This window comes from Streptomyces sp. NPDC029041 (assembly GCF_040637515.1).
In the GTDB taxonomy this organism is placed as follows: Bacteria; Actinomycetota; Actinomycetes; order Streptomycetales; family Streptomycetaceae; genus Streptomyces.
In genome coordinates, this window is the sequence record NZ_JBEZWO010000002.1 from 352327 (window position 1) to 408938 (window position 56612).

49 protein-coding genes and 1 pseudogene (2 of these 50 only partly in view) are annotated in these 56612 nt (G+C 71.6%); 31 read left to right on the forward strand and 19 right to left on the reverse strand.

The annotated features are described in order from the left end of the window. Positions 1-980, forward strand: partial view of an amino acid permease gene (locus AB0F04_RS05150; protein ID WP_362037897.1) — the 3' portion only. It extends 511 nt beyond the left edge of the window; only the last 980 of its 1491 coding nucleotides appear in the window; its start codon lies off the left edge, out of view; the stop codon is at positions 978-980. 102 nt (positions 981-1082) lie between these two features. On the opposite strand, the gene AB0F04_RS05155 is transcribed toward AB0F04_RS05150, so the two are convergent. Beyond that, the gene (locus AB0F04_RS05155; RefSeq protein ID WP_362037899.1) at positions 1083-3101 is read right to left on the reverse strand and encodes a serine/threonine-protein kinase; all 2019 of its coding nucleotides are present in this window, start codon (positions 3099-3101) and stop codon (positions 1083-1085) included. A 196-nt stretch (positions 3102-3297) separates the two neighbouring features. On the opposite strand from AB0F04_RS05155, the gene AB0F04_RS05160 reads away from it, so the two are divergent. After that, positions 3298-4023, forward strand: coding sequence for an LPXTG cell wall anchor domain-containing protein (locus tag AB0F04_RS05160; protein ID WP_362037901.1), 726 nt, complete (start codon positions 3298-3300; stop codon positions 4021-4023). A gap of 88 nt (positions 4024-4111) precedes the next feature. Here AB0F04_RS05160 and AB0F04_RS05165 read toward each other — a convergent pair whose 3' ends face one another. Further along, a complete protein-coding gene (locus AB0F04_RS05165; protein WP_362037904.1) occupies positions 4112-4693 on the reverse strand; it encodes a biotin transporter BioY in 582 nt (193 codons plus the stop codon). Between the two features lie 449 nt (positions 4694-5142). Between AB0F04_RS05165 and AB0F04_RS05170 the strand changes: the two genes are divergently transcribed. The 8 genes from AB0F04_RS05170 to AB0F04_RS05205 all read left to right on the forward strand — a co-directional run bounded on the left by AB0F04_RS05170 (position 5143) and on the right by AB0F04_RS05205 (position 13741). Then, positions 5143-6342 (forward strand): ROK family protein, encoded by a 1200-nt coding sequence (locus AB0F04_RS05170; RefSeq protein ID WP_362037906.1) that lies wholly within the window; start codon positions 5143-5145, stop codon positions 6340-6342. 230 nt (positions 6343-6572) lie between these two features. After that, positions 6573-7628 carry an ABC transporter substrate-binding protein gene (locus tag AB0F04_RS05175; protein WP_362037909.1) on the forward strand — a complete coding sequence of 352 codons (1056 nt, stop codon included), beginning with the start codon at positions 6573-6575 and terminating at the stop codon, positions 7626-7628. A 5-nt stretch (positions 7629-7633) separates the two neighbouring features. Continuing rightward, positions 7634-8488 carry an ABC transporter permease gene (locus AB0F04_RS05180; RefSeq protein WP_362037911.1) on the forward strand — a complete coding sequence of 285 codons (855 nt, stop codon included), beginning with the start codon at positions 7634-7636 and terminating at the stop codon, positions 8486-8488. Beyond that, the gene (locus AB0F04_RS05185; protein WP_362037913.1) at positions 8464-9198 is read left to right on the forward strand and encodes an ABC transporter ATP-binding protein; all 735 of its coding nucleotides are present in this window, start codon (positions 8464-8466) and stop codon (positions 9196-9198) included. Before AB0F04_RS05180 ends, AB0F04_RS05185 begins: the two co-directional genes overlap by 25 nt. Further along, complete coding sequence (locus tag AB0F04_RS05190) at positions 9195-10538, forward strand: LLM class flavin-dependent oxidoreductase (RefSeq protein ID WP_362037915.1); 1344 nt, start codon at positions 9195-9197, stop codon at positions 10536-10538. The genes AB0F04_RS05185 and AB0F04_RS05190 overlap by 4 nt, the downstream gene beginning before the upstream one ends. Before the next feature lie 27 nt (positions 10539-10565). Further along, positions 10566-11459 (forward strand): TauD/TfdA family dioxygenase, encoded by an 894-nt coding sequence (locus AB0F04_RS05195; protein WP_362037917.1) that lies wholly within the window; start codon positions 10566-10568, stop codon positions 11457-11459. A 120-nt stretch (positions 11460-11579) separates the two neighbouring features. Further along, positions 11580-12962, forward strand: a complete 1383-nt coding sequence (locus tag AB0F04_RS05200; RefSeq protein ID WP_362037919.1) for an amino acid permease — start codon at positions 11580-11582, stop codon at positions 12960-12962. Positions 12963-13093: 131 nt separating this feature from the next. Beyond that, on the forward strand, positions 13094-13741 hold the full coding sequence (locus AB0F04_RS05205) for a superoxide dismutase (protein WP_362037921.1): 648 nt from the start codon (positions 13094-13096) through the stop codon (positions 13739-13741). A 105-nt stretch (positions 13742-13846) separates the two neighbouring features. Here the strand turns inward: AB0F04_RS05205 and AB0F04_RS05210 are convergent, their stop codons facing one another. The 4 genes from AB0F04_RS05210 to AB0F04_RS05225 form a co-directional block, all read right to left on the reverse strand. Then, complete coding sequence (locus tag AB0F04_RS05210) at positions 13847-14371, reverse strand: hypothetical protein (RefSeq protein ID WP_362037924.1); 525 nt, start codon at positions 14369-14371, stop codon at positions 13847-13849. Between the two features lie 79 nt (positions 14372-14450). Further along, entirely contained in the window at positions 14451-15227 is a 777-nt protein-coding gene (locus AB0F04_RS05215) for an SAM-dependent methyltransferase (RefSeq protein WP_362037927.1), read from the reverse strand. 12 nt (positions 15228-15239) lie between these two features. Continuing rightward, the gene (locus tag AB0F04_RS05220) at positions 15240-15863 is read right to left on the reverse strand and encodes a histidine phosphatase family protein (protein WP_362037929.1); all 624 of its coding nucleotides are present in this window, start codon (positions 15861-15863) and stop codon (positions 15240-15242) included. Further along, positions 15860-17356, reverse strand: coding sequence for an FGGY family carbohydrate kinase (locus tag AB0F04_RS05225; protein ID WP_362037931.1), 1497 nt, complete (start codon positions 17354-17356; stop codon positions 15860-15862). The genes AB0F04_RS05220 and AB0F04_RS05225 overlap by 4 nt, the downstream gene beginning before the upstream one ends. A 156-nt stretch (positions 17357-17512) precedes the next feature. Here AB0F04_RS05225 and AB0F04_RS05230 point away from each other — a divergent pair, with 156 nt between their 5' ends. Genes AB0F04_RS05230 through AB0F04_RS05275 form a run of 10 tightly spaced genes read left to right on the forward strand, consistent with a single transcriptional unit; the run spans position 17513 to position 27385 of the window. Then, a complete protein-coding gene (locus AB0F04_RS05230) occupies positions 17513-18934 on the forward strand; it encodes a sugar ABC transporter substrate-binding protein (RefSeq protein WP_362037933.1) in 1422 nt (473 codons plus the stop codon). Positions 18935-18938: 4 nt separating this feature from the next. After that, positions 18939-19823 (forward strand): sugar ABC transporter permease, encoded by an 885-nt coding sequence (locus tag AB0F04_RS05235; RefSeq protein WP_362037935.1) that lies wholly within the window; start codon positions 18939-18941, stop codon positions 19821-19823. Next, positions 19820-20644, forward strand: coding sequence for a carbohydrate ABC transporter permease (locus AB0F04_RS05240; RefSeq protein ID WP_362037937.1), 825 nt, complete (start codon positions 19820-19822; stop codon positions 20642-20644). Before AB0F04_RS05235 ends, AB0F04_RS05240 begins: the two co-directional genes overlap by 4 nt. Next, positions 20641-21729 (forward strand): ABC transporter ATP-binding protein, encoded by a 1089-nt coding sequence (locus AB0F04_RS05245; RefSeq protein WP_362037939.1) that lies wholly within the window; start codon positions 20641-20643, stop codon positions 21727-21729. Before AB0F04_RS05240 ends, AB0F04_RS05245 begins: the two co-directional genes overlap by 4 nt. Continuing rightward, a complete protein-coding gene (locus AB0F04_RS05250; protein WP_362037940.1) occupies positions 21726-22562 on the forward strand; it encodes a DeoR/GlpR family DNA-binding transcription regulator in 837 nt (278 codons plus the stop codon). Before AB0F04_RS05245 ends, AB0F04_RS05250 begins: the two co-directional genes overlap by 4 nt. Next, entirely contained in the window at positions 22531-23628 is a 1098-nt protein-coding gene (locus AB0F04_RS05255) for an ABC transporter ATP-binding protein (protein ID WP_362037943.1), read from the forward strand. Before AB0F04_RS05250 ends, AB0F04_RS05255 begins: the two co-directional genes overlap by 32 nt. Continuing rightward, entirely contained in the window at positions 23625-24656 is a 1032-nt protein-coding gene (locus tag AB0F04_RS05260) for a 2-hydroxyacid dehydrogenase (protein ID WP_362037945.1), read from the forward strand. Before AB0F04_RS05255 ends, AB0F04_RS05260 begins: the two co-directional genes overlap by 4 nt. Before the next feature lie 19 nt (positions 24657-24675). Then, positions 24676-26100 carry an FGGY-family carbohydrate kinase gene (locus AB0F04_RS05265; RefSeq protein ID WP_362037947.1) on the forward strand — a complete coding sequence of 475 codons (1425 nt, stop codon included), beginning with the start codon at positions 24676-24678 and terminating at the stop codon, positions 26098-26100. Between the two features lie 26 nt (positions 26101-26126). Continuing rightward, on the forward strand, positions 26127-27164 hold the full coding sequence (locus AB0F04_RS05270) for a glycerophosphodiester phosphodiesterase family protein (protein ID WP_362037950.1): 1038 nt from the start codon (positions 26127-26129) through the stop codon (positions 27162-27164). Then, positions 27164-27385, forward strand: a complete 222-nt coding sequence (locus tag AB0F04_RS05275; protein WP_362037952.1) for a hypothetical protein — start codon at positions 27164-27166, stop codon at positions 27383-27385. The genes AB0F04_RS05270 and AB0F04_RS05275 overlap by 1 nt, the downstream gene beginning before the upstream one ends. Before the next feature lie 3 nt (positions 27386-27388). On the opposite strand, the gene AB0F04_RS05280 is transcribed toward AB0F04_RS05275, so the two are convergent. Next, the gene (locus AB0F04_RS05280) at positions 27389-28027 is read right to left on the reverse strand and encodes a DsbA family protein (RefSeq protein ID WP_362037954.1); all 639 of its coding nucleotides are present in this window, start codon (positions 28025-28027) and stop codon (positions 27389-27391) included. Positions 28028-28164: 137 nt separating this feature from the next. Here AB0F04_RS05280 and pepN (AB0F04_RS05285) point away from each other — a divergent pair, with 137 nt between their 5' ends. Continuing rightward, the gene (pepN, locus tag AB0F04_RS05285) at positions 28165-30744 is read left to right on the forward strand and encodes an aminopeptidase N (protein ID WP_362037956.1); all 2580 of its coding nucleotides are present in this window, start codon (positions 28165-28167) and stop codon (positions 30742-30744) included. A gap of 196 nt (positions 30745-30940) precedes the next feature. Next, the gene (locus tag AB0F04_RS05290; protein WP_362037958.1) at positions 30941-31981 is read left to right on the forward strand and encodes a hypothetical protein; all 1041 of its coding nucleotides are present in this window, start codon (positions 30941-30943) and stop codon (positions 31979-31981) included. Positions 31982-32096: 115 nt separating this feature from the next. Here AB0F04_RS05290 and AB0F04_RS05295 read toward each other — a convergent pair whose 3' ends face one another. Continuing rightward, positions 32097-33857 carry a TIGR03767 family metallophosphoesterase gene (locus AB0F04_RS05295; RefSeq protein ID WP_362037960.1) on the reverse strand — a complete coding sequence of 587 codons (1761 nt, stop codon included), beginning with the start codon at positions 33855-33857 and terminating at the stop codon, positions 32097-32099. A gap of 281 nt (positions 33858-34138) precedes the next feature. Next, positions 34139-34606 carry an NUDIX hydrolase gene (locus AB0F04_RS05300; RefSeq protein WP_362037962.1) on the reverse strand — a complete coding sequence of 156 codons (468 nt, stop codon included), beginning with the start codon at positions 34604-34606 and terminating at the stop codon, positions 34139-34141. Positions 34607-34831: 225 nt separating this feature from the next. On the opposite strand from AB0F04_RS05300, the gene AB0F04_RS05305 reads away from it, so the two are divergent. Then, a complete protein-coding gene (locus tag AB0F04_RS05305) occupies positions 34832-38137 on the forward strand; it encodes a S8 family serine peptidase (protein ID WP_362037964.1) in 3306 nt (1101 codons plus the stop codon). Positions 38138-38246: 109 nt separating this feature from the next. Here the strand turns inward: AB0F04_RS05305 and AB0F04_RS05310 are convergent, their stop codons facing one another. Further along, positions 38247-38753, reverse strand: coding sequence for a hypothetical protein (locus AB0F04_RS05310; protein ID WP_362037966.1), 507 nt, complete (start codon positions 38751-38753; stop codon positions 38247-38249). After that, complete coding sequence (locus AB0F04_RS05315) at positions 38741-39445, reverse strand: hypothetical protein (protein ID WP_362037969.1); 705 nt, start codon at positions 39443-39445, stop codon at positions 38741-38743. Before AB0F04_RS05315 ends, AB0F04_RS05310 begins: the two co-directional genes overlap by 13 nt. 236 nt (positions 39446-39681) lie before the next feature. Between AB0F04_RS05315 and AB0F04_RS05320 the strand changes: the two genes are divergently transcribed. The 3 genes from AB0F04_RS05320 (at position 39682) to AB0F04_RS05330 (ending at position 41507) form a co-directional block, all read left to right on the forward strand. Beyond that, on the forward strand, positions 39682-40662 hold the full coding sequence (locus tag AB0F04_RS05320; protein WP_362037972.1) for a helix-turn-helix domain-containing protein: 981 nt from the start codon (positions 39682-39684) through the stop codon (positions 40660-40662). Between the two features lie 113 nt (positions 40663-40775). After that, the gene (locus AB0F04_RS05325) at positions 40776-41168 is read left to right on the forward strand and encodes a hypothetical protein (RefSeq protein WP_362037974.1); all 393 of its coding nucleotides are present in this window, start codon (positions 40776-40778) and stop codon (positions 41166-41168) included. 78 nt (positions 41169-41246) lie between these two features. Continuing rightward, complete coding sequence (locus tag AB0F04_RS05330) at positions 41247-41507, forward strand: hypothetical protein (RefSeq protein WP_362037976.1); 261 nt, start codon at positions 41247-41249, stop codon at positions 41505-41507. Positions 41508-41619: 112 nt separating this feature from the next. On the opposite strand, the gene AB0F04_RS05335 is transcribed toward AB0F04_RS05330, so the two are convergent. Next, the gene (locus AB0F04_RS05335; RefSeq protein ID WP_362037979.1) at positions 41620-42381 is read right to left on the reverse strand and encodes a hypothetical protein; all 762 of its coding nucleotides are present in this window, start codon (positions 42379-42381) and stop codon (positions 41620-41622) included. Between the two features lies 1 nt (position 42382). Next, complete coding sequence (locus tag AB0F04_RS05340; protein WP_362038674.1) at positions 42383-42859, reverse strand: sigma-70 family RNA polymerase sigma factor; 477 nt, start codon at positions 42857-42859, stop codon at positions 42383-42385. A 487-nt stretch (positions 42860-43346) separates the two neighbouring features. On the opposite strand from AB0F04_RS05340, the gene AB0F04_RS05345 reads away from it, so the two are divergent. After that, on the forward strand, positions 43347-44363 hold the full coding sequence (locus AB0F04_RS05345) for an aspartate-semialdehyde dehydrogenase (RefSeq protein ID WP_362037981.1): 1017 nt from the start codon (positions 43347-43349) through the stop codon (positions 44361-44363). Here the strand turns inward: AB0F04_RS05345 and AB0F04_RS05350 are convergent. Next, positions 44360-44860 (reverse strand): DUF1203 domain-containing protein, encoded by a 501-nt coding sequence (locus AB0F04_RS05350; RefSeq protein WP_362037984.1) that lies wholly within the window; start codon positions 44858-44860, stop codon positions 44360-44362. The genes AB0F04_RS05345 and AB0F04_RS05350 overlap by 4 nt on opposite strands. A 411-nt stretch (positions 44861-45271) precedes the next feature. On the opposite strand from AB0F04_RS05350, the gene pepN (AB0F04_RS05355) reads away from it, so the two are divergent. After that, the gene (gene pepN, locus AB0F04_RS05355) at positions 45272-47851 is read left to right on the forward strand and encodes an aminopeptidase N (protein WP_362037986.1); all 2580 of its coding nucleotides are present in this window, start codon (positions 45272-45274) and stop codon (positions 47849-47851) included. Positions 47852-48101: 250 nt separating this feature from the next. Then, positions 48102-49001: pseudogene (locus AB0F04_RS05360) on the forward strand (MFS transporter); the annotation flags it as partial. A 128-nt stretch (positions 49002-49129) separates the two neighbouring features. Here AB0F04_RS05360 and AB0F04_RS05365 read toward each other — a convergent pair. Continuing rightward, positions 49130-50200: a WYL domain-containing protein gene (locus AB0F04_RS05365; RefSeq protein WP_362037988.1), complete on the reverse strand. Its 1071-nt coding sequence runs from the start codon at positions 50198-50200 to the stop codon at positions 49130-49132. Positions 50201-50207: 7 nt separating this feature from the next. Beyond that, on the reverse strand, positions 50208-51140 hold the full coding sequence (locus AB0F04_RS05370) for an EamA family transporter (protein WP_362037990.1): 933 nt from the start codon (positions 51138-51140) through the stop codon (positions 50208-50210). Between the two features lie 106 nt (positions 51141-51246). On the opposite strand from AB0F04_RS05370, the gene AB0F04_RS05375 reads away from it, so the two are divergent. Next, positions 51247-51759 (forward strand): MarR family transcriptional regulator, encoded by a 513-nt coding sequence (locus AB0F04_RS05375; protein ID WP_362037992.1) that lies wholly within the window; start codon positions 51247-51249, stop codon positions 51757-51759. 58 nt (positions 51760-51817) lie between these two features. Here AB0F04_RS05375 and AB0F04_RS05380 read toward each other — a convergent pair whose 3' ends face one another. From AB0F04_RS05380 to AB0F04_RS05390, 3 genes are all read right to left on the reverse strand, one after another. Continuing rightward, positions 51818-52105 carry a hypothetical protein gene (locus AB0F04_RS05380; protein ID WP_053671778.1) on the reverse strand — a complete coding sequence of 96 codons (288 nt, stop codon included), beginning with the start codon at positions 52103-52105 and terminating at the stop codon, positions 51818-51820. Positions 52106-52177: 72 nt separating this feature from the next. After that, entirely contained in the window at positions 52178-54262 is a 2085-nt protein-coding gene (gene malQ, locus AB0F04_RS05385; RefSeq protein ID WP_362037994.1) for a 4-alpha-glucanotransferase, read from the reverse strand. Beyond that, entirely contained in the window at positions 54263-54520 is a 258-nt protein-coding gene (locus AB0F04_RS05390; protein WP_053671776.1) for a hypothetical protein, read from the reverse strand. A gap of 222 nt (positions 54521-54742) precedes the next feature. Between AB0F04_RS05390 and AB0F04_RS05395 the strand changes: the two genes are divergently transcribed. Beyond that, on the forward strand, positions 54743-56612 hold the 5' portion of the coding sequence (locus tag AB0F04_RS05395; protein ID WP_362037997.1) for a beta-N-acetylglucosaminidase domain-containing protein. It continues 983 nt past the right edge of the window; the window shows 1870 of its 2853 coding nt (coding positions 1-1870); its start codon is at positions 54743-54745; its stop codon lies beyond the right edge, outside the window.

A 56612-nucleotide genomic window follows, 5' to 3' on the forward strand; every position in this document is an offset into this window, starting at 1 on the left:
GGTTCGCGGGCATCAAGGTCGTCGCGATCGCGGCGTTCATCGTCATCGGCGGACTGGCCGTGTTCGGGCTGCTGCCCGGCGTGGACAGCGAGCAGGCCGGAGTGAGCAACCTGACCGCGCACGGCGGCTTCCTGCCCAACGGGGCCGGCGCCATCCTCACCGGTGTGCTGCTCGTCGTCTTCTCCTTCATGGGCAGCGAGATCGCCACCCTGGCCGCCGGTGAGTCCGAGAACCCGCGCCAGGCCGTCACCAAGGCCACCAACAGCATCATCTGGCGTGTCGCCGTCTTCTACCTCGGCTCGATCGCCGTCGTCGTGTGCCTGCTGCCCTGGGACAGCAAGTCCATCACCAAGGACGGCTCCTACGTCGCCGCGCTGGACTCCCTCGGCATCGCGCACGCCGGCCAGATCATGAACTTCATCGTGCTGACCTCGGTGCTGTCCTGCCTGAACTCCGGCCTCTACACCGCCTCCCGCATGGCCTTCTCCCTCGGTCAGCGCGGTGACGCGCCGAAGGCCTTCGCCCGCACGACCTCCAACGGCGTGCCGCGCACGGCGATCCTCGCGTCGGTCGCCTTCGGCTTCGTGGCGGTGTTCTTCAACTACAAGTTCCCGGACTCCGTCTTCCTCTTCCTCGTGAACTCCAGTGGCGCGGTCGCCCTGTTCGTGTGGCTGGTGATCTGCTTCTCCCAGCTGCGCATGCGGAAGATCATCAAGGCCGAGGCGCCCGAGAAGCTCGTCGTGAAGATGTGGCTGTACCCGTACCTGACCTGGGCGACTGCCGCGCTGATCGTGTTCATCCTCGGTTACATGCTCACCGACACCGAGCACGACGGCCGTCAGACCATCCTGCTGTCGCTGCTCGTCGCCGCGGTGGTGCTGGTCATCGCCTTCGTGAAGAAGGGGGTGCGCGGGGAGCGTACGGCCGCCGACGCCCCGCAGGTCCAGGGCGAGGAGCGGAACGAGGTGTCGGCCGGCTGATCCTCCGGCCGCTCGCCGTTCGTCTCGGACGGGGGCCTGTGGTGCGTGTTGTCGCGCACCACAGGCCCCTTTTCGCTGGCCCGCACGGGCCTCGAGGCGTGCCTACAGCACCGTGAAGCTGTCCCTGACCTTCTCGTAGGCGGCGAGGGCCTCCTGTTCGATCCCGGCCTCGTACCACGTGTTGACCTGGTACGACTTGCCGGTCACGTTGAAGCCGAGCAGGCGGGCGTGCCAGTGGACGCCCTTCAGCGTGAAGGTGTACTCCCAGACCACCGCCGGGTGACCGCGGAACGTCGTCTCCTCCAGGCGGATCTTGCGGTAGTCCTGGCCCTGTTGGGCGTTGCGCTCCGAGGTCTGCCAGGTCTCCAGCAGGTCGCCGCGGGCCAGGGAGGACTTGCCCACCAGTTCCTGGGAGCCGTCCGGGGAGGTGTAGTGCACCTCCGCGCCCGTCTTGACGTCCCGCCGCCAGCCGTCGGGTGTCGCCCAGGCGAAACCACCGGCCTCCCGGTGCGTGCCGGGCGGCAGGGTCTGCGGCCTGGTGGTGCCCTCGACGGTGGGCGAGGGGGTGGTGCCCGCGGTGGTGGCTCCGGTGGTGTTCCCTGTCGTGGCTCCGGTGGCGTCCCCGGCGGTGGCCGGTGCGGACGCCGAGGAACCCGCGCGGGGAGTCTCGTCGCCGTCGTCCGGTCGGCCCGCTGACGTCGCCAGCAGGATCGCCGCGACGGTTCCGGCGGTGGTGAGAGCGGCCGCCGCGACGGTGAGCGCCGTACGGCGACGGGGGCGGGGGCGGGGGGCGTGCGGGGTGGGCGGGCCGGGAAGTTCACCCGGCGGCACCGGCAGAGGCGTGGGCTGAGGACGGCACTCGGTCTCCGCCTGGGCGCGCGTCAGGGAGACGGGGGTCCGGGAAGGCGTGGACGTCGTCGTGGGTGCGGGGTGCGGGGGGCGGTGCGGCTCCAGGACGGGGGCAGGGCTGCGCGGGTCCCGGGGCGCGGGGAGGGGGGCGGGGTCGGGTGCCGGTGCGGAAGCCGACGCGGGTGCCGGGGCGGAAGCCGACGCGGGTGCCGGGGCGGAAGCCGACGCGGGTGCCGGGGCGGAAGCCGACGCGGGTGCCGGGGCGGAAGCCGACGCGGGTGCGGGTGCGGGTGCGGGTGCGGGGGAGGTTGTCTGTGGCTGCGGTTCCGGGGCTGCTTGTCGTCCGCCGAGGGTGGTCGGCAGGTCGGGGGCGGGCTGCGGACGGGGCGAGCGCTCATCGCCGGCCACCGCCACCGTGGGTGCAGGGGCCGGGAACGCCACCGGCTCCAGTGCCGTCTGCAGAGCTTCCAGGTCCGGGCGGGCCGACGGTTCCTTGGCCAGCAAGGAGGTCAGGATGTCCCGCAACGGGCCTGATGCGGCGGGGAGTTGCGGCTCCTCGTACAGGACCGCGTGCAGGGTCGCCAGTGTGGTGTCGCGGGAGAACGGGGAGCGGCCGCCCAGGGCCGCGCAGAGGGTCGCGCCGAGGGACCAGATGTCGGACGGTGGGCCCTGCGGGCGACCGGAGATGCGCTCGGGGGCCATGTAGTCGGGCGAGCCGACCAGCATGCCGACCATGGTGAGCGCCTTGGCGTCCTGGATCGCCGCGATGCCGAAGTCCGTGAGGACGACGCGCCGTCCGGGGCCGGAACCGCTGCCGTTGCCGCGTCCGGATCCGGCCATGCCGTCCGCGTGCTCCACGAGGACGTTGCCGGGCTTGATGTCGCGGTGCAGTACGCCCCGTTCGTGCACCTGCCGCAGCGCCGCGACCAGACCGAGTCCGATGCGGGCCGTCTCTCCGGGGCTCAGCGGACCCGTCTCCGCGAGGATCCGTTCCAGGGAGCGGCCCGCCACCAACTCCATGACGATCCACAGGCGTTCACCCTCGTCGACCACGTCGTAGACCCGTACGACGTTGAGGTGGTCGATCCGGGCCGTGGCCCTGGCCTCGCGCAGGGTGCGTTCACGGCGGGTCCTGCTGTCCTCCGCGTCGAGTCCGTCGATCCGCATTTCCTTGACGGCGACCAGCCGGTCGAGTATTTCGTCGACGGCTCGCCACACTCGTCCCATTCCCCCCTGGCCGATACTCTCGACCAACCGATAGCGCCCCGCCACCAATACCCCTGGGACACCACCGCTGTTCGCATTCCCCGGCAATTCGCTGCACCCCCTCCACGACGCCGCGACCGTCTCCAGTGAAACACAACGGTCACACTTCGTGCCGTACCAGGATAGTGCGGGGAAATCTTGTGGTACCTCTTTCAGTGCTGCGAATTCAGGCGCAGTCCAGGGGGACGCAAGGGGGACGAACATGAGTTCTCGTCACACGACGGCGATCACAGGATCACTGGTCATGGCATCTTTCTCGGCGGTGATGATCCTTTCCGGAACGGCCGGCGCGGAAGACGACAAACCCGCGAGCAGCAAGGGGGGAAAGGTGGTTGACGCCGCCCCGGCAGGGGTGAAGACGACCACGACACTGCCCGGGAAGATCTCGGTCGACAACCGTTCCGAAAAGACGGCGATCACCGCCTCGGTGAAGAACGAGGGGAGCAAGGACAGCGGGAAGATCAGGCTCTTGGTGGTCGGTTTCGACGGGCTTGTCGTCAAGGGCGTCGAGGGATGTTCTGCGATACCCGAGAAGGGACTTCCGGAGGGTTCGAACAGCGGATTCGCATGCCCGATCGACAATCTCGCGGCCGGTGAGTCGAAGTCGTACGCCGTCGACGCGACGTTCGACCTCGGCAAGACCGGGAAGATCTGCCTGCCCGTGCAGACGAGCGACGGGAAGAAGACGTTCTGGCAGCAGGGCCCCGTGCCGTTCGGCACGAGCAACTCGTCGCCGGACGCCCCCGCCACACCCCTGCTGCTCGGCACCGACAACGAGCCGGCGGGGCCGGGCGGGAAGGAACTGCCAAAGACCGGTTTGGCCCGCGATCTGCTGCCGCTGGGGGCGACCGGCGCGTCGCTGCTCGCGGCGGGCGTGGCCGGAATGTGGTGGTCGCGACGGCGGCGGCCGGGGGCTCAGGAGGCCTGAATCCGACGGCTGTCGGGCGGGCACGGACGCCGAGAGGCCCGCCGGGGGCATCGCGCCCCCGGCGGGCCTCTCGGCTACGCCTGCGGTGTCAGCGCTTGTTCGCGAACTTCCAGGCCGTCGGCAGGGCGCCCATGGCCAGGGCCGCCTTCAGCGCGTCGCCGATGAGGAACGGGGTGAGGCCGGCCGCGATCGCGGCGGTGGCGGACATGCCGGTGGCGAGGGCCAGGTAGGGCACGCCGATGGCGTAGATGATCGCCTCGCCCACCAGCATCGTGCCGGCCGTGCGCAGCACCGAGCGGTCGGCGCCGCGGCGGGCCAGGGCGCCGACGACGGTGGAGGCGAGGATCATGCCGAGGATGTAGCCGAAGGAGGGGGCGACGCCCGAGGTGCCCTGCGCGAACCACGGCACACCCGCGATGCCCGCCACGGCGTACAGCGCGAGCGCGAGGAAGCCGCGGCCGGCGCCGAGGGACGTGCCGACGAGCAGCGCGGCGAAGGTCTGGCCGGTCACCGGCACCGGGGAGCCCGGCACGGGCACCGAGATCTGGGCGGCGAGGCCGGTGAGCGCGGCGCCGCCGAGCACGAGGGCCGCGTCCCGGACACGGGAGGCAGGGAGCAGGTCGGCGAGGACCTGTCCGGTGCGGGACGGTGTGGCGGCAGCGGTGCTCATGGGGACTCCGCGAGGGTGAGGGCCGGTGGGACACCGTGACGCTATCCCAGCGCCCTCACCCTGATCACCGTCAGCGCTCGACAAAGGCACGAACACGCTCTTGGTTGACTTCGGACAAAGGGTGCCGCCTACACCGGGTCCGAGGTGACTCCGGTCACGGTGGTGAGGTGGTGCGCGGCACCGGAACGGGCCGAAGGGTGTCTGTAAGTTTCCCCCAAAGACGCCGTGCCCACCGTCTCGCCCGTCGGTCGCCGTCTGGGCAGCCCGGGGCCGCTTTGCTAGCGTCGCGGACATGGTTGCCCAGGCCCGGTACTTCTCGTCGCGTCGCTACGTCGACCTGCGACGCCAGGGCACGGCCACCTGTCGCCGCCCTCAGTGAGGCGGGACGGAGGGATCCGGCCCGCCGATCGAAACGGCGCAGTGTCGGACCGGCCTCCAGGAAGATCCCCATGCCTCGTACCGCGGCTCCCCTTCTCACGTCCCCCGTGCCCCGTGTCGCCGACAGCGACCGGCGTCGCACCAGCGCGAGCGTCGTCCTGCGATCCGTGCTGGAGCACGGGCCGGTCGCGCGCAGCACCATCGCCCGGCTGACCGGGCTGTCGCCCGCGTCGGTGACCGACTACTGCGCCCGCTTCGCCGAGTGGGGGCTCATCCGGGAGTCGGCCGAGCTGCGGCGCTCCAAGGGCGTGGGCCGGCCGCATCTGCCGGTCGACCTGGACGACTCCCGGTTCGTGGTGGGCGGCGTGCACGTGGCGGTGCCGTACACCACGGTCGCGCTGCTGGATCTGCGCGGGCGGGTGGTGGCCCGCAGCGAGGTGAAGCACGTGGGCACCGAGCCCGCGCGGGTGCTGGGGCGGGCCGCCGACGCGCTGGCGGCGCTGCTCGCCGGGTCTCCCCGCAGCAGGGTGCTGGGGGTCGGCTTCGCGGCGGGCGGCTGGGTGGAGCGGGACTCGGGCACCGTCGTGGAGCACCCACTGCTCGGCTGGCGCGAGGTGCCGGTGCGCCAGGTGCTCGGGGCGCGTACCGGGCTGCCGGTGCATGTCGACGGGCACGCGCGGGCGTTGGTGAACGCCGAGCGGCTGTTCGGGCGGGCGCGGGGCAGCCGCAGTGTGCTGCACCTGTTCGCGGGCAACGTGGTCGATTCGGCGTTCACCACCCATGACGAGGTGCACCACGGGCCGCGCTCGCGGGCGGGGTCGATCGCCCATCTGCCGGTGCCGGGTGGCACGGAGCCCTGCGCGTGCGGCCGGGTGGGCTGCCTCCAGGCCGAGTTGAGCGAGCGGACGCTGTGCCGGCTGGCCCGGGAGGCGGGGGTCGTCGACGGGGTGAACCCCATGCAGGTGGTCTCCGCCGCGGCGGCCGGTGACCCGGTGGCGGGGCGGCTGCTGCGGGAGCGGTCGCGGCGGGTGGGCCGTGCGGTCGGGCTGCTGCAGGACGTGCTGAACCCCGAGCGGGTGGTCGTGACGGAGATCGGGGCCATGCACCGGGCGGACTGTCTCGCCGCGCTGCGGGAAGAGGTCGGAGCGGATCGCGCCGCGACCGTCTCGCCGATCAGTTTCACGGATTCCGTACTGGCCGTGGCCGGTGGTTCGGTGGCGCTCGACGTTCTCTACCGGGATCCGCTGGCCGCGTCACCTGAGGCTATTTAATTCAGAAACTCGGAATGTTGACAGGGCGGGTCGATGACCAGGAACATCCTGTTCATGACCCCGCTCACGAGCTGTCGCACTCTCTGTTGCTGACCCGTTGACGCGCCCAGGCGCCCGTTCACGGAGCGCCTTCTTCTTCCCCGTGTGAAATTCACGTGAATTCCCCTGCCCGGCATTCCCTTCCGGAATTCCGCGTGCCGTGCCGCCTTCCATGACCCGGGAGTCCTCCCATGCCCTCTCCTCCCCCGTCCGGTCTCGACCGGCGTCTGTTCCTGACCTCACTGCTCGGCGTGACGGCCGCGGCGGCCGGACTGAGCGGCTGCGCGGACAGCAGTGCCGCCGCCGAAGAGGCCTCGGACGCTCCCCTGGCCTCCACGGTGCCCGCCGGTACGAGCCTGAAGATCGCCTCCTATCAGAACGCCCAGCAACTCCAGTTCAAGCTGGCCGGGTTCCGGGACCTGCCGTTCAAGGTCGCCGACTGGCTGAACATCGGCGCAGGCCCCGATGTCATCAACGCCTTCCGCGCGAAGTCCCTGGAGGTCGCCAACAACGCGGGTATCCCGCCGATCCAGGCGCACTATCAGGGCTTCGACGCGAAGATCGTGGCGATCAACATCACCCGGAAGCCCAACTACCTCTTCGCCACCAAGCCGGGCAGCGACGTCCGTACGGTCGCCGGCTTCAAGGGCAAGCGGCTCGCCTTCTCCCAGGGCCAGGCACAGGGCGTGGTCCTGCTGCGGGCGCTGAAGAAGGCCGGGCTGGCGTACGACGACGTGGAGCTGGTGTCGCTGACCAGCAATCAGTTCCTCACCGCCCTGCAGTCCGGGCAGGTGGACATCGCCCCGCTCGCCAACACCCAGGCGCCGGCGTATCTGGCGCAGTACAGGTCGGCCCGGACCATCACCACCGACGTGGTGGACCTGCTCAGCCTGCTGTGGGCGCCGGTTTCCGTGCTGAACGACAAGGCGAAGGCCGCCGCGATCGCCGCGTACATCCCGTACTGGGCCAAGAGCCAGGTGTGGACCTACGAGCACCCCGACGAGTGGAACGAGCAGTTCTACGTCGGGACGCAGAACCTGACGCTCCGCCAGGCGGAGGCCGTCACCGCGCTCGCCAACAAGCCGCTGTTCCCGCCCCGATGGGACGAGGCCATCAGGTGGGAGCAGGAGACCGCCGACCTGCTGGCGGAGGGCGGCTTCGTGAAGGAGTTCGACGTCTCCGAGCTCTTCGACCACCGCTTCGAGTCCCTCGCGGCCGAGGCCGTGCCCGCGGAGTACCGGAGGTGACCGCCGTGACCACGACGACGCACACGACCGCGCAGGCCCCCGCGGCGCTCCCCCCGGTGGAGGGGACGCACCAGGTGCGCAGGCGCCGGCGGCTGGCTCCCGGCAAGCGGCTGCCCGCCACCCGGCTCGTCGGGCCGGCCGCCGTCCTCGGGCTGTGGAGTGCCGCCTCCGCCGCCGGGCTGCTCGACCCGGGCGCGATCCCGGCGCCGTGGACGGTGCTGGAGACGGGCAGCCGGCTGTGGACCGCGGGCACGCTGCCGGACGACATCCTGACGTCGCTGCAGCGCGCGGCCACCGGCTTCTCGATCGGCCTGGCGGTGGGCATCCTGCTCGCGCTGGCGTCCGGGCTGACCCGGACCGGTGAGGCCCTGATCGACGGGACGGTCAACCTCAACCGGGCGATCCCCACCCTCGGCCTGATCCCGCTGTTCATCCTGTGGCTGGGCATCGGGGAGACCTTCAAGATCGCCATCATCGCGATCGTCGTCTACATCCCGATCTACCTCAACACGCACGCCGCGCTGTCCGGCATCGACAGCCGCTTCGTCGAACTCGCCGAAGTCCAGGGCCTGTCGAAGTACCGGTTCATCCGGCAGGTCGTCATCCCCGGAGCCCTGCCCGGCTTCTTCGTCGGACTGCGGCTCGGCGTCACCGGCTCCTGGCTCGGCCTGGTGGTGCTGGAGCAGATCAACGCCACCAGCGGCCTCGGCTACATGATGTTCCAGGCGCAGAACTACGGCCAGACGGACGTCATCCTCGTCGGCCTCGTCGTCTACGGCGTCTTCGGCCTGGTCTCCGACAGCGCGGTCCGTCTGATCGAACGGAGGGTGCTGTCATGGCGCCGCACACTGAGCAGCTGACCCGGCCCGCCGTCCGACTGCGCGGCCTGACCCGGTCGTTCGACGGACGCACGGTCCTCGACGGCATCGACCTCGACCTGCCCGCCGGACAGCTCACCGCCCTGCTGGGCCACAGCGGATCCGGCAAGAGCACCCTGCTGCGGGCGATCGCCGGACTCGACCACGGCGTCACGGGCTCCGGGCAGCTCACCGCCCCCGAGCGGGTGTCGGTCGTCTTCCAGGACTCCCGGTTGCTGCCCTGGCTGCGGGTCCTCGACAACGTGCTGCTCGGCGCCGAGGGCAAGGAGGCCGGGCGCAAGGGGCGGGAAGCCCTGGAGGAGGTGGGGCTGAAGGGCCGCGAGCGGGCCTGGCCGGGCGAGCTGTCCGGCGGGGAGGCCCAGCGCGCCGCCCTGGCCCGGTCCCTGGTGCGCGAGCCGGAACTGCTGCTGGCCGACGAGCCGTTCGGGGCGCTGGACGCGCTCACCCGGATCCGGATGCACGGCCTGCTCCGGGAGCTCTGGGAGCGCCACCGGCCCTCGGTGCTGCTGGTCACCCACGACGTGGACGAGGCGATCGTCCTCGCCGACCGGGTGCTCGTCCTGGACCAGGGCCGGATCGGCCTCGACCTCACCATCGACCGCGCACACCCGCGCTCGTACCGCGACCCCCTGCTCGGCGCATACCGGGAGCGGCTGCTGGCCGCGCTCGGTGTCACGGAGGACGACCGATGACCCGCAGACAGCTCCACCTCAACGCGTTCCTGATGAACACCGGCCACCACGAGGCGTCGTGGCGGCTGCCGGAGAGCGACCCGTACGCGCACGTGGACCTGGCCCACTACGTGCGGCTGGCCCGGATCGCCGAGCGCGGCACCTTCGACTCGCTGTTCCTCGCCGACGGCCCACAGCTGTGGAACAACCTCGCACAGCGGCCCGCCGGGGCGCTGGAGCCGATCACGCTGCTGACCGCCCTGGCGACGGCGACCGAGCACATCGGCCTGATCGCCACGGCCTCCACGTCGTACAACTCGCCGTACAACCTGGCCCGCAAGTTCGCCACGCTGGACCACCTCAGCGGGGGCCGGGCGGGCTGGAACATCGTCACCACCGCCGGTGCCGAGGCCGCCCGGAACTTCGGTCTGGACGCCGAGCCGGCGCACGCCGAGCGGTACGCACGGGCCGCCGAGTTCCTCGACGTGGCGCTGAAGCTGTGGGACAGCTGGGAGGACGACGCGATCGTCGCCGACAAGACGGCGGGCGTGTGGGGCGACGACGCGAAGATCCACCCGCCCCGCCACCGGGGCCGGTACTTCAGCGTCGAGGGCGCCCTCAACGTGCCGCGCACGCCCCAGGGTTACCCGCTGCTCGTGCAGGCCGGCTCCTCCGAGGACGGCAAGCGGTTCGCCGCCCGGTACGCGGAGGCGGTGTTCACCGCCCAGCAGACCATCGAGGACGCCCGGTCCTTCTACGCCGATCTCAAGTCCCGCACCGTCGCGGCCGGCCGGGACGCCGAGCACATCAAGGTGCTGCCGGGCATCGTCCCGGTGATCGGTTCCACCGAGGCCGAGGCGCTGGAGAACGAGCGGATCCTGGAGGACCACATCGTGCACGCGCACGGCGTGGACCGCCTGGAGCGGCTGCTGCAGCTCGCCCCCGGCACCCTGGAGCTCGACAGCCCGCTTCCCGCCGGCCTGCCGCCGGAGAGCGCCGTCGAGGGCGCCAAGAGCCGCTACACGCTCGTCGTGGAGCTGGCCCGGCGCGACCGGCTCACCGTGCGGCAGCTGATCGGCCGGCTCGGCGGCGGCCGCGGGCACCTCACCTTCGCCGGGACGCCCGAGCAGGTCGCCGACACCATCGAGCTGTGGTTCGGCTCGGGCGCCGCGGACGGCTTCAACATCATGCCGGCGGTGCTGCCGTCCGGCCTGGAGGCCTTCGTCGACCACGTCGTCCCGATCCTGCGCGCCCGGGGACTGCTCCGCACCGAGTACGGCAGCGCCCGCCGCACCCTGCGGGAGCGCTACGGCCTGCCGCGCCCCGCCAACCAGCACCTCGACGCCCCCGCCCTCGTCTGATCCCCTCTCGTCCGGAAGGAACCCGTCATGGCCATCGAGATCCACAAGGTCACCGCGAACATCGGCGCCCGAGTCGAGGGCGTCGACCTCACCCGGCCCCTCGGCCAGGAGACCTACACCGCCCTGCGGGACGCGCTCAACACCCACAAGGCCCTGGTCTTCGACGCGGAAGGCCTCGACGACGCGGGCCAGCAGGCCTTCGCCCGCCATTTCGGCGACATCACCACCGCCCACCCGACGGTGTCGTCCATCGCCGACGCCCCGAACGTACTGCCCGTCGACAGCGAGCGGGGCCGGGCCGCCAACCACTGGCACACCGACGTCACCTTCGTCCTCAACCCGCCGCAGGCCAGCACCCTGCGCAGCATCACGATCCCGCCGTACGGCGGCGAGACCCTGATCTCCAGCTCCGCCGCCGCCTACCGCAACCTGCCCGAGTCGCTGCGCAGCCTCGCCGACACCCTGTGGGCCGAGCACACCAACGACTACGACTACGCCGTCCCGGACGAGGAAGTCGACGAGAAGCAGGCCGCCCGGCGCGCCCAGTTCACCTCGATCAAGTACCGCACGGTCCACCCGGTGGTCCGCGTCCACCCGCTGACCGGCGAGCGCGGGCTGTTCATCGGCGGCTTCGCCCAGCGGATCGTGGGCCTGTCCCCGGGCGAGTCGCGCAAGATCCTCGACCTGCTCCAGGCGTACGTCACCCGGCCGGAGAACATCCTGCGCCACCGCTGGTCGCCCAACCAGCTCGTCCTGTTCGACAACCGCATCACCCAGCACTACGCCGTCGACAACTACGACGGTCTGCCGCGCCGCCTGCACCGGGTCACCGTCGCGGGTGACATCCCCGTCGGGATCGAGGGCAAGGAGAGCTACGTCATCGAGGGCGACGCCTCGCACTACACGCCGGTCGCCGCCTAGCCACACAGAGCGACGCGATCGTCCACATGCTGGGATGCCTCTCCGTCAGGCGGGGAGGCATCCGAGACTGGCGGCGTTTTTGCCCTCGTACGCCCCTCACGCATAGGACGAGTCGCGCCCATGCCCAGCAGCACCACCACGGGGACGCCGCCCAGCGCGGACGACGTCTCCCTCTCCCATGGCCTGAAGCAGCGCCACCTGTCGATGATCGCCCTCGGCGGGGTGATCGGGGCCGGTCTGTTCGTCGGCTCCGGTGCCGGTATCGCCGCGGCCGGTCCGTCGATCGTGGTCGCCTACGCCCTCTCCGGTGCCCTCGTGATGCTGGTGATGCGGATGCTCGGCGAGATGTCGGCCGCGTATCCCTCGTCGGGGTCGTTCTCGGCGCACGCCGAGCGGGCGATCGGCCCCTGGGCGGGATTCACCGCCGGCTGGTCCTTCTGGGTGCTGCTGTGCACGGCCGTCGGCCTGGAGGGCATCGGCGCCGCGAAGATCGTCAGCGGCTGGCTGCCGGGCACGCCGGAGTGGGCGTGGGTGGCGCTGTTCATGGTCGTCTTCTGCGGCACGAACCTGGCCGCCGTGAAGAACTTCGGCGAGTTCGAGTTCTGGTTCGCGGCGCTGAAGGTCGGCGCGATCACCCTGTTCCTGGTGCTCGGCGTCCTGGCGATCGCGGGCGTCCTGCCCGGCACGGACTCGCCGGGCGCGAGTCACCTCACCGACTTCCTGCCGAACGGCGGAGAGGGCCTGGTCATCGGCCTGCTCGCCTCGGTCTTCGCCTACGGCGGACTGGAGACGGTCACCATCGCGGCCGCCGAGTCGGAGAACCCCGTCCAGGGTGTCGCGAGCGCGGTCCGCACGGCGATGTGGCGCATCGCCCTGTTCTACATCGGCTCGATGGCCGTCATCGTCACGCTCGTCCCCTGGGACTCGAAGGCGGTCGTCGAGAAGGGCCCCTACGTCGCCGCCCTCGACCAGCTCGGCATCCCCGGCGCCGGCCAGCTGATGAACGTGGTCGTCCTGGTCGCCCTGCTGTCCGCCATGAACGCCAACATCTACGGCGCGTCCCGCATCGCCTACTCGCTCGTGGAGCGCGGGCAGGGCCCGAAGGGTCTCGGCCGCATCTCGGGCGGGGTGCCGCGGATCGCCGTGGGGGCGTCCTCGGTGTTCGGGTTCCTGTGCGTGCTGCTGAGCTACTGGCGGCCGAACGACGTGTTCGCCTGGCTGCTGAACATGATCGGCGCGGTGATCCTGGTCGTCTGGATCTTCATCGCCGTCTCGCAACTGCGCCTGCGCCGCCGCCTGGAGCGTGAGGCTCCCGAGAAACTGGCCGTGCGCATGTGGGCGTTCCCCTGGCTGACCTGGGTCGCCCTGGCCGGCATGGCCGCGGTGTTCGTCCTGATGGCCCGGGAGCCGGACACGCGGGTGCAGCTGTACTCGACGGGCGGGATGATCCTGGTTCTGGCCGCGGTCGGGTACGCGTGGCAGAAGGCCCGCGCCAAGCAGTAGGAAGTCCACCACCGAAAGGCCTCCGCGACACGGCGGGGGCCTTTCGCGTGCCTGGACCCCCACCGGAGCACTCCTGCTGCTAGCGTGCAGTTGCAAGCATGTTGCAATAAGGTCCGGAGGGGATCCCGCCCATGCCCGTCTACACGCTGCCTGAACTGCCCTACGACTACTCCGCGCTCGCCCCCGTGATCAGTCCCGAGATCATCGAGCTGCATCACGACAAGCACCATGCCGCCTACGTGAAGGGCGCCAACGACACGCTGGAGCAGCTGGCCGAGGCGCGGGACAAGGAGACGTGGGGGTCGATCAACGGGCTGGAGAAGAACCTGGCCTTCCACCTGTCCGGGCACATCCTGCACAGCATCTACTGGCAGAACATGACCGGCCCGAAGGACGGTGGCGGGGAGCCGCTGGCGCAGGACGGGGTGGGTGAGCTCGCCGACGCGATCACCGAGTCCTTCGGTTCCTTCGCGCGGTTCAAGGCGCAGTTGTCCAAGGCGTCGGCCACCACGCAGGGTTCGGGCTGGGGCGTGCTGGCCTACGAGCCGCTGAGCGGGCGGCTGATCGTGGAGCAGGTCTACGACCACCAGGGCAACGTCGGCCAGGGCGCCACCCCGATCCTCGTCTTCGACGCCTGGGAGCACGCCTTCTACCTGCAGTACCGCAACCAGAAGGCCGACTTCATCGAGGCGATGTGGCAGGTCGTCAATTGGCAGGACGTGGCCCGTCGTCACGAGGCCGCCAAGTCCCGGGCGAACGTGCTCCTGCCGGCCCCCTGAGGCCGTGAAGCGTCCTGCCTCGTGATCGTCTTCTCACCCTTCACGCACGGCAGGCGGAGAGAAGGAGACCCCCGCGAGGACGTGACTCGCGGGGGTTTCCCGTGCCTAGGCGGCGTGGTGGATGACCAGCTTGAACTCGGCCAGGGTCAGCAGCCTCGAAGTGGCGTCGTCGTGCGTGACCCGCAGGGCGAGCGGCATGCCCGGGTCGACGAAGATGCCGTGGCTCTTGACGAAGAACTGCCCTCCCGGTGACGGCGGCCGATGCTCGGTCGCCGTCGTGTCGTTCGGCGTCGGCGTCAGCCCCAGTGGGTCGCGCACGAACTGGTCGCGCAGCTCCGTGTAGCCGTTGGAGGCGCTCGGCGCCTCCCACTGGATCATCGCGTGGAGCTGGCCCCAGCCGGCTTTCGACGGCCAGATCAGCCCGCTGCGGTCGTCCGTCGCCCAGTTGGACACCACGTAGCCGTCCGGCTGCACGGCCTGGTGCATCTCGAAACGATCGGTGGGCTCGGCCGCACCGAAGGGGAACCGCACCACCTTGTACGTGGTGCCGGGCGCGATCAGCTGAGGCGTGTCGACCTTCAGTGAGCACACCTGCACTCCGGGGACGGTGTCGTCGCTCGTGCCGGACATGGGTCAGCTCTGCCCATCCGGACGGCCCGCCATGCGCGGTGCGGTCACTTCGGGCCCCCGGAGCACGCGGCGGTGCGCGTCACGGCTTGCGGCCCAACCCTCCGTGCTGGCCGATCGGGTCCGTGGGGGCGCCCGGCTCGGGGTGCCACAGCGGTACCGAGACCACGCCCGGTGTCACCAGTTCCAGGCCCTCGAAGAACGCCTCGATCTGCTCGACCGGCCGCAGGAAGTACGGGACCGCGCCCGTCTCGTTGTAGGCGTCCTGGGCCTGCTCGTAGGCGGGATCCGTGCCGCGTGAGCCCTCGTTGAGGGAGAGGTGGCTGCCGGAGGGCAGGCCGGCCAGGAGGCGGCGGACCAGGTCGCGGGCCTGGTCGTAGTCGGCCACGTGGCCCAGGATGCCGCTGAGTATCAGGGCCGTGGGGCGGGTGAGGTCGAGGGTCTTGCCGGCGGCCGCGAGGATCTCCTCGGGCTCGAAGAGGCTGATGGGCTCGTAGGCCGTCGCTCCCTCGGGGGTGGAGGTGAGCAGGGCGCGGGCGTGCGCCAGGACCAGCGGGTCGTTGTCCACGTAGACGATCCGCGCGTCCGGGGCGAGCCGCTGGGCGACCTCATGGGTGTTGTCCACGGTCGGCAGGCCGGTGCCGACGTCGAGGAACTGCCGTACACCGGCCTCCTGGACGAGGTACCGGATGCTGCGGCCGAGGAAGGCACGGCTGCTGCGGGCGATGGTGACGATGCCGGGGAAGACGGCGGTGTACGCGTCACCGGCCGCCTCGTCCACCGGGTAGTTGTCCTTGCCGCCCAGCCAGTAGTTCCAGATCCGGGCCGAGTGCGGCACCGACGTGTCGATCTGCGTCATGTGCCCATACTGCTACGGCACTTCGATTTCGCACGGCACATTGAGTGAGAGGAGTGCGGCGGAACCGTCGGGGTTCATGCGCAGTTCGCTGATCGCCGCGTTCCGCAACCGCGGGAGCACTCTGCGGTACTCGCTCACCGGGATCGACAGCAGGGTGCACAGCACCAGCCGCAGCAGCGTGTTGTGGGCGACGACCAGGACGCGTTCGCCGGGGTGGGCGGCGGCGATGTCCCGCAGGGCCCGCACCCCACGGGCCGCCGCGGCCAGCGGGTCCTCGGCACCGGGGAAGGAGTGCTCCACCGGGTCGGCACGGTAGGCCGCGGCCCACTCGGGGTCCTCGGCCTCGAACTCGGCGAGTGTGCGGCCTTCGAGCACACCGAAGTCGCATTCACGCAGGTGGGGTTCGCTCTGCGCGGTGAGGCCGAGGGCGCGGCAGGCGGGGTCGGCGGTGGCGACGGCCCGGGACAGCGGGGACGTCCAGATCGCGTCGACGGGATGGGCGGCGGCCCACCGGCCGAGGGCGCCGGCCTGGGCGCGGCCGGTGTCGGTGAGGTCGATGTCGCTGATGCCGGCGTAGCGGTTCTCGGCGTGCCAGACGGTCTGTCCGTGGCGGACCAGCAGGAGGGTCGTACTCATGAGGCGGAAGTATCCCGGTTCAGACGGCCGTGCGCGTGCGCGGCCACCGGGCCGGGCAGCCAGCCGCGCCCCCGCAGGGCGTCGACGAGACGCGCGTACGGCTCGGCGAAGGCGGCCGTAAGCCCGGGGCGGGGCTCGACGACGGTCCGGACGCGGACCATGCGTGCGGCGACATCCGCGAGCGCGCCGGTCCCCGACGCCCCGTACGCGGCCAGCGCCGCCATGCCCAGGGCCGGTTCCGTCTGCTCGGGGACGCGGGCCGGGCGGCCCAGGATGTCGGCGCGCAGCTGGTTCCAGTACGGGCTGCGGGCGCCGCCGCCGGTGAAGGTGAGCGGGCCGTCCAGGGGGGCGCCGAGGTGGTGCAGGTAGTCCAGGCAGAGGCGTTCGACGAGGCCGACACCCTGGAGCAGCGCCGCCCACAGGTCGGCGTTCTCGACGGGGTCGCCCAGGACGAACGGGGTCGCCCCGGGGGCCCGGAACGGGAACCGCTCCCCCGGCGAGACGAGGGGGTAGGCGATCGCGTTCGACGGCTCGTACGCCCTGGCCGGTACGTCCATCTCGGAGGGGTCGGCTCCCGGGAAGTGCGCCGCGAGCGCCCCGGCCCCGACGCTCGACGCCCCGCCGGGCAGCCAGGTGCCGTCCGGGGCACGGTGGTTGTAGACCACGCCGGTGGGGTCGCGGACCGGGTCGCGGGCGGCGCCCTTCAGCACCAGCGTGGTGCCGAGCACGGAGTTCCAGGAGCCGGGCCGCAGTGCGCCCGACGCGATCTGGGCCGCGCAGCCGTCGGTCATCCCCGCGAACACCGGTGTGCCGGCGGGGATGCCGGTGGCGTCGGCGGCGGCCGGGCAGACCTCGCCGAGGCGCGTCCCCGGGCGGACGACATTCGGCAACAGGCCGTCAGGCAGGCCCAGTTCGGCCAGGGCGGCGTCCGGCCAGCGGTCGCGCTCCAGGTCGTAGCCCGTCTTCAGGGCATGGCTGGAGTCGGCCGGGGGCGGCTCGCCCGTGAGCCGGGAGACGATCAGGTCGGGCTGGTGCGTCAGGCGCAGCGAGGTTCCGCCGTACTCGTCCAGCAGCCACAGCGCCTTCGGCAGCGCCCAGGTGTCCTGGACCGCGAGGCCCGCCTCCCGGGCTCGCGCGGCCTGTGCCTTCGCCCGCCCGTCGTCGTACATCAGGGCGGGGCTCACCGGGCGGCCCGAGCCGTCCGTCAGCAGGACCGTCCCGGAGGTGCCGCACACCGCGAGCCCGCCGATCGGCAGGCCCGGGGGCGCGGAGCGCAGGGCCGCCCGCGACGCGTCGCACAGCGCCGCCCACCAGCGCAGCGGGTCCTGCTCGTGCCGCACGCCGTCCCGCCGCCCCGTGAGCGGGGCCGAGCCGCCGCCGAGGACCGTGCCGTCGGCGGTGACGAGCAGCACGCGGACGCTCTGTGTGCCGAGGTCGACGCCCAGCCAGCCCCCACCCGTGTCCGCGCCCTCGTCCGCACCGTCGTTCACCATCCGGAACCTCCCAGGCCGTCGCAGCCGGAACTGTGAACTTCTCACTGTGCCGCGATATTTTCCCGTGCGCGAGGGATTGACGCCCAACTTCAGCCGTTCCACCCTCTGTTAACGAGTCGACTCGACGTGTTAACCAGGCTCCACGCGGAGGTACGGATGGACACGCACGTGCACGACCGCCGACGCTTCCTCGCCCTGGCCGCCGGGGCGGCGGCGGCCCCGTTACTGACGGCCTGCGGTGCCGGTTTCGGCGGGAACGACGACAAGAGCGACGGCTCGGCGGCGGACGACGTCACCGGATCCTTCGACTGGAAGCGGGAGAAGGGCACCACCGTCAAGGCGCTGCTCAACAAGCACCCGTACACCGACGCCCTCATCGCCGACCTCAAGTCGTTCACCGCGAAGACCGGCATCGAGGTCGAGTACGACGTCTTCCCCGAGGACAACTACTTCGACAAGCTCACCGTGGACCTCTCCAGCGGGCGGGCCTCCTACGACGTCTTCATGCTCGGCGCGTACATGGTGTGGCAGTACGGGCCGCCGGGCTGGCTGGAGGACCTCGGGCCCTGGATGCGCAACTCCTCCGCGACGGGCCCCGATTGGGACCAGGAGGACTTCTTCCCGAACCTGCTCCGGGCCGACCAGTGGTCGCTGAAGGCGGGCGCGCCACTGGGCCGGGGCGGACAGTACGCGCTGCCCTGGGGCTGGGAGACCAACGTCGTCGCCTACAACACCGAGCTGTTCAGGAAGCTCGGCGTGCAACCGGCCGAGACCTTCGACGAGCTGACCGAACTCGCCAGGACCATCAAGCAGAAGGCGCCGGGCGCCGGGTTCGACGGCATGTACGGGATCGCCGTGCGCGGGTCGAGGAGCTGGGCCACCATCCACCCGGGCTTCATGACGATGTACGCCCGCAACGGGCTGAAGGACTTCACGGTCGACGGCGGAAAGCTCACCCCCGCCATGAACAGCCCGGAGGCCGTCGCCTTCACCGAGGACTGGGCCCGCATGGTCGAGCGGGGCGGGCCGCCGTCCTGGACGTCGTACACCTGGTACCAGTGCTCCAGCGATCTCGGCGCGAAGAAGGCGGGGATGCTGTTCGACGCCGACACGGCCGCGTACTTCCAGGCGGTGAAGGGCGCCAGCCCCGCCTCCGGGAAGATCGCCTTCCACCCGGGGCCCAAGGGCCCGGACGGGTCGCTCGCCACCAACATGTGGATCTGGTCGCTCGGCATGAACGCCAAGAGCAAGAAGAAGAGCGCCAGTTGGCTGTTCCTCCAGTGGGCGACCGGCAAGGAGCACCTGCGCAGAAGCGCGGTCGCGCACAACCACATCGACCCGGTGCGCAAGTCGGTGGCGGACGACGCCGCGTACAAGGACAAGATGCGGCACCTGCCGGGTTTCCTGGAGACCTTCGAGACGGTCGTCGACCAGACGAAGATCCAGTTCACCCCGCAGGCCCAGTTCTTCGACGCGACGACCAGCTGGGCGGCGGCCCTCCAGGAGATCTACGGCGGCAAGGGCGCGAAGTCGGTCCTGGACGGCCTGGCGGACGACCTCGCCGGCAAGGTGGGCTAGAGGCATGGGGTGGCGGCTCGCCCTGCGCCCGTACCTCCTGATCGTCCCGGCCCTGTTGCTGACCTGCGGGATCCTCTACCCCTTCGGGCTCGGCCTGTACTACACGCTGTTCGACTTCTCGGCGAGCAAACCGCAGCCGGACATGGTGCGGTTCGAGAACTACAGAGCCGTCTTCACCCAGGAGGCGTTCTGGAACTCGGCATGGGTGACCGTGCTGTACGCCGTCGGGGCGGCCCTCGCCGAGACCGCGCTGGGCGTGGGCGTCGCCCTGCTGCTGCACCGCTCGACCCTGATCGGCCGGATCCTGGAGAAGATCCTGATCCTGCCGCTGATGATCGCCCCGGTGATCGCGGCGATCATCTGGAAGCTGATGCTCCAGCCGTCGGTCGGTGTCGTCAACCACCTGCTCAGGCCCTTCGGCCTGGGCGGCGTGCAGTGGACCGACACCCCGACGGGCGCGCTGCTGTCGTCGATCGCGGTGGACGTGTGGGTCTACACCCCGTTCGTGGCGATCCTCGCCCTGGCCGGTCTGCGGTCGCTGCCCACCTCCCCGTTCGAGGCGGCGGCCGTGGACGGCGCGGGGTGGTGGTACACCTTCCGGCGGCTCACGCTGCCGATGCTGTGGCCGTACGTCCTGGTCGCGGTGATCTTCCGGTTCATGGACTCGCTGAAGGTGTTCGACATCATCTACGCCCTCACCGAGGGCGGGCCGGGTGACTCGACGGTCGTCCTGCAGATCCGGGCGTACCTGGAGGCGATCCGTTTCCAGCGGTACTCCTTCGGGATCAGCTACACGATCGTGCTGTGGGCCGTGGTGTACCTGGCCGCGATGGTGCTGGTGAAGCACCTGGGGAAGATCCAGCGGAAGGCCGCGGAGGTCACCACATGAACAAACGCGTCCTCGGGTGGCTGGGCGACGCCGCCCTGATCCTCTACTTCGTCTTCGCGCTGTTCCCGATCGCCTGGATGGTGATCCTGTCACTGAAGCCGGCCGACCAGCTCTTCTCCACCTACTTCTCCTTCTCCCCCACCCTCGACGGCTACCGGACGGTCCTCGGCGACAGCGAGGGCATCCCGTTCGTGCGGTTCTTCGTCAACAGCCTGGTGGTGTCGGTGGGGGCGGTCGCGCTGTCGCTGGTGGTCGGGCTGCCGGCCGCGTACGCCTCCGCGCGGTGGCGGTTCAAGGGCTCCGAGAACCTGATGTTCACGCTGCTGTCGTTCCGCTTCGCACCCGAACTGACGGTGATCATCCCGCTGTTCGTGCTGTACCAGAAGCTCGGCTTGTTCGACACGTACGTCGGCATGGTGTGGGTGCTGCAACTCGTCACGCTGCCGCTGGTCGTGTGGATCATGCGGTCCTACTTCGCCGATCTGCCCCCCGAGCTGGAGCAGGCGGCCCTGCTGGACGGCTACACCCGCAAGCAGGCCTTCTTCAAGGTGGCCCTGCCACTGGTCAAGCCGGGCATCGCGGCCGTGTCGCTGCTGGCGTTCATCTTCGCCTGGAACAACTTCGTCTTCCCGCTGATCCTCACCTCCAACGAGGCCCAGACGGTGACCGTGGGCGCGCTGTCGTTCCTCGGCGGTGACCGGCCCAAGTACAACCTCACGGCCGCCGCCGCCCTGGTGTCGGTCGTACCGCCGCTGCTGCTGGCGCTGACGATCCAGCGGTACCTGGTGCGGGGCCTGTCGTTCGGGGCGGTGAAGTCATGATCCGGCTGAGCGGGATACGCAAGGCGTACGGCAAGACCCTCGCCCTCGACGAACTCGAACTGGAGGTGGGGGAAGGCGAGTTCTTCTGCCTGCTCGGACCGTCCGGCGCGGGCAAGACCACCACGCTGAAGACCGTCGCCGGACTCGAACAGCCCGACTCCGGGACCGTCCTGCTCGACGGCGAGGACATGCGGGGCGTGGAACCCTACGACCGGGGCGTGGCGATGTGCTTCGAGAGCTACGCCCTCTACCCGCACCGCTCGGCCTACGACAACCTGGCCTCGCCGCTGCGCTCGCCCCGGCACCGGCTGCCCGCCGCCGAGGCCCGGCAGCGCATCGGCGCCATCGCCGAACTGCTCGGCATCTCCGGGCTGCTGGACCGGCCCGTCGGGCAGCTGTCCAACGGCCAGCGGCAGCGCGTGGCCCTCGGCCGGGTGCTGGTCCGGCCCGCCCGGGCCTTCCTGCTCGACGAGCCGCTGTCCCACCTGGACGCCAAGCTCCGCCAGCAGATGCGGGCCGAGCTGAAGGCGATCGGCGCCGTGCAGCACACCACCACCCTCTACGTCACCCACGACTCCGTGGAGGCGCTGGCGCTCGGCGACCGGATCGGGGTCATCCGGGAGGGCCGGATCGTGCAGACCGGCACCCGGGAGGAGATCTGGTACGAGCCGCGCGACACCGAGGTCGCCCGGGCCTTCGGCCGGCCCCGGATCAATCTGCTGCCGGGTGTGGTGACGGAGAGCGGCGTGCGCGCGGACGGCGGGGTCGAGCTGCCGGTCCGTCCCCGGGCCGCCCCCGGCACGGACGTCCTGGTCGGTCTGCGGCCCCGGGACATCGCCCTGCACGGCGACGGGCACGAGCTGACGGGGACCGTGTACGTCACCGAGGTGCTCGGCCGGTCCGTCGAGGTCACCGTCCGGCTCGGGACCGGTGAGCAGCGGGTGTCTCTGGTGGCCCCCCGGCACGACGCGGCGCGCCTTCGTGCCGACGATCCGGTACGGCTCGTGGTCCGGCCTGAGAACCTGCTGCTGTTCGAGGCCGACCGGCCGGAGCGACCGGGACGACGGATAGAGACCGAGTCATGAGCAGCAACAGCAGTGGTGGACAGCAGGGGCCGGCGGCACGCCAGGCCGCCATGGCCGAGCAGGTGCTCGCCGACGGCTCGGCGACGGCCGCGGAGCTCGCCGAGCGGTTCGGGGTGAGCCTGATGACCATCCACCGGGACCTCGACGAGCTGGAACGGCAGGGCATCGTACGGAAGTTCCGGGGCGGGGTGACAGCGCAGCCGTCGGGGGTCTTCGAGTCGAACGTGCAGTACCGGCTGAAGACCATGCGGGCCGAGAAGGCCGCCGTCGCCGAGCACGCCCTGCGCATGGTGGAGCCCGGCATGGCGATCCTGCTGGACGACTCGACGTCCACGCTGGAGATAGCCAGGCGGCTGCGCACGGCCGAGGTCACCCCGCTGACGGTCGTGACCAACTTCCTGGAGGCCATCAACCTCCTGTCCGACCAGCGGGGCATCCATCTGATGGCGCTCGGCGGCGACTACGACCCGCTGCACTCCTCGTTCCTCGGGGTGTCGTGCGTGGAGGCCGTCGAGCAGTTGCGGGTGGACGTGTGCTTCGCCTCGACGTCGGCCGTGCACGGGGGGTACGCCTACCACCAGGAGCAGCACATCGTGTCCGTGAAACGGGCGATGCTCGACGCGGCGGCACGCAACGTCCTGCTGATCGACCACACCAAGCTCGGCCGGGTCGCCCTGCACCGGGTCGTCCCGCTGTCCCGCTTCGACACGGTCCTCGTGGACGACGGGGCGACGCCGGAGGCACTGCGGGATCTGGACGAGCACAAGGTCCGTTACGAGGTTTGCGCGACGAAGGGCGACCATGGCGAGCGGAACGGGACTGGAGCTACGTGAGCTGCGCAAGACCTACCGGTCGCGGGGGCGGCCGTCCGTGGAGGCCGTCCGCGGCATCGACCTGAGCCTGCGGTCCGGGGAACTGCTCGGGCTGCTCGGGCCCTCCGGCTGCGGCAAGTCGACCACACTGCGGATGATCGCCGGTCTCGAGTCCGTCACCGGCGGGGACATCCTCGTCGGCGGGGCGTCGGTCGTCGAACGGCCCGCGCAGGAGCGGAACATCGGGGTCGCGTTCGAGAACTACGCCCTCTACCCGCCCCTGTCCGTCGCGGAGAACCTGGCGTTCGGCCTGAAGGCCCGGCGCAAGGCCGCCCGGGGGTCCAGGGGGGACATCCAGCGCAGGGTGCAGGACATCGCCGAGCGGGTCGGGCTGACCGGCCTCCTCGGGGCCCGCCCGGCCGGTCTCTCCAGCGGCCAGAAGCAGCGGGTCTCGCTGGCCCGGGCCCTGATCCGCGAACCGGACGTACTGCTCCTCGACGAGCCGCTCTCCCACCTGGACGCGGCCCAGCGCGACACCACGCGCCGTGAACTCAAGCGCATCCAGAAGGACCTGGGCCACACCACGATCCTGGTCACCCACGACCAGGAGGAGGCCCTCTCCCTCGCCGACCGGATCGCCGTGATGAAGGACGGCGTCATCCAGCAGCTCGGCACCCCTTACGAGATCTACGACAGCCCGGCCAACGTGTTCGTCGCGGACTTCGTCGGCGAGCCCGCGATCAGCCTGCTGCCCGGCATCTCCGGCGGCGACGGCCACGCCCGCCTCTCCGACTCCGTGCGCATCGAGCTGCCCGTGCCGGTGGAGCGGGGGCGGCAGGTGATGGTCGGGATCCGCCCCGAGGACGTCCGGCTCACCGGGGAGGGCGGCCTGCCCGCCCGGGTCGTCGCCCACGAGCCCCTTCTGGAGTCGGGCCTGGCGACCCTCGCCCTGGACGGGGTCGAACGGCATCTGGTCGTCCTCACCGACCCCGAGGTGCGGCTCGCCCACGACGAGCGGGTCCGGGTCGCCGCCGACCCCCTGCACACCCATGTCTTCGACGCCGAGACAGGAGACTCACTGCGATGACCGACCGGAACAGCGTGCGTGTCGTGGCCGCCGGTGACCACTTCGTCCTGCCGTCGCTGATCACGCGGGCGGTGGAGCACGAGGTGGAGCGGGCCGACGTGACGGAACTGCGGCTCGGCTGGCCGCTGGAGCCGTTCGGGCCGGTCGCCGAGGTGCAGGAGGCCAGTGACGCGGAGGACGCGGTGATCGAGGCGCTGGCCGGTGCGGAGGTCCTGGTCACGCAGATGGGACCGGTCACCGAGAAGGTCCTGGCCGCCTGCCCGGATCTGAGACTGGTCGTGGTGTGCCGGGGCGGGCCGGTCAACGTCAACCTGGACGCGGCGAAGAACCGTGACGTGCGGGTGTGTTTCGCGCCGGGCCGCAACGCCGCCGCCACCGCCGAGTTCACCGTCGGCATGATGCTGGCGGCCCTGCGCCGCATCCCCCAGGCCCACGAGCCGCTCGCCCGGCGGGGCAGCTGGGCAGGAGCGACGTACTACACGTACGAGCGCAGCGGACTGGAGCTGGAGGACCTGCCCGTCGGGCTGGTCGGGTACGGGGCCGTCGGCAGCAGGGTGGCGCGCGTGCTGTGCGCGTTCGGGGCACGGGTGATGGTCCACGACCCGTATGTGCACGGCGAGATCCACGGCCTGCGCGTCACCTCGCTGGACGAACTCCTGGGCCGCTCCCAGGTGATCAGCCTGCACGCCCGGCTCACCCCCGAGACGAGGGGGCTGATCGGCGCCCGGCAGCTGGGGCTGCTGCCGGCCGGCGCGGTGGTGGTGAACGTGGCCCGGGGCCCGCTGCTGGACGAGGAGGCGCTGTGCGACGCGCTGGAGAGCGGGCGGTTGTCCGCGGCGGCCCTCGACACCTACGAGCGGGAGCCGCTGCCCGCGCGGTCCCGGCTGCTGGGACTCGCCGACCGTGTGGTCCTCACCCCCCACCTGGGCGGGGCGTCACGGGCGGTCGCGGAGAAGGCCGCCCGGATCGCCGCCGCGGAGGTGGGCCGCTGGGTGCGCGGGGAGCCGCTCGCGCACTGTCTGACCTGAGGACCGGGAGGAGAACCGCATGTACGTCGGTATCGATGTGGGGACGTCCATGGTCAAGGCGGCGGCCTTCGACACCACGGGCCGTCAACTGGGCGTGGAATCCCGGCCGGTGGGCCTCGCCCTGCACGGCGGGGTCGTCGAGCAGGACATGGAGGAGGTGTACGGGGCGGTCGTCGCGGTGCTGGAGGCGCTGACCTCCGCCGTGGACGAGCCCGTCGAGCTGGCCGGGCTCACCGGGCAGGGCGACGGGGTCTGGCTTGTGGACGGCGAGGGCCGGCCGGTGCGGCCCGCCGCCTCCTGGCTGGACGGGCGGGCACACGAACTCGTCGACGGCTGGCTGGCGGACGGCACGTTCGAGTCGGTCTTCCGGCGCACGGGCAGCGCGATGTTCCCCGGCTGCCCGGGGCCGCTGCTGGCCTGGCTGGACCGTCACGAACCGGAGGCGCTGGACGCCGCGAAGGCCGCCCTGTACTGCAAGGACATGGTGTTCCAGCGGCTGACGGGAGCCGCCGCGACGACGGATGTGTCGGACGCCTCCATGCCCTTCCTGGACCCGCGGACCCGGACGTACGACGACCGGGTCGTCGAGGTGCTGGGGCTGGCGCACCGCCGGGGTCTGCTCGCCCCGGTCAGCGACCCGGTGGCGACCGCGAAGACGCGCGGCGAGGGCCTGCCGCCGGGGACGCGCATCGCGAACGGGCCGTACGATCTGCCGGCCTGCGCGCTGGGCGCCGGGGTGACGTCCCCGGGGGACGGTCTGCTGATCGTCGGCACCTGTCTGGCCAGTCTGGTCGCCACGACCGAGCTCGACCTGACCGGGGAGCCGGCCGGTCTGTACATCTCCACCGACCGGCCCGGGCACTGGCTGCGCGCCATGCCCGCCATGGTCGGCACGGCGGCACTGGACTGGGTGCTGTCGACGACCGGAGTGCGGCACGACGAGGTGGACGGCCTGCTGGCCGGGACCCCGCCGGGCGCCAACGGCGTCTCGGTCCTGCCGTACTTCGCGCCCTCCGGCGAGCGCGCCCCGTTCGTGGAACCGCGGCTGCGCGCCGAACTCACCGGCGTCTGCCTGGAGTCGACCCGGGGGGATCTGGTCCGCGCCACCTGCGAGGGCATCGGGTACGCGGCCCGGCACTGCCTTCAGGCGGCGGGGCTCACCGGGAGCCTCGCGGTCTGCGGAGGCGGCACCCGCAGCTCCGCCTGGATGCGGCTGCTGGCCGACGTGCTCGGGCGTCCGCTGCGGGTCGTCGAGGGCGAGGTGGGTGCGCGGGGCGCGGTCCTGGCGGCGGCCGGACGGTACGGGGTGCCGCTGGACGCCGAGGCGTGGACGACACCGACGGCGGTGGTCGAGCCGGACCCGGAGCGGGCCGCGTTCCACGCGAGGGGCTACGAGGAGCACCTGGACCGGCTGGCCGGGGCACGGGCCCGGGCACGGAAGTGAACCTGTCATCGAGGAAGGGGAGTCGCATGCGGCTCGGACGGAGATCCCTCCTGCTCGCGGCGGCCGCGGGAACCACCACGGCCGCGACGGCCACCGCGGCGGCGGCCGGACCCCGCAAGGACACCGGCCCGGTCGTCATCGGTCACCGCGGCGCGGCCGGCTGGCGCCCGGAACACACGGCGCCCTCCTACATCCACGCCGTGCAGACGGGCGCCGACTGGATCGAACCGGACCTGGTGCCGACCAAGGACCACGTGCTGGTGGTCCGGCACGAGAACGAGATCTCCCAGACCACCGACGTGGCCCGGCACCCGGAGTTCGCGGACCGCCGTACGACGAAGACGGTCGACGGGCGGACGGTCACCGGCTGGTTCACGGAGGACTTCACGCTGGCCGAACTCAGGACGCTGCGGGCGGTGGAGCGGCTGCCCGCGGTCCGCAACCGCAACACCGTCTTCGACGGGCGCGCGCAGGTCATGACCTTCCAGGAGGTGGTGGACCTGGCGCGGCGGCTGTCACGGGAGCACGGCCGGACGATCGCGGTGTTCCCGGAGACCAAGCACCCGACGTACTTCCGCTCCCTCGGCCTGCCGTTGGAGCCGAGGCTGGCGGCCGCGATCCGGCGCAACCGGCTCGGCCGGCACGAGTGCGTCGTGCAGTCCTTCGAGCCGACGAGCCTCGCGCGCATGACGGGCCTCGGTGTGCCGCTGTGGCAGGCGCTGGGGACGACGGGCGGGCCGTACGACCTGCCCGGAAGGACCTACCAGGAGATGACGACACCGCAGGGGCTCGCGGAGATCGCCGCGTACGCGGACTGGATCGGGCCGGACAAGGCGTCGCTCGTCGGCACCTCCCTCGTCGAGGACGCGCACGCGGCGGGACTGCGGATCGGGCCGTACACCTTCCGCGCGGAGAACCAGTTCCTGCCGGAGCGGTTCCGGCGCGGGAGCGGAGCGAACGATTTCGGGGACACATTCGCCGAATACGCGCTGTACTACCGCATGGGGGTCGATGCGGTCGTGACCGACTTCCCGGACCTGGCGGTGATCGCGAGGAGAAGCTGATGTTCTTCAAGGACAAGCACTGCCCGACGTGCAAGGGCAGCGGCACGCAGGTGTTCACACCACTCAAGCCCGAGGAGCGAAAAGCCCTGGGGACGAACCGCACGGACCTGTGGCGCTGCACCGCCGCGGGCTGCCGGTGGTACCAGCCCTGGGACCACCAGGCCGGCGGGGGCCGGCTCCCGGAGGAGTTGCAGAACTTGGGAGCCGACGCCTCGCGGTGATCCCTACAGGTTGGAGAAGTCCGGGCCCTTGGTGCGGGTGCGCTTGATCTCGTAAAAGCCGGGGACCGACGCCACGGCGAGGGTGCCGTCCCACAGGCGGCCGGCCTCCTCGCCCTGCGGGGCCGGGGTGACGACCGGGCCGAAGAAGGCGATCTGCTCGCCGTCGGCTCCGGGCACGGCGATGACCGGGGTGCCGACGTCCTGGCCGACCTTGTCGATGCCCTCCTTGTGGGAGGCGCGCAGCTCCGCCTCGTACGGAGTGGAGTCCCAGTGCTCCAGGAGGGACTCGGGCAGGCCCACGTCCTTCAGGGCGGCGGCCACGGTCTCCTTGCCGGGGCCCTCGGCCCGGTTGTGGATGCGGGTGCCGAGTGCGGTGTAGAGGTCGCCGAGGACCTCGGGGCCGTGCTCCTGCTGCGCCGCTATGACGACCCGGACGGGGCCCCACGCCTTGGTCTCGAGCAGCTCGCGGTACTCCTCGGGCAGCTCGTCGAGCCGGTTCTCGTTCAGGACGGCGAGGCTCATGAGGTGCCAGTGGGCCTCGATGTCCCTGACCTTCTCCACCTCGAGCACCCAGCGGGAGGTCATCCAGGCCCAGGGGCACAGCGGGTCGAACCAGAAGTCGACCGGGGTCTTGTCCGACATGTCTCTCCTCGAAAGGCAACCGTTTCCCCGGCAACGCCGGTAAGCGCTCGCCTCATTCCCGGCTGCCCCGTGTCCGGGGCACGTGGCAGGATCGGGCCTGATCAGCCGTACCCCACGACATCCGAGGAGTGCCGCCCGTGCCCGGTGAGAATCTGTCCCGCGACGAGGCCCGGGAGCGGGCCGCCCTGCTGAGCGTCGACGGGTACGAGGTGTCCCTCGACCTGCGGTCCGCGGTCGGGGAGGACCGGGGGGACGGGCCCCGCACCTTCCGCTCCGTCACGGTGATCCGCTTCCGCTGCAACGAGCCCGGGGCGAGCACCTTCGCGGACCTGATCGCGCCGCGTGTGACGGCCGTCTCACTCAACGGCCGCGATCTGGACCCCGGAGAGGTCTTCGACGGCTCCCGGATCGCGCTGGAGGACCTGGCCGCGGACAACGAGCTGGTGGTCGACGCCGAGTGCGCCTACTCCCGCACCGGCGAGGGTCTGCACCGCTTCGTCGACCCCGAGGACGGCGAGGTGTACCTGTACACCCAGTACGAGCCGGCCGACTCCCGCCGGGTCTTCGCCAACTTCGAGCAGCCCGACCTGAAGGCCCCCTACCGCTTCGAGGTGCGGGCTCCCGAGGGCTGGACGGTGTGGAGCAACGGTGCCGGCGAGCAGACCGACGGCGTGTGGCGGTTCGCCGAGACCAAGCCGATCTCGACATACATCACCTGTGTGGTGGCGGGCCCGTACCACTACGTGACGGACTCCTACACGCGCACCTGGGCGGACGGCACGACGCTGGAGATCCCGCTCGGCGCCCTGTGCCGCAAGGGCCTCGCGCCCTACTTCGACTCCGACGACGTGTTCCTGGTCACCAAGCAGGGCCTGGACTTCTTCCACGACCACTTCGACTACCCGTACCCGTTCGGGAAGTACGACCAGGCGTTCGTGCCCGAGTACAACCTGGGGGCGATGGAGAACCCGGGGCTGGTGACGTTCCGGGAGGAGTTCATCTTCCGCGGGAAGGTGACGCAGGCGTCCTACGAGGGCCGGGCCAACGTCATCCTGCACGAGATGGCGCACATGTGGTTCGGCGACCTGGTCACCATGGAGTGGTGGGACGACCTGTGGCTGAAGGAGTCCTTCGCGGACTTCATGGGCGCGTTCTCGCTGGTCGGCGCGACCCGTTTCGCGGGCGGCTGGATCACCTTCGCCAACCGCCGCAAGGCCTGGGCCTACCGCGCCGACCAGCTCCCTTCGACGCACCCCATCACGGCCGACATCCGCGACCTGCAGGACGCCAAGCTCAACTTCGACGGCATCACGTACGCCAAGGGCGCGTCGGTGCTGAAGCAGCTCGTGGCGTACGTCGGTGAGGAGGCGTTCCTGGAGGGCGCCCGGCGCTACTTCAAGCGGCACGCGTACGGCAACACGCGCCTCGGTGACCTGCTGTCGGTGCTGGAGGAGACCAGCGGCCGGGACATGAGCGCCTGGTCGCGGTCCTGGCTGCAGACGGCCGGGGTGAACGCGCTGACGCCGCAGGTGCTGCTGGACGCGGACGGCCGCGTCGAGGAACTGGCGGTGGTCCAGGAGGCGGCCGAGTCGCACCCGGAGCTGCGGCCGCACCGGGTGGCCGTGGGCCTGTACCGGGTGACGGACGGCGGGACGCTGGAGCGCTACGCGCGCGTGGAGACCGACGTCGACGGCGCCCGCACGGTCGTCGCGGACCTGGCCGGCGCCGAGGCTCCCGATCTGGTCCTGGTCAACGACGACGACCTGACCTACTGCAAGATCCGCTTCGACGAGACCTCGCTGGCGACCCTGCGCGAGCACCTGGGCGCGGTCACCGATCCGCTCGCGCGTGCCCTGTGCTGGTCGGCGCTGTGGAACATGACGCGTGACGCGCTGCTCCCGGCGCGGGACTTCGTGGACCTGGTGCTGCGGTTCGGCGGGCGCGAGTCCGAGATCGGCGTCGTGCAGATGCTGCACGCGTGGGCGGAGTCGGCGGTCACCCACTACACGGCGCCCGCCCGGCGCGAGACGGCCGCCGCGCTGCTCGCCGAGGGCGCCCGGCGCGAGCTGTACGCGGCCGTGCCGGGCGGCGAGCACCAGCTCGCGTGGGCGCGTTTCTTCGCCCGGACGGCCACCACCGAGGCGGACTTCGCACTGCTGGGGGACCTGCTCGCGGGCACGGCGACGGTCGAGGGACTCGAACTGGACCAGGAGCTGCGCTGGGTGTTCCTGGAGCCGCTGGCCGCGCACGGGGTGGTGGACGAGAAGGCCCTGGCCGAGGAACTGGCCCGGGACGACACGGCCTCCGGCAAGCGCCACCAGGTGCGCTGTCTGGCCGCCCGTCCGTCCGAGGCGGTCAAGGCGCAGGCGTGGGCGCAGGTCGTGGAGTCGGACGCGCTGTCCAACGCCATGGTCGAGGCGACCATCGCGGGCTTCTCCCAGGGCTCGCAGCGGGAGCTGATCGCGCCGTACGCCGGGAAGTACTTCGCGGCGATCGAACGGGTGTGGGCCGAGCGGTCGATCCAGATCGGCATGCACGTGGTGCAGGGCCTGTTCCCCTCCCTCCAGCAGTCGCGGGAGACGCTGGACGCCACGGACGCGTGGCTGGACGCCCACGGGGAGGCGGCCCCGGCGCTGCGCCGGCTGGTGCTGGAATCCCGTGACGATCTGGCACGCGCGTTGCGTGGACAGGCGTGCGACGAGGCCGCTGACCAGTAGCTTTGGCCTGAGATCAGGGTGTTCGGTCTTCGTTACGAGACGAGTGCCCCCTGAGCCGTAACCCCTGGCCCGCACCCGAACGGACCAGGGGCTTTCGGCAACCGAACATCCGTCCTTTAGTGACGGGTTGTCCGTAATTGTCGACGGACTCGTAACAGCGGTTCAAAGAGGGTCGGAACGCGGGAAATTGCCAGTCATGACCCACAACACCCCGCTCTCCCCCCGCCCGCTGCACGACCTGTCCGGCGGTGGCCGTCCCCGCGTGCTGACGACGGTCCAGCTCCGCGCGCACGGTGTCTCCACGTCCGAGACGAACGAGCAGTGCCGTGCGGGCGGCCCCTGGCAGCAGCTCCTCCCGGGCGTCGTCCTGCTCCATCCGGGTCCGCCGACCAGCGAGGAGCGGCTGCACGCGGTGCTGATGTACGCGGCGCGGGAGCGCGACACCGGGGTGCCCGCCCAGCCCGGCGCGAGCCGGCCGCACGCCCCCGCCTACCCCGAGGTGATGATCACCGGCCTGGCCGCGCTGACGCTGCACGGCTTCTCCTCCACTCCCCCGCTGCCGTCCCTGGAGGCGATCGACGTCCTGGTCCCGCGGCTGCGGCGGCTGCGCTCCACGGGCTGCGCGCGCATCGTCCGCACGCCCGTCGTGCCGGACCCGGAACAGGTCACGGGGGTGCCGGTGGCACCGGTGGCCCGCGCGCTGGCCGACGCGGTGGCCGAACTGGCCGACGCCGTCACCGTGCGCCGGCTGCTCACGGAGGCGGTCCGGGGCGCCCACTGCGACCCGACGGCGGTGGTCCGCGAGCTGAACCGGGCCCAGCTGCTGAGCCGCCCGCACGTGGTGGACGCGGTGGAGTCCCTGCTCGCGGAGGGCCGGGCCCGCGCGGAGGACCGCCTGTACCGCATGATCGGCGAGTACGGCCTGCCCGACCCGGTCTGGAACGTCGACCTGCGCCTGCCCGGCGGCCCCTACCTCGGCGGGCTCGACGCGTACTGGCCCGACCAGGCGGTGGCGGTGGAGCTCGACACCCGGGCGCCCCGGCAGGACGACGACGCCCTGTGGTCCGAGTACGCCCGCAAGCGCGAGCACCTGGAGCGGCTGGGGATCACGGTCGTCCACATCACACCGAGGAAGCTGCGCGACGCCCCGGAGCAGCAGGCGACGGTGATCCGCACGGCCCTGATGGCCGCGGCCGACCGCGAACCGGCCGCGCATGTCGTGGTGTTGCCCCGGTAGTGACGAGCCGCGGCACCACCAGGAGGGGAGAGGAGGGGCCGCCGGGCACACCGGCGGCCCCTCCTCGTGCCCGGGGCCCTACCGGCCGCGGAACTCCGCCTCGGCGAAGCGGGTCTCAGGCCTTCTTCAGCACCAGCTCCGTGTTGCGGTCCTTCGGGTCGCCGCCGAGGGTCGTGCTCGCGCCGGGGGCGTTGAGGGACAGTTCGCGGTAGAGCGCCGCGAGGCCGGTCTGGGAGAGGTCGGAGAAGTCCGTGCGGTGCGGGGCCGAGGACTCGACCAGGGTCGTGAACAGGGAGATGGTGCCGTCCTTGTTGTCGGTCAGCTCGATGACCCGGGCGAGCTGCGGGAAGTCGACGTGGGAGGCGGTGGAGATCTCCCAGAAGGAGCCGCCGCTCGCCAGGGCGTGCGGGGTGATCACGTTCTTGTGGATGTGCCCGTTCACCCAGGCGAGCACCCGGGGGTGGTTGCCGAGCAGGGCGAGGACCTCCTGGCCGTCGTGGCGGCGCTCGTTCGGCCTCGCCGGGTCGTTGCGCAGGTTCGTCATCGTCTTGCTGGTGTGGTGGCTGAAGATCACCGCGTAGGAGTCCTTGTTGTCCCGCAGCGTCTTGTCCAGCCACTTCAGCTGGGCCGTGCCGATGGACCCCTCGTAGTGGCCGCCGGAGTCGGTGGTGTCCAGGCTGACGCCGATCACGTCGTCGGAGATGCGGAAGGCGTAGTACTGGGTGCCGGCGTCCAGGTTGGCGGAGGAGTAGCCGTGGCCGGCCGGGCCGAGGCCGCGGTGGGCGGGGTCCAGATGGGCCTTCAGGTACTCGGCCGGTGTGAAGGGGGCGCGCCGCTCGTCGGGGGTGACCGAACGCATGGAGCGGGCGTGGGACTTCAGGAAGTCGTGGTAGCGGACGCCCTGCGGGTCCCGGGCCTTCTTGATCTGCGCCTGGAGTTGCCGCGCCTCGGCCGCGGTCACCTCCATCAGCTTCTTGCCTCCGACGGCGAGTTCGGTGAGGTAGGAGTCGCCGTGCGAGGCGTAGCAGCCCATCGGCAGGGTGTCGTGGTTGCCGACGGTCGAGTACCAGGGCAGGTTGAGTCCGGGGCTGCGCACCTCACGGATCGCCGCCTTCAGGAAGCCGTCGAGCTGAGGAAAGCCTGCCTGCTTGTCACTGTCGCGGACGGCGGCGTCCGGCTGCCAGTACTGCTTGAGGCCGCTGTTCTGGACGCCCTCGTAGCGGCGCGGGTCCCCGGTGTTGGGTGTGATGCGCCCGCCGCTCATGATCTTCAGGTACCAGTCCAGCTCGGACTTGGCGTTGTTGTCCGTGTTGTCGCCGGTGGTCATGGCGAAGTGCAGCGGGGAGCCGGTGACGGGGCCGCCGCGCAGCGCATTGATCCGCTCCACGAGCGCGATCGCGCCCTGCACGGTCAGCGCCTCGTGCGGCCGCCAGGCGTGGATGTCGGCCGAGCGCAGGTACTCCAGGCGCAGCGGGTGCTGCGCGTCGATGATGTGCAGGTCGGTGAGCTGCACGAACGCGGCGAGCGCGGTCCGCCGCCCGGCACGGCCGGACTTCGGCGCGGCCAGGTCGGAGCGGACGACTCTGCCCCAGCCGGGGCCGTCACCGAGACGCCGGTAGCCGGAGGCGCCGCGCGGGCTGGCGACGTTCGCCACGGTGGTGCCCTTGATGTAGGGGGCGAGCGGCGCGGCAGGTGCCTGCCGCGAGGAGGCGGCGACGGCCTCGGTCGCCTGCTGGGTGGCGGTGGCGGCCTGGCTGTCGCTGGGCCGCAGGGCGTAGCCGACACCCCCGGCCAGGGCGACCGCACCGGTGGCGGCGAGGACGGAACGACGGTGGATGCCCTGGCCGGAGCCGGCGACTGAGCGTGTGCGCGACATGCGCTTCTCTCCCCGAGTGCGAACGCGTCGGCAGTGGTCGCGAGGCGTTCACGGCGTGAACACCTCGCTCGTACTGGATCGTTCGCAGCGGGAATGACCTGCGCGTGAACGAGGCGGCAACGCGCAACGCCGATCACCGAACGTGGATCTCGGACTGCCCTGCGTGTCGCCGCCTGCTCCGGATACGGCCCGGAGCCGGTCACGCGGCGTTCATCTTCCGGGGTACCGCACCCGGTTCGGGCTTCAGGCTCCTCGCTCCTGCTCCCGGTCCGGTCTCCGGGTCACTGCACCTGACCCGGGGCGTCGGCCAGCCGTCCGGTGGCCGGGCGTTCGCGCCACATCCGCAGCGCGATGTCGACCATCGAGATCCGCACCAGCCCGGGGACCGTGTCCAGGTCGTGCCAGGCGGCGAGGTCGGTGGAGCCGTTCACCTCGTTGCGCAGTTCACCGCCGATGATGCGGCCCTCGTAGACCAGCCGGACGCCGTGGTGGTCGACGGGGGCTTTGAAGCCGTTGCGGAAGACGCTGTGCGAGGAGTTCACGCCGAGCAGCCCGGTCACCTCGATGCGGTACCCGGTCTCCTCCTCCACCTCCCGCCGGACGGTGTCGTAGGGATCCTCGCCGTGCTCCATGCCGCCGCCCGGCACGACCCACTCGGGCGTGCCGTCCCAGGCGGGCGAGCGGGCGAGGAGGATCTGTCCGTCCCGGACGCATATGGCGTAGGCCGCCACCCTCAACTTCTGTCGCACTCCGGGACGTTAACCGATTTCTTCGCCACCTTCGGGACTGATGTCCACAAATCGCATCGCGGGTTTTCCCCATACATCCATCTCGTTTGGGTCAACACTCCCCAAAGGGCTTCACCTTGCGTAAGGCTGTGCGATCGTCCGGGCTTGCCGTTCGGACCATCTGCGACCAGGACCGATCGGGCCCCGGTCGCTTCCCGCTCGTTCCTTTACCTACAAGGGATGCCGATGACCCCTCCCACCCCGCGCGATCAGATATCGGGCCCGAGACGCGTGGCCCGCATCGCCGTGGCCGCCGGTCTCGTCGCCGCGCTCTCCGCGGCCGGGCCGATCCCGATGGCCTTCTCCGCCGACGGCCCGGGCGCTGACGCCCCGGCCGAGCCGAGCGTCAAGTCCGCGCACGCCAAGCTCGGTTCGGGCGACGCGGACCTGCTCGCGGAGGCCAAGGCCGACGGCGACAAGACCGTCACCATGATGATCGCGACCGCGCCCGGGAAGACCGAGCAGGTCGCCGGGCAGCTGGACGCGGTGGGCAGTTCGCTGATCGGCAAGACCGACGACCGGCTCGGTTACGTCCGCGTCACCGTCCCCACCGGCAAGGCCGACAAGACCATCGAGTCGGTGCAGAAGCTCTCCTCCGTGCAGGCGATCGACCTCAAGGAAGAGATCGAGCTGGACGACCCGGTACCGGGGGGAGCGAACCCCGGCGGGACCACGGCTGCGGGAACGGGGTACGCGGCACCTGACAAGAACACGCCGGCCACCAACCCGTACAACCCGTCGTTCGAGACAGGTGCCGTCTCCTTCGTCCAGGACCACCCGAAGTACGACGGACGCGGGGTGACCATCGGCATCCTGGACTCCGGTGTCGACATCGCCCACCCCGCCCTGCAGAAGACCACCACCGGCGAAAGGAAGATCGTCGACTGGGTCACGGCCACCGACCCGGTCTCCGACCGGGACGGAACGTGGCTTCAGATGACCGGCTCGGTGACCGGCCCGGTGTTCACCGCCGCCGGCCGCACCTGGAAGGCACCCACGGGCACCTTCCAGTTCCGGACATTCGCGGAGTCGGCGGCCGCGGGCGGCGACGTGGCCGGTGACCTGAACCGGGACGGCGACAAGACGGACGTCTGGGGCGTGCTCTACGACCAGGCCGCGGGCACGGTCCGGGTCGACCTCGACAACGACGGTGACTTCACCGACGACGAGGTGATGAAGCCGTACAAGGACGGCTTCCAGATCGGCTACTTCGGCACGGATGACCCGAACACGGTGATCGCCGAACGCATCCCCTTCGTGATCGAGATCCGCAAGGACGTCACCTACAACCCGGCCGGCGACAAGGCGGACTACGTCAGCATCGGCGTCATCACCGGCCGGCACGGCACCCACGTCGCCGGTATCGCCGCTGCCCGCAGTCTGTTCGGCGGGAAGATGAACGGCGCCGCACCCGGCGCGAAGCTCGTCTCGTCCCGTGCCTGCAACTGGACCGGCGGCTGCACCAACATCGCCCTCACCGAGGGCATGATCGACCTCGTCACCAAGCGTGGCGTCGACATCGTCAACATGTCCATCGGCGGCCTGCCGCCGCTGAACGACGGCAACAACGCCCGCGCCCGCCTCTACACGCGGCTCATCGACGAGTACGGCGTCCAGCTGGTGATCTCCGCCGGCAACTCCGGGCCGGGCACCAACACCATCGGCGACCCCGCCCTCGCCGACAAGGTCATCTCCGTCGGTGCCTCCGCCTCGAAGGAGACCTGGGCCGCCAACTACGGCTCGGTGGTGGAGAAGAAGTACGCGATGATGCCGTTCTCCTCGCGCGGCCCCCGCGAGGACGGCGGCTTCGCGCCGACCCTCACGGCGCCGGGTGCGGCCGTCAACACCATTCAGACCTGGGCGCCCGGCGCCCCGGTCGCTGAGGCCGGCTACTCCCTGCCGCCCGGCTACGGCATGCTCCAGGGCACCTCGATGTCCTCCCCGCAGGCCGCCGGCGCCAGCGCGCTGCTCCTGTCCGCCGCCAAGCAGCGGAAGATCAATCTGCCCCCGGTCGCCCTGCGCACCGCGCTGACCAGCACGGCCCGTCAGATCAAGGGCGAGCAGGCCCATGAGCAGGGTGCCGGTCTGATCCGCATCGTGCAGGCCTGGGACGCCATCAAGGACGGCGCCACCGCCCACAGCTACACGGTGAGGGCCCCGGTCGACACCGCGCTCGACCAGTCCCTGAAGGAGCCCGGCTTCGGCACCGGACTCTACGACCGTGAGGGCGGCCTCAAGGCCGGTCAGAAGAAGACGTACGAGGTGACCGTCACCCGTACCACCGGTCCCGACCGCCCGCTGCGGCACGAGCTGGAGTGGGAGAACAACGACGGCACCTTCCGGCTTCTCGGCGACGACGACGTCGTGCTGTCGCTGAACAAGCCGGTCACCGTCAAGGTCCAGGCCCGGGCGAAGACTGCGGGCCTGCACAGCGCCATCCTGCAGGTGGATGACGAGCGTACCGAGGGCGTGGACCACCAGATGCTCGCCACCGTGGTTGCGGCACACCCCCTGGCGAAGCCCTCGTACTCCTACAGCACCGCCTCCTCGGTGCAGCGCAACAACAGCGTGTCCTACTTCATCACGGTCCCCCAGGGTGCGAAGACGCTGGAGGTGGCGCTGAGCGGTCTGAAGGAGAAGAGCCAGACGCGCTTCATCTCCCTGCACCCGGCGGGGCTGCCCGTCGAGGACTCGGCGACGATCTACTGCTACCCGCACTACTCGCTGCCTTCCGACCCCAACACCTGCCGTCCCGACCTGCGGACCTACACCGACCCGCAGCCCGGCGTCTGGGAGGTCGAGATCGAGTCGCGGCGTACCTCCCCCGACCTCGACAACCCCTTCAAGCTGGACGTGTCGGTGCTCGGTACCGCCTTCGATCCGGCGGTGACCAGGATTGCCGAGGTGAAGCCCGGCACGCCGGTCGCCGCCACGTGGACCGTGAGCAACGACTTCGCTGCTCTGGAGGGCAAGCTGGAGGGCGGCTCGCTGGGTTCCGCCGTGCTCGACACGCCGAGCATCGGTCACCAGCAGGTGCGGACGACGACCGTCGAGGTGCCCGCGGGCGCGGAGCGACTGGACGTCTCCATCGGCAAGGTCTCCGACCAGGGAGCGGACCTCGACCTGGCGGTGGTCAAGGACGGCGTGACGGTCGGTCAGTCCGCCGACGGTGACTCGGAGGAGTCCGTCCGTCTGGACAAGCCCGCCGCCGGTACCTACACGATCCGGGTGGAGGGCTACAGCGTGCCGTCCGGTTCGACGACGTACGCCTACCAGGACGTCTACTTCACCTCAGCCCTGGGCTCGGTGAACGTCGCCCCCGGCAGCAAGGTCTCGCTGCCCGCCGGCGCCTCCGCCAAGGTCACCGCCGACGTGCTGATCAAGGCGGCCGGTCCGGCGGGCCGTCAGTTCTTCGGCGAGGTCAGGCTGGTCAACGCCCGCGGCAGCGCGGCGGGCCTGGGCACGGTCGTCATCGAGAAGGTGACCGGCTGACGCCTGTGCCGGCCACATGGTGAGGGGCGGGTGCTCCCCTGCGGCACCCGCCCCTCACCCGTGCCCCGCCCCACTGCCGGCGCGGGGCCTCTTCTCGCCGGCGCCACGCTCACTGGCCGACGGACAGCGCCCAGCGGACCCCGGAGCCAGCGGTCACCTGAAGCACGGCGTCTTCGCGCGCCTTCTCCAGGGCGATCTGGTTGTAGGTGCTGCTCACCTCACCGTCGACGCACTCCAGGGGGAAGTCCAGGCCCGCAGGCCGCAGTTCCACCTTCAGTGTGCCCTCGCCCTGACAGTTCACGGCGATGGACACCGGGCCGCTCCGCACCCCGCCGTCCAGCGGCACGGTCCGGTTCCCGCGTGCGTCCTTCACCGACGCGATCAGCTCGCCGTCGACGACCTTGGGCGCTTCGGTCACGGTCTCGCCGTCGATGTGCTCGGCCCGGTCCGTGGGCTTGGAGGACTCCTCGGAGGGCGTGCTCTTGTGAGCCGTGGCCGCAGGCGCGGTCTCCTGCCCGGAGCCGTCCTGAGTACAGGCGCCGCTCACCGCCATCGCAAGGGCGACCACCGCGAGTACGGCTGCCCGGCGAGGAGTTCGCGAACTCAGCTCTCCCACAAGTACCAGCCCACCTTCATCGGCGAATAGCTGGTGACCGTCTTCTTCGGCGAGGTCCGGCAGTTGCTGTAGATGGTGTAGCTGACGCCGGTGTTCTTGAGCCGGAACACGCCGTACTTGGCGTTCGTCGTCTTCTTCGCGGGGGTGCTGACGCTGATCTTGTTGCCGAGCTTGGCCGTCAGCGAGGCCGAGAGGTTGACGTCGTACTTCCCCTCGATCTTGGCCAGCATCGCCTTGACGCTGACCGTGAGACCACCCGTGACACTGACGCCGACCGTGCCGGTCACCTCGGAGGTGAAGGTCGACTTGGCGGCGCGGGGGGTGCCGTTGTAGTTGGACTGAGTCGCCCCGACGCCCTTGTGGTACTGCTTGCCCTTGGTCTGCGGGGTGTAGACGTTCGTGGTGCCGCCGCAGTGCTCCGCGTCGGGCTTGTCGCCGGGAGGCTTGCCCGGCAGCGGCACCTCGGGTTCCGTCACCGGCTCCTGATCCACCTGCCCCGCGGGCACATCGACGACTTCCTCCTCCGGCTCCGCCGGCGCCTCCGTACCGATGACGATCTCGTCGGTGGCCGGGTCCGTCCCGTCCGCGTGGGCGGTCGCCGGCCCGACGGCGGCCAGTGTGGTGGCCGCGGCGACCGTCACGGCGATCTGAGTGGCCTTGCGCCAGGCGGATCTGTGCGAGCGCTGAGACATGCGTGAGCTCCTCCAGGGTTGGGGATGGTGGGAGCCGGAGACGAAGCGAAACCGTGTTCGCTTCCCGGCGCCTTTGACACTAGGCCCGCCGAGCGGGCTCCGGAGCCCCCGTCGCCTGGCACACGGGGGCCATGGCACTGGGGTGCCAAGCTCCGCATCCCAGGGACTCGTACGCCTGATCGGGTAGCGTCAGCCCACTGACCTGACCAGTCAACGACCTTGCCCAGAGGGGAACCGTGCTGGAGACCATCGGCATCGACACCGCCGCCCACGACGTCTACCGCGCCTTGCTGCTCCATCCGTCCTGGACGCTGAAGGACATCTCCCAGGACACCGGCCTCACCGACGACGAGGTCCGCTCGGCCCTCGATCGGCTCGCCCAGCTGTCCCTGCTGCACGAGGCCGCCGATCATCAGTTCGTTCCCGTCAGCCCCGATGTCGCCTTCTCCCCCCTGCTGCTGCGCAAAGAGGCCGAACTGGACGAGCGGCGTGCGCGGCTCTCCCAGGAACGAGCCGCACTGGCCGCTCTCACCTCCGAGTACGCCGCCTGCGCCACGGGCCGCACCGACAGTGGGGTGGAGAGAATCGAAGGAGTCGAGGCCGTGCGGGTGCGGCTGATGGAACTGGCACACAGGGCCCACTCCGAGGTACTCACCTTCGTGCCCGGCGGGGCGCTCAGCGCCGCGGCTCTCCAGGCCGGCCGTCCGCTCGACGAGCAGCACCTCGCTCGCGGGGTCCGGATGCGGACCGTCTATCTGGACAGCGTCCGCAACGACTCGGCAACCGTCGAGTACGCAACGTGGCTCGCCTCCGTCGGCGGTGAGACCCGCACCGCGCCGACGCTGCCCATGCGCATGATCCTCTGCGACCACGAGGCGGCCGTGATCCCCATAGACGCCGACGACAGCAAGAAGGGCGCCCTGCTGATCCGCTACCCCAGCATGGTGCGCGCGTTGGAGGAACTGTTCGGTCTGGTGTGGGAGAGCGCGCGGCCGCTCGGCACCACGCAACAGGACGTTTCCGAGAGCGCCCCGACCGACCGGGAGGCGGCCCTGCTCAGGATGCTCGCGGCAGGGCTGACCGATGAGGGAATCGCCCGCAAGATGGGGGTCTCGCTGCGCACGGTCCGCCGCAACACCGCGGACCTGCAGAGGCGCCTTGGGGTGCAGAGCCGGTTTCAGGCAGGCGCCGAGGCCGTCCGGCGCGGCTGGATGTGACCTGCCGGGGCCGGCCTCATGACGTCGCCCGCGCTGGCCGCTCTCTGCCATGACCGGGGGCTGACAGATTCCGGGTGGCCACCCGGCTGTGTCTCGTTCCTAAGGTCGGACGGGTGTACGCAGTCAAGGTCCTTCTCCGGCCCTCGCCCTGGCCCGCCGCTCCCGGGATTCCCGGCCTGCCCGTGGTGATGCCCAGTGACCGCGAGCTCAGCGAACTCGCCGAACAGCGCCGCACCGACCCGCAACCGGGCATCGCCCATGTGGCGCTGGCCCATTGGGGGGCACGCCTGGTCGGCATGACCTTCGTCGAGGCCACGGATCTCGACGAGGCCCTGCTCCTGGCCCGGCACGCCTGGGACCGGTGGCTGAGGCGACCCGGGGCGTTGCCCGGCTGGGTGATGGAGGGCTGTGAGGCCGACCGCTACCTCAACGCGCGCCGCCGGGAACCTCCCCCGCCGCGTGGCATGACAGTGCCAAGTCCCCCTGAGGCCAGCGAGACCTGCTGACACCGGCAGCCGCACTCTGCATGATCGTGCTCAGACAAAACCGCTGCGCCACACGAAGCAAGGAAGACAGAGGCACAGATGAGACACATCACCGGGCGAGCCGTCCGACTGGCCGTGGGCACCACGGCGGCCATCGCCGCTGTGGGACTGCCCCTTGTATCCGGAAGCGTTCACGCAGCCGCTTCCGAGCCGGCCACGGGAGCATCCGTCGTCCAGGCCGGGGAGGCGGTGGGCGCCGACGCCGACGGAACCGAGGTGCCGGTCGAGCTCACGGTGCCGAAGCCGAAGGATCCCGGCGACGGCAAGGGCAGCTGGGTGTGGGACAAGGAGAAGCCGTAAGGGTCGCTTCCCGGTCGCGGGAGAGGGGGAAGGGGCAGGGCCTCGGAGTTCCCGCGACGGGGAAGGGGTGGGGGCGGGCGTCCGTGCGGGCGCCCGCCCTTCCTGCTGTTCCTCACGAGCAGGGGACCTCACGCGAGGCGGGCAGCGCGTCGGTGATCCACGCCCGTTCGCGGGCGATCTCCTTCTCTCCCGTCGCCCACGCGTCCGGGTGGGCCCGATCGCCGGAGATGCCGACCAGCATGTGGTCACCGGCCTTGAGCGAGGGCACCGCGCCGGTTTCCAGGGGGAAGGTGATCCGCGCCCGGCCCTTGTCGGGCTTGTAGTAGCGCGTCACGTCCAGGGTGATCCGGTTCTGGCCGGTACCGGGAAGGGGCTCGACCTCGGCGACGGTGCCCTCGACGACGATCCGGGCACAGGCGAGGTACCCGGCGTCGGTGAGCTTGGCTCCCCCTTCGGGGTGCGGCCGCCCGGCGGAACTGTCGGCGGCGGACGACCCGCCTTGATCACTCCCGCCGCTCATGTCGCCGCTCTGGACGACGAGCCAGCCCATGCCGATCACGAGACTGGCCCCGACGGCGGCGACGAGGCCCTTCAGGGCCACGGCCAGGGGCTCGGGCCGCTTGCGGCGCACGGGCAGCGACGGCACACGGGCGGCGCCGCCGGTCTCGGAGACGGGCGCCCGCAGGGGTTCGGCGAGTGCCTGCCCGATGAGGCCCAGCTGCTCGCGCAGCAGCGCCACGTCCGCGGCCGCGGCCCGGTACTCGGCCATGAAGGCGTCGTCCGCCCGGGCCTCCAGCGGTGGCGCCTCGGCGGTGATCGCAGCCATCAGCGCATCGGTCCCGTCGCGCCCGGCCTGATCCTGTGGGGCGGTCATGTCACACCACCTCGTCCTCGTGCAGGCGGGCGCGCAGGGCCCGTACCGCCGTGTGCAGCCGGCTCTTGACCGTGCCCTCCGGGATGCCGAGCTGTTCGGCGATGGACCGGACCGGCAGGTCGGCGTAGAAACGCAGGACGACGACCTGCCGCTGGGCGTCGGGCAGCTCGTCCAGGCCCTGGGCGACGGCGACGGACAGCACGCTGCTGTCCTCCCCGGAGGGATGCTCCGTCTGGCGCAGCGCGGCCAGCCGCTCCCCGAGCCGCTCCTGGCGGCGCTTGGCCCGGTGCCAGTCCATGGCCAGGTTGGAGGCGACGACCGCCGCCCACGCCGAGACGTCCCGCGGCGCCTCCCGGCCGTTCGCGGCCCGCTCCAGCAGCCGCAGGCGGACCTGCTGTACCCCGTCCGGCAGGTCCGCCTGCGGCACCCCGCCGAGCGCGAGCACCGCCCGTACCCGGCGTTCCTGTGCCGCGTCCAGCGGATCGGTCTCGTTCCGGCGATCGCCCTGTCTCGGCGGAACGTCGCCGGACCCGGCGTGCGCCTCCCGGGCGCGCCGGGTCCTCCCGCGCAACAGCACAAGCCACCCCCCTAGCCGTGTTTCTCCTACGACGCCGGGACGGCCCGGAACGTTCGGTGGTCTTCCGGCCTGATTCCGTCGCCGTCCGCTGTGATCTGCGGCGGTCCGCCCGGATCCGGCTCGCGGTCGGCCGAGGCGTACATCACACTTCCGTGTGGCCGGGACCGGCATGGGCAGGCGAGCTTGCGGCGCACGACCCCTGTGGGACGAATTCCTCCAGCTCAGCGGGGTCGACACCGCAGGTCCGCAACCATGGAGCGGGACGAGCCGTCCCATTCTCCGGGCAGACCGGGGAAAGAAGTGGACAGGCGGGCCGTGGTCGGCCGCATGATGGAAAAGCCTCGGCCAAGCAACGAGTACGTGAAGAGACGCAGGAGAGGGAGTCACCGTGAGGGTCGGAATCGTCGGAGCCACCGGACAGGTGGGCACGGTCATGCGCAGGATCCTCGCGGAGCGGAACTTCCCGGTCACCGAGCTGCGCCTGTTCGCCTCGGCCCGTTCCGCGGGCTCGGAGCTGGACGGCGTGACGGTGGAGGACGCCTCCACCGCCGACTACACCGGCCTCGACATCGTGCTGTTCTCCGCGGGCGGTGCCACCTCGAAGGCACTGGCCGAAAAGGTCGCCTCCCAGGGCGCCGTGGTGATCGACAACTCCTCCGCGTGGCGCAAGCACCCGGAGGTGCCCCTGGTCGTCTCCGAGGTCAACCCGCACGCGATCGCGAACCGCCCCAAGGGCATCATCGCGAACCCGAACTGCACGACCATGGCCGCGATGCCGGTGCTGCGTCCGCTGCACGCCGAGGCGGGCCTCGAGGCCCTCGTCGTCGCCACGTACCAGGCGGTCTCCGGTTCCGGCCTCGCGGGCGTGGCCGAGCTGCACGGGCAGACGCAGAAGGTCGTCGCCGACGCCGAGAAGCTCACCCACGACGGGGAAGCGGTCGACTTCCCCGAGCCGGGCGTCTACAAGCGCCCCATCGCCTTCAACGTGCTGCCGCTCGCGGGCAGCATCGTCGACGACGGGCTGAACGAGACCGACGAGGAGCAGAAGCTCCGCAACGAGTCCCGCAAGATCCTGGAGATCCCCGAGCTCAAGGTCTCCGGCACCTGCGTGCGCGTCCCGGTCTTCTCCGGCCACTCCCTGCAGATCAACGCCCGGTTCGCCCGTCCGATCTCCCCGGAGCGCGCGGCGGAGCTGCTGAAGGACGCCCCGGGCGTCGAGCTCTCCGACATCCCGACCCCCCTCCAGGCCGCCGGCAAGGACCCGTCCTACGTCGGCCGCATCCGCCGCGACGAGACGGCGGACAACGGCCTGGCCCTGTTCGTCTCCAACGACAACCTCCGCAAGGGCGCGGCCCTGAACGCGGTGCAGATCGCGGAGCTGGTGGCGGCGGAGCTGAAGGGCTAGTTGCTGCCCTCCCCGACCTCCCTGCGCACCTCGTAGAGGAAGCAGCCGTACTCGACGGCCCGGACGTGGATCAGTGCCACGGCCGGGTCGTCGAACGCTTCCGTGAGGGCTTCCTCGAAGGCGGCCGGTTCCCCGACGAGCCGCCCGCCCAGGATGTGGCCCTGTGCGGAGTAGCGGCGGACCGTGCGGTGGGCGTCGGTGAAGGGGAGGACGCCTGCGGCCGGGCCCGCGCACGGCTCCGCGTGGAGGAAGACGGGGCCCACCTCGTCGTAGGCGCCCGGGGCCGCACCCGTCTGCGCGGCCCAGCGGCGCAGCGGGGCGTAGGACACCAGGGCGATGCGTTCGCCCGGCTCGCTGCGGCGCAGGCAGCAGCGGAGCGGGGCACCGCCCTCGGTGTCGGGGAACGGGGCCGTCGGGCGGCCGGCGTCGTCCGTCACGCGGAGTTCCCTCAGCGCGGACGGGGCGATGGGGCGGGCGGTGTACCGGGTTGTCGTCATACTCATCAGGCTCGCTCGCACGGGGCCCGGTCACCGGCGGGTTCCGGACGTCGCGTTCCCGCGCTCGGCAGGGCGGGCAGGGCCGGCAGGGCCAGGGCCCGCCCGCACCCAGCACCGCCGCAGGCCACAGCGCGCCCGCCGTCCGGCCGCCGGTGAAGGCCCCGGGCGCGATGGCCGTGTCGAAGACCCCCGCGAAGAGCGCCGCGGCCGCCGTCCGGCATTTGCCGCAGACCGGCTGTCGGCGGCGGTGCGTGCGTTCCGGGCCGCGCATCCGGACGGTGTGACGGGAGCTCGCGTTCGCCCGGGCCCTCGCCGGGCGAGGGGTATCCCTAGGACGCGCCCGGGTCGTCGCCTGACGACGAGCCGCCGTGGAAAGATGACGCAACCCACCCATAACGAGGAGATGACCGCGTGCCTGGCACAAACCTGACCCGCGAAGAGGCGCAGCAGCGGGCGCAGCTGCTCGCCGTTGACTCGTACGAGATCGAACTCGACCTCTCCGGCGCGCAGGAGGGCGGCACCTACCGGTCCGTGACCACGGTGCGCTTCGACGTGACCGCCGGGAACGGCGCGGAGTCGTTCATCGACCTGGTGGCGCCGACCGTGCACGAGGTGACCCTGAACGGGGACTCCCTCGACCCGGCCGAGGTCTTCGCGGACTCCCGGATCGCCCTGCCCGGCCTGCTCCAGGGGCGCAACATCCTCCGGGTCGTCGCCGACTGCGCGTACACCAACACCGGGGAGGGCCTGCACCGGTTCGTCGACCCGGTCGACGACCAGGCCTACCTCTACACACAGTTCGAGGTGCCGGACGCCCGCCGGGTGTTCGCGAGCTTCGAGCAGCCGGACCTGAAGGCGACCTTCCAGTTCACCGTGAAGGCCCCCGAGGGCTGGACCGTCATCTCCAACTCGCCGACGCCCGAGCCGCAGGACAACGTCTGGGTCTTCGAGCCGACGCCGCGCATCTCGACGTACATCACGGCGCTGATCGTGGGCCCGTACCACTCGGTGCACAGCGTGTACGAGAAGGACGGCCAGTCCGTCCCGCTCGGCATCTACTGCCGTCCCTCCCTCGCCGAGTACCTGGACTCGGACGCCATCTTCGAGGTGACCCGGCAGGGCTTCGAGTGGTTCCAGGAGAAGTTCGACTACGCGTACCCGTTCGAGAAGTACGACCAGCTGTTCGTGCCGGAGTTCAACGCCGGCGCCATGGAGAACGCGGGCGCGGTGACCATCCGCGACCAGTACGTGTTCCGCTCGAAGGTGACGGACGCGGCGTACGAGACGCGTGCGGAGACCATCCTGCACGAGCTGGCCCACATGTGGTTCGGCGACCTCGTGACCATGGAGTGGTGGAACGACCTGTGGCTGAACGAGTCGTTCGCCACGTACACCTCCATCGCCTGCCAGGCGCACGCGCCCGGGAGCCGGTGGCCGCACGCCTGGACCACCTTCGCCAACTCCATGAAGACGTGGGCGTACCGGCAGGACCAGCTGCCGTCCACGCACCCGATCATGGCGGAGATCCGCGACCTGGACGACGTCCTGGTCAACTTCGACGGCATCACGTACGCCAAGGGCGCCAGCGTCCTGAAGCAGCTCGTCGCCTACGTCGGCATGGACGAGTTCTTCCGGGGCGTGCAGGCGTACTTCAAGCGTCACGCCTTCGGCAACACGCGCCTGTCGGACCTGCTGGGCGCGCTGGAGGAGACCTCCGGCCGCGACCTGAGGACGTGGTCGCAGAAGTGGCTCCAGGCGGCCGGCATCAACGTGCTGCGCCCGGAGATCGAGACGGACGCCGACGGCGTCGTCACGTCCTTCGGCATCCGCCAGGAGGCCCCGGCCCTGCCCGCCGGCGCCAAGGGCGAGCCGACGCTGCGCCCGCACCGGATCGCCGTCGGCCTGTACGACCTCGACGAGGCGAGCGGCAAGCTGGTCCGCCGGGAGCGGATCGAACTGGACGTGGACGGCGAGCTGACCGCCGTGCCGCAGCTGGTGGGTCAGCGCCGCCCGGCCGTGATCCTGCTCAACGACGACGACCTGTCGTACGCGAAGGTCCGTCTGGACGAGCAGTCGCTGGCCTTCGTCACGGAGCACCTCGGCGACTTCGAGTCCTCCCTGCCGCGCGCCCTGTGCTGGGCGTCGGCCTGGGACATGACGCGGGACGCCGAACTCGCGGCCCGTGACTACCTGTCGCTGGTGCTGTCCGGCATCGGCAAGGAGTCCGACATCGGTGTCGTGCAGTCGCTGCACCGTCAGGTGAAGCTGGCGATCGACCTCTACGCGGACCCGGCCGCCCGCGAGGCGCTGCTGGCCCGCTGGACGGACGCGACGCTGGCGCACCTGCGGGCGGCCGCGCCGGGCAGCGACCACCAGCTGGCGTGGGCGCGCGCGTTCGCCGCGACGGCCCGCACGCCGGAACAGCTGGACGTGCTGGACGCGCTGCTGGACGGCTCGCAGACGATCGAGGGCCTGGTCGTCGACACGGAGCTGCGGTGGGCGTTCGTGCAGCGGCTCGCGGCGGTCGGCCGGTTCGACGAGGCGGAGATCGCGGGCGAGTACGAGCGGGACCGGACGGCCGCCGGTGAGCGTCACGCGGCCACGGCCCGTGCGGCCCGCCCGACCGCGGAGGCCAAGGCCGAGGCGTGGGCGTCGGTCGTGGACTCCGACAAGCTGCCGAACGCCGTGCAGGAGGCGGTCATCGGCGGCTTCGTCCAGACCGACCAGCGTGAGGTGCTCGCTCCGTACGCGGACCGGTACTTCGAAGTCGTCAAGGACATCTGGGAGTCCCGCTCCCACGAGATGGCCCAGCAGATCGCCGTCGGCCTCTACCCGACGGTCCAGGTGTCGCAGGAGACCCTGGACAGGACGGACGCGTGGCTGGACTCCGCCGAGCCGAGCGCGGCCCTGCGCCGCCTGGTCTCGGAGTCCCGCGCGGGCGTCGAGCGCGCCCTGCGCGCCCAGCGGGCGGACGCGGCGGCCGGGGAGTAAACCCGGCGGGTCTTCCCCCGGTGACAGAAGGGGCGTCCGGTGCACCGGGCGCCCCTTCGTCCGCCCTGCACCCACCGCGGACGGACGACGAGCTCCCCCCTCGCCCAACGTGAGCCTCTGTGCGCCGACTTCACTGACACAAGATGTCAGCGAACCTCCGGACAGTGGTGCCGTGATCCTCAACCACCACTCCCGCCGGGCCGAGCGGCTGCTCGTGCCCGCTGCTTTCGCCACCGCTCTCGGTAACAACGTGCAGATCGTCGTCGGAGCGCTGCTTCTGATCAGGGAGCAGCAGACCATGATGGCCGTCGGCTGGCTGTTCATCGCCGTCGCCGGGCCGCAGGCACTGCTGTCGCCGTTCTTCGGCCGGCTGGCCGACCGCTTCGACCGGCGAGCCCTGTGGATCGGCTGCGATGTCACCAGCGCGGCGCTGGCCCTCGGGCTGCCGCTGTGGCTGGCCTGCGGTGGTGCCCCGGAACCCGGGGTCTACAGCGCCAATCTGGCGCTCGCCATGGTCGGTGCCCTGTTCTTCCCGGCCGGCTCCGCGCTGATCAAGGAACGGATTCCGGCGGACAGGCTGCGGCGGTTCAACGCCCGCTACGAGATGGCGACCCAGGCGGGGATGCTGCTGTCGGCGACTGTCGGCGGGCTGTGCGTCCAGGCGTTCGGTGCCGTGCCGCTGCTGGTGTTCAACGCCGCGACCTTCATGGTCTCGGCGCTCTGCGTCGCTGCGGTGGGGCGTTGCCCGGACCGAGTGCCGACGGCCACCGTGGCCGGGGAGCAGGCACCGGTCCGGGCGGCTGCGCGCGGGCCGCTGCCCATGCGCCGCTTCATCCTGCTCTACGCCCAGGGCAGCGTGGTCGTCACGGTCTTCAACGCTCTGCTGCCCACCGCGGTGATCGGTGAACTCCATCTGGGCGCAGGGACGTTCGGTGTGGTGGATGCCCTGGGGAGCCTCGGTTTCCTGGCGGCCGCCGGTGCCTACCGGATCGTCAGCAGACGCAGTGCGGACCTTCGCATCGCCGTCGTGGGCTTTCTGCTCTGCGATGTCTGCCTGGTGTTTCAGGGGCAGTTCGGGATCGCCGGGTATGTCATCGGGGTGCCACTGGGTGCGTTCTTCTTCGGGCAGGCCCGGATCGCCTCCCGCACCATGTTGATGGCCTCGGCCGACGACGCCTCGGTGGGCAGGGTGTTCGGGCTGGCGAACGGTGGCGGGCTGGCGGCTACGGTCGGGGTGATGTTCCTGGTCGCGATGGTCACCGACCACAGTGACACGCGCTACGGCTTCGGGGTCCTCGCCGCCCTCGCACTGTCGGCCACCCTGTCCGCCGGACTGCTGCTGAGGTCGCCTGCCACGTCCCGGCCCGATGCGTCTGCCGGTCGGTACCGGTCGAGCACGGCCGCCGCCGTCTCCGCGATCTTGCGGCGGAGCTCCTCGGGGGCGAGCACCTCGATGTCCGGCCCCAGTGACAGGAGTGCGGGCACCGCCAGGTCGACCGATTCCAGCGGTACCGTCGCTGTCACCCAGCCGTCCCCGTCCGGCGGACCCACTGATTCCTCGACGGCGCGGACCAGTGCCGCGTCCAAGCGGTCCGGCAGTGCGGCGAGCAACGCCGGAGCGATCCGGACGGAGGCCTGAAGCCGCAGCCTGCGGGCGTCGTAGGCGGTGAGGTAGTCCTGCCAGTGGGCGGTCAGGTCGAAGCCGTCGGGGCGCTCGAAGCCGTCCTCCCGGACGTCGAGGCGGAGGATCGACGACACCCGATAGGTCCGCACCGTGCCGTCCACCGCTGCGACGAGGTACCAGACGCCCGCCTTGAGGACCAGACCGTAGGGGTCGAGTTCGCGCTCGACCTCCTGCGGCTCGGCCCAGCGGCGGTAGCGCACCCGGATGCGCCGCTGGTTCCACACGGCATGGGCGAGCGCTACGAGAGCGGGCGGGGAGTCCTGTTCCCGGTACCAGCCGAGAGCGTCGAGGTGGAAGCGCTCCCGGATCCGGCCGGCCCGGTCCCGCAGTGGGGTCGGGAGCGCCGCGGCCAGTTTCAGCTGTGCCGCGGCGAGCACCTCGCCCAGTCCCAGGTCCTCCGCCGCACCGGGCAGCCCGGCCAGGAACAACGACTCGGCCTCGTCGGCGTGCAGTCCGGTGAGCCGGGTCCGGTAGCCGCCGAGGAGCTGGTAGCCGCCACGGTGCCCGGCGTCCCCGTAGACCGGTATGCCCGCACTGCTCAGCGAGTCGATGTCCCGGTAGACGGTCCGGGTCGAGACACCCAGCTCGTCGGCGAGCTCGCCGGCCGTCAGCCTGCCCCGGTTCTGCAGCAGGAGGACGAGGGAGAGGAGCCGGGCCGCGCGCATGAACCGATCATCGCAGCGCAGCGCCCCGCACGTCCGTCGGCTTCGGGAGAACGTTCCGCCGCGTGCGGTTCAGCGCCCGCGACGGCCGCGACACGAACTGCCCCGCCACCGTCGCCCCGAACGCCAGCCCCATGCCCACCAGCTGCACCGGCGTCAGCGCCTGCCCGAGCGCCGCCCAGCCGACGACGGCCGCGGTCAGCGGGGAGAGCGGGCCGAGGAAGGTGACCTGGGTGGCGGTCATGCGGCCGATGCCGCGGAACCACAGCCAGTACGCGAGGGCCGTGTTCGCGAGGGCGAGGTAGAGGTAGCCGCCGACCGCACGGCCGTCCAGCGCCGGCGGGGCGCCCTCGGCGAGGAAGGCGAGCGGCGCGATGAGCAGGCCGCCCGCGGTCAGCTGCCAGCCGGCCAGCGCCAGCGGTCCGACGCCCTCGGGGCGGCCCCACCGCTTCGTGAGTACGGTGCCGGTGGACATCGACGCCGTGGAGGCGACGGCCGCCAGCAGGCCGAGGGTGTCCAGCGCCCCGGCCGCCCGCAGCACGACGAGGCTGACCCCGAACGCGGCCACGGCCCCGGTCACCAGCGTGCGCGCCGACGGCCGCTGCCCGAGCAGCAGTGCGGACAGCCCGGCCACGAACAGCGGGCCGGCCGAGCCGACGACCGCCGCCAGACCGCCGGGCAGCCGGTAGGCGGCGAGGAACAGCAGCGGGAAGAAGGCGCCGATGTTCAGCGCGCCGAGCACCCCCGCCCTCCACCACCAGGCGCCGCGCGGCAGCACCCGGGCCAGGGCGAGCAGCAGCAGACCGGCGGGCAGGGCGCGCACCAGGGCGGTGAACAGGGGGCGGTCGGGCGGGAGGAACTCGGTGGTGACCGCGTAGGTCGTGCCCCAGGAGACGGGCGCGAGGGCGGTGAGGGTGATGAGGGCCGGGCGGGAGAGGGCCATGACAGACACCCTTCTGATCAGGTCAGCAGAAAGTAGCTTACTGCTAAGCAACTTTTCGTCAAGCTACTTTCTTGCGGGTGACCTAGCGGCGGCCGATACTCGTCCCATGAGCGAACGCCCTGGGCAGCGCAAGGACCCCGTCGACGCGATCATCGAGCAGTGGGCCTCGGTCCGGCCCGACCTGGACACCGCCGCCATGGAGGTCTTCGGCCGGGTCGGCCGGCTCTCGCTCGCGATGGGTGAGCGGATGGAGAAGGCGTACGCCAGGTTCGGGATCTCACGCGGGGAGTTCGACGTCCTGGCGACGTTGCGCCGCTCCGGGGAGCCCTACACGCTCTCTCCCCGCCAGCTGTCCGCGACGCTGATGCTCACGACCGGCGGCATGACGGGGCGGCTGGACAAGCTGGAGCGTGCGGGGCTGCTGCGCCGCTCGCCGGATCCGCACGACCGGCGCGGGCTGCGTGTCACGCTCACCGACAAGGGCCTCGAAGTGGTCGACGAGGCGGTCGCGGCGGGCCTGGCCGTCCAGACGGAGGCCCTGTCCGCCCTGGACGCGGAACGGGCCGCCCTCCTGGCCGGCCTCCTGCGGGAACTGCTGGCGGGGACGGAGAGGCCCTGACGACAACGAGGGCGCCGTCGCGGTGCTCGCGACGACGCCCTTCGAAGAGGAACGCTGATCAGGCCTTGACTTCGCTCTTCGCCTCGGCCTTGGTGGCGATGTTGGAGCTGGTCGGGTCCTTCTTCTTGTGCGTCTTGTCGCCGACCATCACCAGACCGGCGATGACCAGGTACAGCACGATCGGGGCCACGACGAAGAGGCCCAGCGTCTCGATGACGCTCAGGCCCGGGCCGGGGTCGTCACCGTCGTCGCGGGTGAGCGCGCTCGCGGGGGACGACATGAGCAGCATCATCAGCGTCGTACCGGCTGCCAGGGCGCCGGCGCGCAGGGCGTTCTTCTTGTCCACGGTGTCAAAATATCCAACGCCGACCGGGCCCGCGCGCCCGGGGTGCCGTAAGGACCCCTGAGAGCCCCCGGCTCATGCGCCGCCCTCCCTGAGCACCTCCATCAGGGCGTGCAGCCGGGGAGAGGCCGCGAGGTCCTCCAGCGTCACGGGCCGCCCCTGTGCGTCCGCGATCGGCAGCCGCCAGTTCGGGTACTGGTCCCAGGTCCCCGGGAGGTTCTGCGGGCGGCGGTCGCCGACACCGTCGGGGAGCCAGACGCCGACCATGCGGGCCGGGGTGCGCAGCAGGAAGCGGTGGACGGCCTGGATCTGCGCCTCCTCCGAGGAGGTGTCGCTGCCGCCGCCGGTGCCCTGCAGCAGGCCGAGCCGGGACAGCACGGACAGCCACTCCCCCGCGTCGGCGGCGGCCTCGGCGCGCTCCTCCTCCAGGGGGCGGGTCAGCAGCCCCAGGCTGTCGCGGAGCTCGACGTGCTCGCCGGTCAGGCGGGCGGCCGTGGAGGGCAGGTCGTGGGTGGTGGCGGTGGCCAGGCAGTCGGCGCGCCAGCTGCCGGGCGGCAGGGGGTGGCCGTCGCCGTCCCAGTCGCGCTCGAACCACAGCACGGACGTGCCGAGCACCCCGCGCTCGCGCAGCGTCTCCCGCACGCCGGGCTCGACGGTGCCGAGGTCCTCGCCGATCACCAGCGCCCCGGCCCGGGAGGCCTCCAGGACGAGGACGGCGAGCATGGCCTCGGCGTCGTAGCGGACGTAGGTGCCCTCGGTGGGCGGGTGGCCCCGGGGGACCCACCAGAGGCGGAACAGGCCCATGACGTGGTCGATGCGCAGCGCTCCCGCGTAGCGGAACAGGGCGCGCAGCAGCTCGCGGAACGGGGCGTAGCCGGACGCGGCCAGCCGGTCGGGCCGCCAGGGCGGCAGGCCCCAGTCCTGGCCGCGGGCGTTGAAGGCGTCCGGCGGGGCGCCCACCGACATGCCGGAGGCGAAGTACTCCTGCTGCGCCCAGGCGTCGGCGCCGCCGGGGTGCACGCCGACCGCGAGGTCGTGCACGATCCCGACCGGCATGCCGGCCTCGCGTCCGGCGCGCTGCGCGGCGGTCAGCTGGGTGTCGGTGAGCCAGGCGAGCCGGGACCAGAAGTCGACCCGGTCCATGAGTCCGTTGCGGGCCTGGGCGGTCTCGGCCGAACGCGGGTCGCGCAGGCCCGTCGGCCAGCGGTGCCAGTCCGAGCCGTGCACCTCGGCGAGCGCGCACCAGGTGGCGTGGTCCTCCAGGGCCTGGCCCTGTGCCGCGAGGAAGTCGCAGTAGGCGGCGCGCCGGCCGGGTCCGAGGGGGACCTCGCCGAGCAGCTCCAGCGCCTCCCGCTTGAGCTCCCACACGGCGTCCCGGTCGATCAAGGCGTCCTGCCGCAGCACCGCTTCGCGCAGCCGGCCGGAGCTCTCCAGCAGGGCGCGCAGGCGCTCGGGGTCCCGTACGTAGGCGGCCTCGGGGACGTCCTCGATGCGCAGGTGCACGGGGTCGGGGAAGCGGCGCGAGGAGGGACGGTAGGGGGAGGGATCGGTGGGGGCTCCCGGCACGGCCGCGTGCAGCGGGTTGACCTGGATGAATCCGGCGCCGAGCGATCGCCCGGCCCAGCCGGCCAGTTCGGCGAGGTCGCCGAGGTCGCCCATGCCCCAGGAGCGGCGGGACAGCAGGGAGTAGAGCTGGACGAGCAGTCCGTAGGAGCGGCCGGGCGGGGCGGGCAGGCGGGGCGGGGCGACGACCAGGTGGGCGGTGGCCGTGCGGCCGTCGGGGGTGGTGGCGGTCAGGCGGTGGACGCCGGGCGGGAGGCCGTCCACCTCGGTGCGGCTCTCGCCCTGCTCGGTGTCGATGCGCAGCCGGGTCCCCTCGGGGAGCGCCGCCAGGGCGGCCGGGGGGCTGCCGCTCCAGCCGACCACGGTCGGCGGCAGCAGCCGTTCGGCGAGTTCCCCCTCGCGGGCCGCGAGCGCGGCGCGGACGGCGCCGGGCGTGCTCGCGTCCACGCCGAGGGCGGCCAGGGTCAGGGTGACCGCGGTGGCCGAGGCCGCGACCGACCGGTCCGGGGACGGACTGTAGGAGGTGGCGACGCCGTGCAGGACGGCGAGGCGGGACAGGTCCTCGGAGGGCGGGTCGGCCGGCCGGGGTGCGGTCATCTACATCCTCGTGAAGTCCGGGACGAAGGCCGGGGGCTCGCTGGTCAGGGGGGCGGCTTCGGCGAGCGGCGGCTCACTGGTGAGGGGCTCGGCGTCGGGCAGCGGGGGCTCGCTGGTCAGCGGCAGTTCGGTGTGGGTGCTCTCGGAGCTGAAAACGCAGTAACGCGGGTCGTCGTGGTGGGTGTCGTCGAGGTCGGCGGACGGGTCCGCCACGGGTTTGGACTGGGCCGGGAGCGGAAGGAAAGTCATCGCAGCCACGGGGGCCTCCTTGTCGGGTGGGACTTCAACGGGTCATCGCAGCCCTACCCAGTCGACGCGAAGGCAGACGCCCTGGACCCGACATCGTGCTTCTGCTCACATTCCACTCCCCTCCACACAGTCAAGATTCCGGCATTCCGGGCGCAACGGCCACTCTCGTTGACACCCCGCCGGAGGGGTGGTGGGCTCGTTCCGCCGGTCGAACGCATCTGGAGGGGGCCTGTGGGACTGCGGCGTGGGAAGCGGACCGTGGCCCTCGTGGTCGCCGTCGTCGCCGGGAGCCTCGTCGCCCCGCCCGCCGCCATGGCGGCTCCCTCTCCCCCGGGCACGACAGCGGCACCGGCCCCCGACACCGCCGGACCGGACCTCTCCCTCTGGCCGCGCCCGCAGTCGCTGCGCGCCAACGGCGCCCCGGTCGCGGTGCCCGACGAGGTCGCCCTGATCACCGACGCACACGCAGACCCCCATGCGGTCGAGACCCTGCGCGAGCTGCTGCGACAGGCCGGAGCGCGCCGGATCACGGACACGGCGGGGCCGGGCGCCCTGGTCGTGCACGCACGCACCGAGCCCGTCCGCCCGGGCGACCGCCACGCCCTGCCCTCCGGCGGGTACGAGCTCTCCGTGGGCCAGGGCGGCATCTCCCTCACCGGTACCGGCGAGGACGGCCTCTTCCACGCCGCGCAGACACTGCGGCAGCTCCTGCGGCCCGGCCGCGGCATCACGTCGGCCGTCGTCCGCGACTGGCCCGGCACCGCCGTACGCGGCATCACCGAGGGCTTCTACGGCACCGCCTGGACACACCGGCAGCGGCTGGCGCAGCTCGACTTCATGGGGCGCACCAAGCAGAACCGCTACCTGTACGCCCCCGGCGAGGACCTCTACCGGCAGGCCCGCTGGCGTGAGCCCTACCCGGCGCAGCAGCGGGCCCGGTTCCGGGAGCTGGCCGAGCGGGCCCGCCGCAACCACGTGTCGCTGGGCTGGGCGGTGGCCCCCGGCCAGGCGATGTGCTTCGCCTCGGACACCGACGTGCGGGCGCTGACGCGCAAGCTGGACGCGATGTGGGCGCTCGGTTTCCAGGCGTTCCAGCTCCAGTTCCAGGACGTCAGCTACAGCGAGTGGCACTGCGGGGAGGACGCCGACCGGTTCGGCTCGGGCCCCGAGGCGGCGGCGCGGGCGCAGGCCCGCGTGGCGAACGCGGTGGCCCGGCACCTGGCGCGGCGGCACCCCGGCGCCGCCCGGCTCTCCCTGATGCCCACCGAGTACTACGAGGACGGCACGACCGACTACCGGCGCGCGCTGGCGAACGAGCTGGCCGCGCCCGTCGAGGTGGCCTGGACGGGCGTCGGGGTGGTGCCCCGCACCATCACGGGCGGCGAACTGGCCGACGCGCGCGAGGCGTTCGGGCATCCGCTGGTCACCATGGACAACTACCCGGTCAACGACTACGCACCCGGCCGCCTGTTCCTCGGCCCGTACCGGGGCCGTGAGCCGGCCGTCGCGACCGGTTCGGCCGCCCTGCTCGCCAACGCCATGCAGCAGCCGGAGGCCTCCCGCATCCCGCTGTTCACCGCCGCCGACTACGCCTGGAACCCGCGCGCCTACCGGCCCGACGAGTCCTGGCGTGCCGCGATCGCCGACCTCGCGGGCGGGGACCGGCGCCGCGAGCAGGCCCTGGCCGCGCTCGCCGGCAACGACGCCTCGTCGGTCCTGGACGACGGGGAGTCGGCGTATCTGCGCCCGCTGACCGAGGCGTACTGGGCGTCCGGCCCGGCAGGTGGGACCGGTACCGGCCGCGAGGCCGCGCGGCGGCTGCGGGAGGCCTTCACCGTGCTGCGCGAGCTGCCCCGGCGCCTGTCGGGAACCGGCCTCGGCGCAGAGGTCGCCCCCTGGGCGCAGCAGCTGGCTTCCTACGGGGAAGCGGGCACGGTCGCGCTCGGCATGCTGGACGCGCAGCATGCCGGGGACGCGGCGGCGGCCTGGAGCGCGTACCGCAGGCTGGGCACGCTGCGGGCCCGGCTGGAGTCGGCGCCGGTCGAGGTCGGCACGGACGTGCTGGACCCCTTTCTGCAACGGGCGCAGAAGTCGTACGCGG

Coding starts and splice junctions, on each gene's coding strand:
- AB0F04_RS05210 (WP_362037924.1), bottom strand. CDS start 14,371: ATGTCCGGCACGAGCGACGACACCGTCCCCGGAGTGCAGGTGTGCTCA.
- AB0F04_RS05295 (WP_362037960.1), bottom strand. CDS start 33,857: ATGTCGCGCACACGCTCAGTCGCCGGCTCCGGCCAGGGCATCCACCGT.
- AB0F04_RS05290 (WP_362037958.1), top strand. CDS start 30,941: ATGACCCACAACACCCCGCTCTCCCCCCGCCCGCTGCACGACCTGTCC.
- AB0F04_RS05220 (WP_362037929.1), bottom strand. CDS start 15,863: ATGAGTACGACCCTCCTGCTGGTCCGCCACGGACAGACCGTCTGGCAC.
- AB0F04_RS05270 (WP_362037950.1), top strand. CDS start 26,127: ATGCGGCTCGGACGGAGATCCCTCCTGCTCGCGGCGGCCGCGGGAACC.
- AB0F04_RS05225 (WP_362037931.1), bottom strand. CDS start 17,356: ATGGTGAACGACGGTGCGGACGAGGGCGCGGACACGGGTGGGGGCTGG.
- AB0F04_RS05205 (WP_362037921.1), top strand. CDS start 13,094: ATGCCCGTCTACACGCTGCCTGAACTGCCCTACGACTACTCCGCGCTC.
- AB0F04_RS05195 (WP_362037917.1), top strand. CDS start 10,566: ATGGCCATCGAGATCCACAAGGTCACCGCGAACATCGGCGCCCGAGTC.
- AB0F04_RS05165 (WP_362037904.1), bottom strand. CDS start 4,693: ATGAGCACCGCTGCCGCCACACCGTCCCGCACCGGACAGGTCCTCGCC.
- AB0F04_RS05275 (WP_362037952.1), top strand. CDS start 27,164: ATGTTCTTCAAGGACAAGCACTGCCCGACGTGCAAGGGCAGCGGCACG.
- AB0F04_RS05255 (WP_362037943.1), top strand. CDS start 22,531: ATGGCGAGCGGAACGGGACTGGAGCTACGTGAGCTGCGCAAGACCTAC.
- AB0F04_RS05335 (WP_362037979.1), bottom strand. CDS start 42,381: ATGACCGCCCCACAGGATCAGGCCGGGCGCGACGGGACCGATGCGCTG.
- AB0F04_RS05190 (WP_362037915.1), top strand. CDS start 9,195: ATGACCCGCAGACAGCTCCACCTCAACGCGTTCCTGATGAACACCGGC.
- AB0F04_RS05330 (WP_362037976.1), top strand. CDS start 41,247: ATGAGACACATCACCGGGCGAGCCGTCCGACTGGCCGTGGGCACCACG.
- AB0F04_RS05370 (WP_362037990.1), bottom strand. CDS start 51,140: ATGGCCCTCTCCCGCCCGGCCCTCATCACCCTCACCGCCCTCGCGCCC.
- AB0F04_RS05280 (WP_362037954.1), bottom strand. CDS start 28,027: ATGTCGGACAAGACCCCGGTCGACTTCTGGTTCGACCCGCTGTGCCCC.
- AB0F04_RS05185 (WP_362037913.1), top strand. CDS start 8,464: ATGGCGCCGCACACTGAGCAGCTGACCCGGCCCGCCGTCCGACTGCGC.
- AB0F04_RS05305 (WP_362037964.1), top strand. CDS start 34,832: ATGACCCCTCCCACCCCGCGCGATCAGATATCGGGCCCGAGACGCGTG.
- AB0F04_RS05230 (WP_362037933.1), top strand. CDS start 17,513: ATGGACACGCACGTGCACGACCGCCGACGCTTCCTCGCCCTGGCCGCC.
- AB0F04_RS05250 (WP_362037940.1), top strand. CDS start 21,726: ATGAGCAGCAACAGCAGTGGTGGACAGCAGGGGCCGGCGGCACGCCAG.
- AB0F04_RS05200 (WP_362037919.1), top strand. CDS start 11,580: ATGCCCAGCAGCACCACCACGGGGACGCCGCCCAGCGCGGACGACGTC.
- AB0F04_RS05235 (WP_362037935.1), top strand. CDS start 18,939: ATGGGGTGGCGGCTCGCCCTGCGCCCGTACCTCCTGATCGTCCCGGCC.
- AB0F04_RS05365 (WP_362037988.1), bottom strand. CDS start 50,200: ATGCGCGCGGCCCGGCTCCTCTCCCTCGTCCTCCTGCTGCAGAACCGG.
- AB0F04_RS05160 (WP_362037901.1), top strand. CDS start 3,298: ATGAGTTCTCGTCACACGACGGCGATCACAGGATCACTGGTCATGGCA.
- AB0F04_RS05240 (WP_362037937.1), top strand. CDS start 19,820: ATGAACAAACGCGTCCTCGGGTGGCTGGGCGACGCCGCCCTGATCCTC.
- AB0F04_RS05350 (WP_362037984.1), bottom strand. CDS start 44,860: ATGACGACAACCCGGTACACCGCCCGCCCCATCGCCCCGTCCGCGCTG.
- AB0F04_RS05175 (WP_362037909.1), top strand. CDS start 6,573: ATGCCCTCTCCTCCCCCGTCCGGTCTCGACCGGCGTCTGTTCCTGACC.
- AB0F04_RS05375 (WP_362037992.1), top strand. CDS start 51,247: ATGAGCGAACGCCCTGGGCAGCGCAAGGACCCCGTCGACGCGATCATC.
- malQ (WP_362037994.1), bottom strand. CDS start 54,262: ATGACCGCACCCCGGCCGGCCGACCCGCCCTCCGAGGACCTGTCCCGC.
- AB0F04_RS05215 (WP_362037927.1), bottom strand. CDS start 15,227: ATGACGCAGATCGACACGTCGGTGCCGCACTCGGCCCGGATCTGGAAC.
- AB0F04_RS05260 (WP_362037945.1), top strand. CDS start 23,625: ATGACCGACCGGAACAGCGTGCGTGTCGTGGCCGCCGGTGACCACTTC.
- AB0F04_RS05245 (WP_362037939.1), top strand. CDS start 20,641: ATGATCCGGCTGAGCGGGATACGCAAGGCGTACGGCAAGACCCTCGCC.
- AB0F04_RS05315 (WP_362037969.1), bottom strand. CDS start 39,445: ATGTCTCAGCGCTCGCACAGATCCGCCTGGCGCAAGGCCACTCAGATC.
- AB0F04_RS05265 (WP_362037947.1), top strand. CDS start 24,676: ATGTACGTCGGTATCGATGTGGGGACGTCCATGGTCAAGGCGGCGGCC.
- AB0F04_RS05170 (WP_362037906.1), top strand. CDS start 5,143: ATGCCTCGTACCGCGGCTCCCCTTCTCACGTCCCCCGTGCCCCGTGTC.